Source organism: Paenibacillus eucommiae (assembly GCF_017874215.1).
In the GTDB taxonomy this organism is placed as follows: Bacteria; Bacillota; Bacilli; order Paenibacillales; family NBRC-103111; genus Paenibacillus_AI; species Paenibacillus_AI eucommiae.
In genome coordinates, this window is the sequence record NZ_JAGGLB010000024.1 from 115,343 (window position 1) to 173,013 (window position 57,671).

Consider the following 57,671-nt stretch of genomic DNA (forward strand, 5'->3'; position numbering starts at 1 on the left):
GACCATTGTTCGAGTGAATATCTTCGGAGAAGCCGTTTCTGCGATCAGTTGATCGGATTGGATTAGCCCATCGATTATTTCCGGATTCAGAAAAACATGGGAAGACTGCAAGGTTGGCTCAAAAACCTCGCAAATCGATTTTTTTAAACTTTCTATTATTTCTGGTGGAAGCACTTCTTTCACCACAGCAAATCCATGAGCTTCGTTGCACGCTTTGATAGCGGCCAATTCATCCCTGTGGAACTCGTATCTATAAGACAATTGATGCTTTTCTCTCATTAGAATCATCTCCATATCATTATTTTTAGTATCCTGCGCCCTCAAGCAGCCCTTTTAAATATCCAAGCGCATACAGTCGACCAACAGAAGCGTAACCTGGATCCAGATTGTATTCGCCTTCCATAGTCGGAACATGGTCAACCCGAACTGGACCGTCAAAACCAATTTCCCTATAAGCTCTAACCGTTTCGAACATATTCGTCTGGCCGTCGTCGTGGAAGGTTTCCACAAATTTTTCAGGGGTGCCTCGCACATCGCGAAAATGAACAAAGAAAATTTTGTCCAGGCCTCCAAGTTCCCGGATTAATTCGGGTATATGTTCCCCTGCAGTAGCAAAGGTTCCCTGACAAAGCGTTACCCCGCTATATTCACTTGGTACGAGGTTGATTGCTCTCTTCATAGCAGCAGCACTCGTGATAATCCGCGATATTCCTCTGATCGGCGAAAGTGGCGGATCGCAAGGATGAAGAGATAGTTTCACCTTTGCCTCTTCTGCCACTGGCACCACTTTCTTCAAAAAATATTCAAGCCTATCCCATAGTTGTTCCTCTGTCACAATACCCGCTTCTGTTAAAGGAGCTTCCTTCATGAGCGAATGATCGTAACCGGTGACTAATGCTCCCCCCCTTGACGGTACCGCTAAAGAAGTGCGGATCCAGTTAAAGTGCGCCATGAAGTTGTAGCATAATACAGGAATTCCTAGCTTGCCCATATTGCGAATCAAGGTCTGAATTTGTGCAATCTCATTTTCGCGTTGGTCTGTAGCGAGCTTGATGTTGTTCATCAGCATCTCGTAACCTGGTTCCAATACCTCAAGCTTAAGCCCGAAATCATCGAATCGCTTCTTCATATGAAGCAAGTCCATATAATCCCAAGAAACTTCCCCGTTAGACTTGATTGGCAGCCTTCCAACAACGTGTGTAACACCCGCTTGCTTGGATAATGTCCACTGTGAGTCTGGGGATTGATTTAGTAATTCTGCAATTTTCATATCGTAGCTCCTAATCTTATGATCATTATTCTACTTGTGCTCATCCTTCTACAAACTCCATCATATTCATAAGACCTTGCATATAGCCCAAAGCATGCCCACGGGAACGATGCTGCCAAGGGCTGTCGTTCACAATAACGGGTACATGATCCGTGGACATAAAACCGGTAAAGCCATTCTTCTTCAGCATAAGCATAACTTCTCCAGGATTATAGTTCCCCTCGCCAAGGAAGCATTCCTTAAACTTGGGAACCGTTCCTTGCACATCCCGAAAATGTACATAAAGAATTTTGCCAAGGGGACCAAAGTATTCGATCATTTGTTTCACACTCGATGCACCACCGGGCATTTCGGAACAACTACCGAGACACAGATCAAGCCCCCAGGCTTCACTATTGGCAATCTCCATCGCTTGCTTGAAGTTCTCAAATTTATGGAAGAGCCTACCGATCCCACCAAGCTCTGGAACCGGCGGATCATCCGGATGCAGAGCCAGCTTTACTCCCGCCTCTTCAGCGGTTGGAATAACCCCCTTTATGAAATACTCGTAATTGGACCACATCTCGTCTTCCGAGATGAAACGGTTTGGACCTTCATCCATAAGCCGCTGAACCGTTATATCAGGATCAACCTTTGCCGCCAAGTCAGGTTTGGGTTGAAACTGCATGGCCCGATCCATATCGAACGCTGTAACCGCAGCACCTCCGCGACCGAGCTCGTTAGGCGTGCGCCAGACGGAGTTTGGCATAAAATGATAACCAAGAATGGGAATACCTGCGCGCCCCATATTGCGGATCGTGTTCTTGTAATGCTCTATCTGTATATCCCTTCCATCGATACCAAGCATGGGCTTTAAATACCAGTCAAAAGGCGTGTTTTCTAGCGCTTCCAGCTTCATGCCGTACTTCTCGCATTCAAACCGCAGCGCAAGCAAGTCTTCATACTCCCACTGGGCATCCCCCGGTAAAGCAGGCCAATTTAATTGGCAGCTGGTGACTCCCAGTTGCCTTCCGAACAGCATCGTTTCTTCTGTAACATATTGAAATTGGCCAATAGCGATTCGTATCATTGCTTGTCTCTCCCTTGCAAACATGGTTAACCTTTGACACTCCCAACCACTATACCTTTAACAAAATACTTTTGCAGAAAAGGGTAAACGATTAACACCGGTAATGCGCCAAGAAAAATTTGTGCGTTAGTGAATGCTCTTCCGGAAATTTCCCGATACAAATCACCTTCTCCTCCTGTCAACTCTAACAGTTTATTATCGATCACGATCGTCTGTAAGTAACTTTGAAGGGGGTACATAGCTGCAGTACGCATGTAAATGATACCATCAAACCATGAGTTCCAATGCCCGACGATCGAAAAGAGCGCAAGTGTGGCCAGAGCAGGTACAGATAAGGGCACGTAAATCCGCCACAGGACTGTTAAATGGCCTGCCCCATCTATTAAGGCAGACTCTTCGATTTCTTTCGGCAATCCCCGAAAGAAATTCAGCAGCAGCACGACACTGAAAACCGGAACGGCCCCTGGGATGATTAATGCCCAAATCGTATCCAACAGTCCTGTATGCTGCATGATCATATATGAGGGAACAAGCCCGCCACCAAACAGAACCGTAAAGAAGAAAAACCATACATACACAGTTCGCAGCCGAAACGCGTTCACTTCTTTAGCCAATGGATACGCTGTCAGAATGATCATTAACATGTTGATCGTTAATCCCAAGGCGACTCTCTGTACCGAAACGAAGAATGCATGAATAAATTCCTGCTTACTAAGCGCGTATTGATAGGAGCTTATATTAAAATCAATCGGCCACAGAGACACCAGCCCGGCTTCCGCAGCCGATCTTGAGCTCAGAGAGACCGCAAGTGTATGAATAAGTGGAAACAGACATAGAAGCGCCAGCAATGATAGACCGATATAGTTGCTCAGGACAAAGAGCTTTCTCGAAAATGACAAATCCGTAACCATTGTTGTACCTCCTGTCAAAAAATACGATAATTGGCCAAACGGTATGCTAGCCAGTAAGATGTTGTAATCAGTACTAGCGAGATCGCTGATTTCATCAGCCCGACTGCACTAGCCAGACTGTATTGCGCATCGACCAGTCCGATCCTGTATACCATCGTGTCGAGGATATCCCCCGTATCATAGACCTGGGGACTATATAAAACAAATACTTGTTCAAACCCGGCATTTAGCACATTGCCCAAACTAAGTGTCATCATCAAGATAATAATCGGACGCATACCGGGAAAAGTGATATGCCATGTCTGACGCCAGCGCCCTGCACCGTCCAGAACTGCCGCTTCATAAAGCGAAGGATTTATCCCGGATAAAGCGGCCAAATAGATGATCGTACTGAACCCGAACTCCTTCCATTCGTTAGAAATCACGAGAATGAAGCGAAACCATCTGCTATCACCGAGAAAATAAATTGGTTGAATACCAAAAAATCCCAAAAATTGATTTACAATTCCCTGCGACGGAGATAAAATATCGATCATGATACCCCCGACGATGACCCAAGATAAGAAATGCGGCAAATAAATCAAGGACTGCACGCTTTTCTTGAACATCTTCCTCCCTACTTCGTTCAAAAGCAAGGATGCCGCAAGCGGAACGATCAAGCCGGCAACAATTTTTAGCAGAGCGATAGTCAGCGTATTCCAAAACACCTTCATCGTATCAGGTACACTTAGAATATAGGTGAAGTTATCCAATCCTACCCATGGCGATTTCGTAAAACCAAGCGTGGGGAAATAATTCTGGAAAGCCATTATGATCCCGAACATCGGGCCATAGCTATAGACGATAATGATCACCAAACCGGGTAAGAGCATCAAATGCAAGGGCAATTCCACCCTGAAGTTCTTCAACATAAGCAGCTCTCCAATCTAACTGATGAGGGGCTTTCGCCCCTCCATGGATTCGTGATCCTTTAATTATTGTTATACCAGTCGTTTACTTCCTGGGTCATTTGCTCTCCACCCAGTTTGTTCCATTCCGCCACAAATTGATCGAACTGGTCAATCGGTGCTCCTGTAATGATCTTGGTGATCATCTGATCTTCCATCTTTTGCAGGATAGCCCCTTTCTGCACCATAGTCGGCGTTGGGGCACCAACGAATTGATCCGGCTTAAATTGGTTGTTTTGCACATATTGGCTGACAATATCTCCAGCGCCTCCGATACCACTGCGGGAAGCGTACTTCCAGAAACTCTGATCTCCTGCCATGTACTTCTGAATAAAGCCGTAATTCAGTCTTTCCTCAGGTGTTAGCTTGCTTAACTCTTCATCAGTGGCCGTTTTACCGCTTTCCAAGATAGGCGCCAAATGAATGGAAGTCTCCATATTTTTGTAAGGTTTATATACTTGTACCGGGGCTTGCAGGAAGAATGCAGTCTTTTGATCGCTGTTATACTTCACGTAAATGTCTTCATCCTTATTCTCATAAAACAGTTTGAACCACGCATCAGCCAGTTTATATAGCACTTCCGGATGTTGTATCCCTTTCTTGACCACCCAGAACCCATAATTAATATTGAGCGGATGTTGAAGCAATGTCTGTGAGCCGTCAATCGAAGGTATCGGATAGGAATTCCACTTTACGTCAGGTGTTAAAGCAGCCAACGTGTTTCCTCCACCCATTGATCCGAGAAAGATGCCCAGCTTGTTGCTGCCTATACTTTCAGTGACCTTTGATGTATCTTTGACGCCGAACTCTTGATCGATTTCTCCAGCTTTATACATTTCTTGCAGCTTGGCCAGTGCGGTTTTTAATTCTGGCTGCACACTGCTGTATACCAATTTTCCACTCGAATCCTTGATCCAAATATCTTTATACGCATGATAACCATTTAAAAACGCATTTATTAAAGTAAAATCTTTATCGATCGGCAAACCGTTCGTGTCGGGCTTGCTGTTCCCATCCGGATCGCCGGTAGTAAACGCTTTAGCAATGGCCAACAGGTCGTCCATAGTTTTCGGCCCGGTCAAGTTCAGCTTCTTCATCCAATCTTCACGAATCCATACAACCGGCACGGACTCCTTTACAGATCCTGTCCAAGGAAGCGCCATCAAGCGACCCTTGACCGTTGCCGCATCCGTTACTTCTTGCCCGGCCTGTGACATAATATCCTTTATGTTCTGCGGTGCGTACTTCTCATATACATCGGTCAGATCTTCAATCAGCCCCGCATTATTTAATTGAACAAACTGCTTCGGCGTCGCCAAGAAAATATCGGGTAAATTTCCAGTGGCAATCATCAGATTCGTTTTTTGCTCCAATTGATCACCCGGCGCATCCCATAACGATTTGACGCTTATGCCATAATGATCTTTAATGTAGGTGTTCCAACGATTGTTGTTCATGTCCTCATTTGGACCGAATGCAATAGCTCCGTATGCCAGGTTAACCATCGTAACCTCCACGGGGGGATCAAACTTATTTGACGTTTCCCCGGCCGGCGCCATCGTTGCTATGTTCGTTGTCTGCTCCGCCACTTCCTTGCCCGGTGTTACGGTGGCTGGCGAATTTTCCTTGCTTGAACTGCAGCCTGCCAATACCGCAACTACCAACAATATGAGCGCGATGTTACTGTACAGCTTACAAACCATTTGTTCGGCCCTGCTTTTCTTAATTCCCATTGATTTATTCTCCCCTTTGTTATTATTGTGCTCCGCCAGCCCTGAACAACTACAAATTTATACCAGCCCCCGGCAAAAATACAGTTTCTATTTTCCCCGGAATGGTCTATTCCTGTTAAACCGCCTAAATTGTATATTTTCCCCGAAAATGAGTATCGTTAAAGAACAAAAATTGTATTAAATTTGGATAAACCAGTGGTATAATTCTCAAGAGGGTTACCCAACTTGCCGCTGTATAGGAGGACAAACATGATGCTCAAAAGACTTCAAATCCTTTTAAAAAGAAACTCGCTTTTCTTTAAATTGCTGACCGGCTTTATCAGCCTGATCATCCTCCTGCTCTCATTTAATTTTTTTTCCTATACGATTTTAATAAAAGACGTCCAAAGAGAAATCATCCGCAACAATAGTTTAAACTTGTCCAATTCGGTAGAACGCTACGAAAACCATTTGAACATCATCCAAAATGCCATATACCGCTTGTATTTCAACGATAAGATTATCCTCTTGAACGAATTGGGTAATTCTTTGCAATTCGATCCCGTCAACCAGGTAGTGGATGAAATCAAAGCGATCACTGGTAATGAATTATTGTTCATAGACAACATTTTCTTACAATTTAACAAAAACGATTACACCATCGATATGAATGGCCCAAGCACAACCGATCAATTCAGTTACAAGTACTTCAGCAAAGCTTATTGGCCGGACTTTTGGCGCGATCAAATGAAAATGACGTATACGATGAAGGTGTTTCCCGAATCCGAATTTACGAACAAAAAAACAAATAACAGTTCACGTTTAATTCCGGTTATTTATAAAAATAAAATTTTGGAGCAATTCTATGTCGCCGCTTTTTTGAATGCGGATAAGCTTATGCAAGCGTTTCATAATTCAAACCAGGATCAATTTTACATTCTGGATGAGGACAAGCGCCCTATATTCAGCTCTTCTTCCGAGTCGCTTAGCCCCCACCTGCTGGACAAAATAACAGGCAGCGAAGCCTACGTCAACCAAGATGCCACCTATTACTTCTATAAGAAGGGCGCGTTTTCCAACCTCACTTATGTGAACGTTGTTCCTTACAACAAGCTTTACAATGACATGATCCAGCTAAACTTAATACTCATTTCACTATTGGGTTTGGCGCTGATCATCAGTATTATCATTTCAATCGGTTTAAGCCTGAAATTCAACAGCCCTGTCAAAAAGATTATCAATGCCATTAATAAGCTGGGTTCGGAAAGTCCGCTTCATAGCAATATCGACGAGTATAATTTGATTTACGATAAGATTAAACACTTTATTCAGGCAGACCAAGACATCCGTGATGATTTCAAACAAAATGCTGCACAGCTCCAATATTTCCGCTATATGTGCAAAATGAAAAACATCTATAGCCACGACAAGGAATTTCAGGATGATAAAAAACCGTTTTATCTCATCCTTTTCCATCTGACGAAAACCGAAGCCTTTCAACTATTGAGTACAGGAGAGCAGCAGCGGGCCATGTATTACATCAAGGAATTCATCGATATAGTATTATCCGAGCATTTTTCCGATCCCGTTACTATGCAGATTGAAAAAGATCAAATCATCTCCATTCTCATCACGGAAACAGAAGAAAAAGATCTGAACGCCATCATTCATCGCCTGAAGCACGTATTCGACCATGACAAAGATTACTGTACTTTGACAGTTGCCGTTAATCCCATCCTTCGAACCTCCGCGGAATTTACCGAAGCTTACGACGAGGCATTGGAAATGGTCCATCGACGGAAAATGACGAACGAAACACAAGTTATTACGGAAATGCTCCCGGAGCCGCTTATTACCGGCTTCACCCCTGACCATGAACAGACATTCATCACCTACTTACAATCCGGCGCGAAGGAAAGCTGTATGTCTATGATTACAACCCAACTGAATCACATGGAAAAAATAGGAGTGTCTGCTCGCCAATACGAAGACTTTGCACGAAACTTAATTACAATAACCATCAAAATGATGCTGACGATGAATCTGGACATCAGCTCCATACTTGATAAAAAATCTCCTTATTCGCATCTAAGCAATTGCTTCAGCATTCAGGGTCATATCGATTTTTTTGAACGTTTTTTCTCCGAAGCTGCTCATATGATTTCCAGTATATCGGAGGATAATGATCCAATCAAATCACTGCTGCTGCAGTATGTCAACCTTAATTATAGCCAGGAGATTTCCTTGGACAAGGTAGCCGATGAGCTCGGCTTGTCCAGTCATTATGTATCCAAATATTTCAAAGAGAAGACAGGTACAAACTTCATTGATTATGTGACCCAGCTACGCATTAATAAGGCGAAGGATCTGCTCTTGAACTCCTCCTTGAAAACACAGGAGATTTCCGAGCAAGTCGGGTATATGTATACCAACTCTTTCATCCGTATGTTTCGGAAGGCAACCGGTGTATCTCCTGGTGAATATCGCAAGTCAGTCCGTTTAAAGAGAAACAATGCTGATTTGACCAGCTTTTAAAGTAGTTCAAATTGAAGATTTACGATTTGCCATGCTCCCACAACGATGGATATGCATCGCTGATGAATGTCGACCGTGATTGTTGCTTGATCCAGCTCATTTCCCAGCAAATCTATGAGTGCGGCGCTGCTGAAATTAAAATTCGGGCTAATACGAATCGTTGAGCTTTTGCCTTCTGCTTCATATAGACGCAGAATCATTTTATGATTTTCTTTATAGCATGCAGAAACAATAACATTATCACTATCGATTTCCATAAGAGATTTCTCAAGCGGCAACTGCTCCTTGGAAACATGATTATACTTCACGACTGCGTCGACTGGTTGTGCCTTCTGTTTCGCAAATCTGGCTACTTCGGCAAATTTTTCATTCTGTACGGGAAGGTAAAGCGAGTATTTGAAATTATGAGTGCCTCTGCCATCGACAGAAGGATGTGTATGCTGAAACCATCGTTCTTCTTTGTTCTCTAGAGGCATACAGCGATTCAACAGAAGAGATACAAGATGTTTGTTCGCATCGTAATTGTAATAAATCGAGCAATTTTCGGAAACGATGGCTGCCGGCATCCCGCCGCATTGAAACAGCGCCCAGCTTTTTGCATAAAATTGCCCTTCCCATCCGCGTTCGAAGGTATTATAGTTGATCGAGCAGCCTGGAATCGTTAGGTAAGATTCCTGCGTTAAGTCCCTTTCTTCGACGCCGAATGGGATATCTGCGAACAAATACGTATCCGGATCTGCGGGAAAATCCACTGCAAAATAACCTTCATCACCAGCGCCATCTACATGCAGATCAAAGCTAACAGCCCGCTCTCCTGTTTGGATAATGATATCGAGTTTGAAAGGGTTATTCCCAACTTTTCCGCTCACACGATAGACCCACCTCAATGGACCATTTTCCGCCAGCTCCCATTTATCAGGAATCATGGCAAATGATTCAATGGGATCCCATGAAGCACACCAATTGGGCGATATTTCGGTTTGCACAAACTTCAGACCATTCAGCCCATGCGGCGAAGCAGCTTGAATCGTTCTGCCCGTTGCAATTTCCCGGATTTCACTTAATATTCCTTTCTCCATTCTTGCTTCAATGACTCCGTTATGGATAACCACAATGTCAGGAGCAGAGCGGCGGTCCGCAATATCGATAAACTCCGCCTTCACCTTGCCGGTAAGCTTCATGCCATTTTTAGCCACAGACAGTCCGCTGTATCCCATTGCTGGTATATCCATTTTCGCAACGATATCGACTGCGGTATACTCACGGCCAGAGTAATTTTTATCACCATCGCAAATATTAACAACCTGGTAGTCAACTTTATGGCCAAGACTGTCATACAGATCAAAGCCTTCTACCCCGACCGGGCTTGTAATATGTAATTCTACAAGCTCCGTCCGCATCCAATTCAAGATATTAAAGATGACATACTGTTCCCCTTGCTTAACCTGAAGCTTAGCAGCGATATCCTCGCAGAGCGTCTCAATCATGGCAATAGCAGCAGATTCAGCCCCTAATGCTCTAGTAAGCAGACGGTTGAAATCTTCCCTATAAATCCACTCCATGGCGTGCCCCGTAATTTCAAACAGCTGATTCCACAGCTCCTGCAGCTTGTCGTACGGATAATCCATTCCGCTTACCGCAGCAATCGTTGCCAAGCTTTCCGCTTTAACAATCAAACGATCAAGCTTGCTTCTCATACGCCACATGGAATGGTTCCCGCGAAGAGGCGCATTGAATGAGAGCTCACATGGATCAAGAACACCTTCGTAAACGGGCAATTCAGACTTTTCCAGATGCTTGAAATAGGTACCTGGCGTAGAAAGCAGCAGCTTCGCTTCCTCCCGTTTATTCCACTCTGCGATAAATTCGAGGATTTGGATCGGATCATCATACAGATTGAGCAAAGGTCTACAGTCGTCACAGCCGTAGTTTAGCCATACGATATCAGCCTTCAGCAATGCATCGACTTTGTCCACCAATTCGTGCTGGATAAATTGCTGCTTCACTTCCTCCCATTCTGTCTTGTAATCCTGATTGGTAAATTTTCCGTCCATAAACCCGCCATATGTCCCTCTGGAGACAGTGACCTGCGAACCATCAAGTCCCTTCCAAATAAATTGACGGGGTACCTGCTTCGCATCCAACGCCTCTTCAGGCCGCTGGAACCTGTAATACTTATGACCCGCAAGCTGTAAAAGCTGCGGCAGCTGGCTATGTCCGCAACCCACATCGGCATTATAATAAAATTCGATATTGGCGATGTCGAATAAGGTCTGGAAGTATCTTTTGCCTTCAACCATGTTGCGGATAAACGTTTCATCCCCCACATAAGTAGACCGGACCAAGCTGTAGCCTCCGTTTGCTACATAAATTCTTCCTTCTTGCACCCGTTGTTTCAACTCATCCAGTTTTTCCGGGCAATATTTAATGAAGGGAAGCAAGCTATGTGTCACATTATCGATCATCCACGTCAAATTCGCATGCTCTTTCATCACATCAAGTACTTCTATAAAAACTTGCAAATATCTCCTAATATGCCATTGTCTAGAATTGGTCCAAGCAAAATCATGATGTGAATAGGGTATAATATGCATTTCCTTGACCTTTTCCATATAAAGGTTTGTATCCTCCACAAGCGCCACCTCTTCCAATTGATCTCTTATATTTCGAATTGCATAGTTACAATTTGCCACGGCTTCATACTACAGGAAAGATAACGACCGTCTATATCATCTGTTAGCCATAATGGATCCCGGTCATCTCCAACGAAATCTACCACTCTCGCCCTAGTAAAATTGAAATGTGTACGAATGCGGATTGTAGAACTTCTTCCCTCCGATTCATATAAACGTAGAAGGATCTTATTGTCTTCCATGTAGAACCCTGAAACGATAACATGCTCACAGTCTATTTCCACAAAAGATTGTGCCTGCTGTAGACGCTGAACAGATTCATCATTATACTTGGGGACAGTATCCACCCGCTGCGTTTTCATTTTGGAGAACCTGCTCACTTCTGCAAACTTTTCTTTTTCTTCAGGAACATACATATGATATTTAAAATGATGAATCCCTTTTCCATCCAGGGAAGGATGGGTGTGCTTCCGGTTCCCGGAAGGCATACGCCGATTCAATAAAAGCGACACCACATGCTTATGCGGGTCAAAATTGTAGTAAATCGAGCAGTTCTCCGAAACAACAGCTACGGGCATTTCGCCCGATTGGAACATGGCCCAGCTTTTGGCATAAAATTGCCCCGGCCATCCCCGTTCGTAAGCGTTATAGTTGACTGAGCTTTCGGGGACACTTCCATAAGATTCTTCTGACAAATTCCTTTCTTCCACACCAAACGGAATATCGGCATATAAATAAGTATCCGGGTCTGCGGCGAAATCTACAGCAAAATAGCCGCTTTCATCCCCAGCACTGTCCAATTCCAGATCAAATCCGATTGCCCGCTCACCGCTTTGAATTCTAATATCTTGCCGGTATTGGCTACTGCCTATAGTTCCATTGACACGATAAATCCAGCGCAACGGCCCCTTCTCGATCCACTCCCAGGTCTTTGGTATAGGCCTGAATTCATCCACTTGGTCCCAGGAAGAAATCCATGATGCTGTAGCCTCGGTTTGCACAAATTTCATGCCATTTATCCTGCTGGATGAAGTCACCTGAAGCATCCTTCCCGTTGCTGTCTCCCTTATTTTGGTTATGGCCCCTTTGTCGAATGTGACTTCCAGTATGCCGTTATTTACGATCATTTTGCCGGAAGCGGTATCGGAAGCAGAGGCAGGAGCAGTGCCGGAAGCGGAGCCAGAAGCAGTGCCGGAACCGGAGTCGGAGGACGCAGCCGCAGCATCAATACATTCCGCCTGCACCTTGTCGGCCAGCAGCGTACCGTCGCTTACCGCCGTTAACATGGCATACCCTGTCGCCGGAACCTCAACTTCTGCGATGATATCCACCGCACTATACTCGCAATTAGAGCGGTTAATATACTCGTCATGAACATTTACGATTTGGTAATTGACCTTTTGGCCAACACTGTCGCGCAGATCGAATCCTTCCATACCCAAGGGGTTCGTAATATGCAGCTCCACCATTTCCGTCCGGGCCCAGGGCAGCGTATTAAAGACCACATATTGCGGCTCTTGCGCACATTGAATCTTATAGGCGATTTCTTCACATAACTCCCTAATCAGGCAAATGGCAGTCATTTTGGCTCCTGTCGCTGCGCCATACAATAGTTCGAAATCGTCCCCGTTTATCCACTCAATAGCATGTCCCGTAATTTCGAACAGTTGGTTCCACAGCATTTCTAGCTTGCCGTAGGGGTATTCCACCCCCGTTAGAAAGGCCATCGTTGCCAAACCCTCTGCTTTGACAATCAGCCTATCCAGCTCACTTCTCATTCTCCACATCGAGTGATTGCCACGAATCGGAGCATTGTAGGCAAGCTCGCTTGGATCCAGAACCCCCTGATGAACGGGCAATTCCGTTTGTTCCAATTTTGCAAAATAGGCTGTGGGTGTAGAAAAGATCAGCTTTAATTCCTCTCGTTTATTCCATTCTTCCACAAATTCTATAACCTGGATCGATTCATCATAAAGGTTTCGCAATGGCCTGCAGTCGTCACACCCATAGTTCAACCAAACGATATCCGTCATGAGCAAAGAATCTACCTTATCTGCCAGCTCCTGCGTAAAAAACTCCTGTTTCACAGTTTCCCATTCCGTCACATAATCCTTATTGGTAAACCTGCCCTCCACAAACCCGCCATAGGAACCCCTTGAGACCAAGACCTGCGATCCATCAAGTCCCTTCCATAGGAACTGCTTGGGAACCCCCTTAGCATCTAACGCATCTTCCGGCCGTTGAAACCTGTAATACTTATGGCCGCCCAGCTGGAGAATCTGCGGAAGTTGACTATGTCCGCAGCCAACATCAGCGTTATAAAAAAAATCGATGTTGTCCAAGTCAAACTGCTTTTGAAAAAACCTTCGGCCAGCAACCATGTTGCGGATGAACGTCTCTTCACCCACATAGGTCGACCGGGCTAGACTATAGCCGCCATTAGCAACATAAAGTCTCCCTTCCTTTACCAGATCCTTCATTTCCGCCATTTTTTCCGGATATTGCTTAATAAATGGAATCAGACTATGCACCGCATTATCAATCATCCAAGTAAAATTCTTATTTGTTCTCATAATTTCTAACATTTCCACAAATACAAGGAGGTATCTGCGAATATGCCATTCCCTTGAATGGCCCCAGGCAAAATCCTGATGAGAATAAGGCATAATATGAATTTCCTTTACCTTAGCAGCTTCCAAAATATCAACTTTCATATATCCCCCTACTTCAAATAAAAATTTGAACCTTCCATTTAAATTTTTCTTTTGTTCATTTCCAATTAAATACACTCTCTTGAAACCACGCTCCCTTGCATTATCGTGTTGCTCTTACCTGTACATCGTAAATCATTCTGCTCTGATAAATACAGTCACCAATCATGATGTAATTGACTTTTATGGGGAAAATCGAAAATGGAATACTTTCCCCTAAGATGAGTATCTTTTGACTCGACATAACAACGATCAGTGCATAGCAAAACGGAGCCGCGAAACCGCGTAACTCCGTTTGTGTTGTTTGTGTTGTTTGTATGTAATTGTATTATTTTATAATATTCAACTTATATTTAATTATCCATTGATGCTTACATAAATTTCCATATCAACCCAAAGGTCATGGAGTGTTGCATGATTCCTGTATAAAAAGGCCTGTCTTAACATAGTGAAATTTGGTAAAATGATCCAGTACAATATGACTTGGGTGGGAAAGTATCGCCTCCAGAGCGGGGGTGATGCTATGCAATTTTCGTTGACAGAAGTGATTATGCTCGGCATGTTCTTGCTCGCGCTGCTTACTTACCTGAATAAACGAAAATAACCCGCCCAGGTTTCGAGCCACGGGAACGGGTTATTTTCTCTGATTCATTTTGGAGGTTTCCCACCCAAAAATGTTGTGCAGGGAGTCGGATGGCCTTCCGGCTCCTTAGTTCTATTGTAAGCATACCATAATCAGGATATACCTTCAATAAGAAGCAGATACAAACTGTGGGTCCTGGCAAGCCCTGCCCGGTCTGCGGAAGCGAGCAGCATCCTCTTTTATGTATTAAGGGTTTAAGGATAATTTCGCTCTGCGAAGTTTGAGTAAAGTAGAATCCTTTTAGCAATCCTTTTCTCTATACTTGAATAGCCTTACGGATAAACCGCTCTCTCCCTACTGTTAATGTATAATCGCACTCCAGCTCACAGAATAGCTCGAACATCCCTTTATCCATATCGTATTCAAGGGTCGCCACCTTATCAATCGAATCGAGTATGAGTGAGAAAGATCGGGTGAATACATAACCGGCTACTGTTAACGTTCCGCTTGCTGGCAAGAGAACCGGCAAACGATGGCTGCGCCGATTCTCTTCACTCTCATACGCGATTAGCCCCATCATCTCAGCCGATGCGTGATCCCAATGACTTTGCGCCCCCACACCCGGCAGCTCCCGATAGCGCACCAATCTGCTTTTGCCAGCTTCAGCCGCCTTGGCTACGAACCGTCTCGAATGCTCCGACGGCACCCGAATATCACTCTCCCCATGGACGATATATAGCGAAGTGCACAAATTGCCGACCGTCTCCAGGCCGCTTCGAGATCGATAGGCCATTGGATTCGCAGCGGGGGAACAGCCGATCCATACGTCCAATTCATCGCGGAACTCCCCGACTGCATCCTGGTTGTACCATAGCGCATAGTCGGATATTCCGCATAGGGAAGTGGCTGCCGCGAAAGTGTCGGGAAATTTGCCTACGATTGCAAGTGCATTGCCGCCACCACCGCTGCCCGCTTCGAAATACACGATATCCGGATTAACAATATACTCCGCATAATGGATGCGAACGTATTCGATGGCGTCAATTATATCGTACAACTCCCAGCCGTTGCAGTCCGCGTCGCCTTCGGAATAAGGTCGGCCACGCATGTCCACCTCGATTCGCAAGTACTTGTTGTCAGCCAGCGGATGATCCATGGGTTTGAAGCCGCGAATCCCCATGTGCCAGCCATGTGTTCCCGCCACAATATAGCCCGGCTTTTCCGGCTTCAATACCCGGGCGGCCAGCCGTAAGCCCAGTGTAGTGGAGGACTCATAATAGATGAAGTCGCAAAAGGGCGATGTTCGATCCACTTTCTCGTTGGTCTGTTTCTCCAGGCGGATTCGGTCTTCATACTGCTCGTATGCCACGTTATCGCTCCTTATTAAAATACGACATGACACGTCATATAATCCGACTTGATTTTCTATATTTAAACAGGTTCAACCTTACTAGTAACTCTCCATATAAGCTTCAAGTACGGCTAATGCTTCAAGTTGCAGGTCACTTCTTAAATGATAAAAAAAACCATGCTCGGCTTCGGGAAATAAGACAACATCGGCTCGCTTGCCAAAATACTTCAGCTTATCGCTCATGGCATAGATAAAAGGATGAGGGAACAATTTCTCCTTGCCCGCAATAAGGAACAGAAAATCAGGTGACTGCTCATTCACATGCTCAATCGGTGATGCTTGCTGGAAAAGCAACGTATTCGCTTCATAAGTGACACCGAGCAGTTCTTCAATCGCTCGTTTGATGTTCACCTCCATGTTATCCCACTTCATCAACGTTCCCGGACCGCAGACTGAGACGCAAGCAGTAGGCCTGCGCCAGTTCAGTCGAGGCTTTGCTCCTTCCTCCAGCCATCGGGGTTCAGTCACGGCCAGCATAGAGGCGAGATGCGCGCCTGCAGAGCTTCCGATCAGTATGATCCGATCAATGGTCAGCCCATTCTCCTCTATATACCGGATAAACAAGCTGTAGCCGTCTCTGACATCTGCCATTTGTCCAGGCAACTGCACGACAGGAACGAGCCTGTAGCCTGCCGACGCACACAGATAACCTCTATGCGAAAAATATTGCATATGCTCATGATAGAGGTCTCGGCTGCTCCCTCTCCAGCCTCCCCCATGAATGTAGAACAATGCTGTTCGGCGAGACAATTCAACAGGTCGGGCAATGTCCAGGGCCCGTTTCAATTGAATGTCTTCATCATAATAATAAGTAATCAGTTCCACTCAGGCCGCTCCTCTCGCTTACAGATTCGATCGATCATCAATCAGTACCTGACAGTAGCTCGGCGATTCGCATTGGTAGCCCTTCTCTCGCTGATCGCCATACCGCTTCGCCCGTCGCCACAGAATAAGCGCCATCGAGTGCACTGGGTAAGCGGTCGTGCGGTCCTGTCGGGTCCGGGCCCAGGAACAGGTGCTCCTGCATCATAGGATCGGCCCCGCTGTGCATGCCGGGAGCCGGTACGACCGATATCGATTCCTTGGAGCCGAATAAGGGGAAATAGTCGATTGTCTGTGCCGGTACCGGGAACGTTATCCGTGAGCTGTGATACATCTGTGTCTCGATTCTACCCTTCGTTCCGTTGATAGCCAGCCGATATCCTTCATAAGGCAGCGAGAAATTGACCGAGTAGTTCAGAAACACGTTCCCCTCATACTTCACGACGGCAGCAAAGGTATCCTCTATATCGATCTCTGAATCAAAGATACAAGCATCCGGCCGGTAATCCGTGAAGAATCTCCCGGAACCGTTCGTATTCCCCTCTACGAGGTGGTCATCCTTAACGGCAATCTCCCTGCTCCGCGATGTCCATCGCATCATATATGTGCAATTCTCCTTCACATTGCAGGTTCCGCAATGACGGCCTTCTACACCCTTTTTGGGATTCAACTCCCCCTCAGAGCCATAGTAGTTAAGTGCGCCATAGGCGAACGCTTCAACTGGCTCAGCCCCTACCCACCAGCTGACCAGATCGAAGTGATGCGTACTCTTATGGATGGAGAGTCCACCTGATTGCGCCCGGGTCCGGTTCCAGCGTTTGAAATAACTGGCCCCATGATAGGAATCCAGGTACCAGTTCAGATCAACAGAAGTGATTCGGCCTATTCGATTGTCAAGCAGCATTTCCTTGATCTTGGTATGAATCGGAGTATACCTGTAATTGAGAGCAACCGTAATTCGCCCCTTGCTGCGGGACTCTGCATCCAATACGAGGCGGCAGTCGCCGCTTGTCGTCACCATCGGTTTCTCCGTGATCACGTCGCGGTCCCAATCCAGCGCCTGCACGATATAGCCGACATGGCTGGAATCAATCCCGGCTACGATTACAACGTCCGGGTCCGTCTGTTGAATCATGGCTTTGAAGTTTTCCGGCAAATAAACAGGCACCTCCTCTAACGCCGGATACGCGGTCTTGCAAACCTCGAACCGAACCGGGTCCACATCAAGCAAGGCGACAATCCGACAGTGGTGCTTATATCCGTTAACGATGGGGTCGATGAACATCTTCAGGGCACGATAGCTCACGCCGCATATCGCATAAGTTTTCATAACTTCTCCTTTGCTTGAGCTACTTGTATTCGACGCCATGCGTATCCCGGTATTCCTTCGGCGTCAGGCCTTCATGTTTCTTGAATACGCGGATAAAATAGGAGGACTGATACCCCACCTTCTCGGCAACCTCGTTAATCTTCAGATGGGTGGACATCAGCAGTTCCTTCGACTGCTCCATACGGAATTGGGTCACATAATCAATGAAGTTCATTCCAGTGACCTTCTTGAAGGCCGCGCTCAGCTTCTGGGGGTAAGTCCCGTGCAGATCCGCGCACGATTCCAGAGACAGATCCGTCATGTAACGGTCGCTGATGGTTTCCATAACCCGCTCGACGAGCCGCTTATTTTGGATGCCTTGCGTTTCCGTTAACAGCCTCGTGTAAGGCTTGACGACCCTGTGCTCGAACCAACTCAGCATCTCCTCCGGCTCCCGGATCTCGCTGAGTTCAAGGAACAGATTAGCTCCCGCAAAAAGCTCGTGCGTGGAATACCCCGATTGCAGAATAGCCGATTGCATACTTCCGAGCAACTGAAGCATGGCCTGCTGGACAAGCAGCTCTGTATCCGTCCTTGATTGATAATCGTCCATAAACCGTCTTAGCGCCTCAATCGTATCCTCTTCCAAACCAAGCCGAACTGCTTGGAGTACATCTTTCTCCGCCGCGAACGGGTAACTGATCGGCTCGCGCCCCTGAGGAAGCAGCTCGGCCATATCCAGCACCTGATTTTCCTGCTGCAGACTCCGATAGCTCAAGCCGCGCTTGGCATCCTCCATCGCTCGCGGAATTTGGTGAACAGATGGGGTCGGAACCCCAATACTCACCGTTACGTTCAAATGCAGAATCGCATTCAGCGCATTCACCCATTCCTGCAGCTTGAGATTCAATTTCCATTTATTGTCCCATTCCTCAGCCGGAAGCGATAGAAGCAGGCCAAAGGAAAGATCCTGAAAATGAATCACATGCTTCAGTCCTTTTAGCGGGAGTGCCATTTCATTAATGATGTTCGCTGCCGCAAATCCGATAAGTGGTTCATCGCCTTTTGAGAATCGCCCTGAAGCCGTGTTAAATCCGGTCAATTGCAACACGACGAGCCCATATATTCTTTGCTCGGTGTCCCAGCCCAGCTGCTCTAAGCGTTCTTTAATATCCGATTCCGTCAGATGGTATAAATGTCCTTGTACAAGCTGAAGAAAAAATCCCTCCCTCATGGCAGGCAGTTGATCCTCGAGTTTCGTTTGCAGCATTTGGCTCTCACGGGAAATATTACTCCAGCGGTCTTCGATAAAAGCAAATTCATCCCCGCTTCTGGCTGCCTCGCGTCCGCCCTGGAACAAACTGACCAGCCTCTGAATGGGACCGTACAATCTCCCTGAGGCCAGCCAAGATAGAATAACCGCGATCAGCATAACCATAAGGCTGACGCCAATAATTAAACGGGATAACGTTTTAACGGGTGCGGTCAATTTGGTCAATGGCGTAGCCGTTACGTAGACCCATTCCGAACCCAATCTGTTCATGCTCCGATAAGACAGGGAATAATCATTGGCCTTATACCGGTATACTACGGAACCCGAATCCGCCCCATGGGTCAAGACATATTGACTTAACGCCTGCTCCAGCTCGTTCTTCGCTACATCTCCCGCTTCTTGACCGCCTCTCGCGACGAACATGCCGTCTTTTCTCAGGATGAAGGAAGCCCCTTCCTCCTGCCGGTAAGCATCGTTGAACAGATGCGCCACTTTCGTGTTGTCCAGATGGACGATAAGCGCTCCGAAGCTCTCCACTTTACCAATCCCGGTCAGCTTGATTACTAGGGACAAGGGGGCTCTGTTATTGCCGGGCTTTACACCTTGGGATAAGGTATGCGTCCAATACACCATTCCCAGCTCCTGAAGCAGCTGCGAGTAAGTGTTCCGAGTGCTGTCTTCCAGCGGCACGACGCCATCCACCGGGGAGATCGTCACCTGCTGGTTGCGCAAATACAGGAGCACCTCACCGATCATCGTGTCGGTCCGTTCCAGGGCGGATAAGCTTACATACAAGTTCTGTGTCTCTTCGAACTGGTCGCGCAGATCCATCGTTTGCAGCCGAATGTCGAAGGCCGAATGAAAGGCCCACTGTGACGAGACCAGCTCCAGATGGGACAAATATTCCTCGATCCGATCATAAGCCTGGTTCAACTGCATCTGATGCATCCGATTGCTCTCGTTCTCAATTTGCCGCACACCCGTGATATAAACCACAATTCCGATGAGTAATATCGGCAAACACGCTATGGTCAGGACAGTCATCAAGCTTTTACGGTAAAAAGGTGCTTTCAGCCGTTCCAAGGCATTCTCGACGAACCTGGCGATCCAGTTGCGAATTAACAATTCGTTACCCTCCCGTAATGACTACTTGCTGGCGTTCTTGGCCTGATACGCCTCATTCATCTCCGTAATGATTTTTTGGAAATCCGTATCTGCTTTTAGCTTGGTTACCATGGCATCATAGGCCGCTATGTCTTCTTTGCCTATTATAATTTTTGTTTTGAGATCTTGAAGTTTTTTGTCGAAATCCTTGCCTACCTTCAGATAGGTTTCGGATTCCAGTCCGATGGCAGGATCGGATACGCTGATCTTGGCCCTTTCATCGATTACCTTAATATTTCGATCGTACATGTCCTTGGGGATACCGGTAAGAAATGCGCGGGAATATTTGGCGAACTTCGTGAACATTTGGCCAAGCACGTTGGACGCTACCATATCCTTGGTGGCTTGTTCCGTAGAATTGATAAAGCCGTCCTTCTTGGTGTAATGGACACCCTCGAATCCGTAGTTAGCCAGATCGGCTCCCTCTTCGGAGGTCCCGTAGTCCATGAAAGCGAGAATTTGTTTCATTTTCTCTTCCGGCACCCTTTTCGGAATAACGAACATGCCCGCGAAGCCGCCTTCTTTAATCGAGAATTTACCGTCAGGTCCGATCAGATAAGTCACAGGCGCGATGTCGGCCTCCGGTACAGTCTTGCGCAGCGGCTCCGCATATTTCCACGTTGCGTTCAACGCACCCGATGTGGCGCCGGACTTGCCGGTCATGATCAATTCCTCGGTCTGCGTCGACTTCCGGATCGCTAGATCGGGATCGAGCAGCTTTTCTTTGTAGGCTTTGTTCAGCCAAATGAGGGCATCCCGGGTACCCGGCTCGAGCGCGGTGTGCACGAGCTTCCCGTTCTTCAGCTTCCATGTGCCGGCCCCGTTATACACCTGCTCCACAAAGGTGAGCCTACCCATGGATTCTGGCGTAACCTCGCCCGCGAAAGGGATCGTATCCGCTTTGCCATTGCCGTCCGGATCGTTCTCTGCAAACGCCTTCAATACAATATACAGCTCATCCAACGTTTCCGGCATCTTCAGATTCAGCTTGTTCAGCCAATCCATCCGCAGCATCGGCAGACCGCCTCCGCCGTCCAATGGACGAACCCGCGGAACTCCATAATTTTTTCCGTAGATTTTGGAATTCTCCCATGTATCCTTCGGCAGCGCGGACAGGTTCTTGTAGTCTTTGATATATGGCGTGATGTCCCAGAATAAGCCTTGCTTTGCCATTTGCTTCACCAACGGAGCGAAGACCGAATTGATCTGCATCATGTCTGGAAGATCGCCAGCCGCTAAGGTAACGCTTACTTTTTCATCGAAATTGTTTTTCGGGACCCATGTAATTTTCATATTCGTGTTCGTGCGCTTCTCGATTTCCTTCAAGACCGGATTGTCTGCCGGCAAGGACTCCGGGGTGAATTGAATCAGCATGATGCTGATATCCGTTGGCGCAGCGGACACCTTCGGAGACGGGCTCGTTACCCCCGTGCCCGCAGTTGGCTCCCCGGCGCTCTTCGAACAGCCGGATACGACCATCGCAAGGGTCAGCACTAGAGGAATGATCATTGTTAATATTTTCTTTTTTCTCAATCAGATCACCTTTTCCTATTATAATTGAATTACTTATATCATGAAAGTCTGCCTGTTAGCAGGCAAACTCTTTCATCCTTTGACCGAGCCGACCATCGCTCCTTTGGCAAAATGTTTCTGCAAAAACGGATAAACCATCATAATCGGAACCGTAGCGATCACTACCGCAGCCATCTTCAACGTCTCTGACGGAAGCCGCTGCTGGGAGGCCAGCTCTTGGGCGATGTCGCCGGAAGCGGTAGAGGACGAATCGATGAGCAGCGTCTGCAATAAGATCTGAAGCGGCCATTTCTCCGGATTGTTGATGTACAGCACCGCTGCGAAAAAGGTATTCCAGTAAGCCACCGCATAAAATAATCCGAAAGCAGCCATAGCTGGCAGTGAAAGCGGCAATATGATGCGGAACCAGATGCCGAGATCGCTGTAGCCGTCGATGGTCGCGGCTTCTTCCAGACTGTCTGGAATGCTGTCGAAAAACCCTTTCATCAGGATCACATACCACCCGCTCGACAAGACAGGCAGGATCAGCGCCCAGATACTGTTAATCAGACCAAGATCGCGCATCAGCAAGTAGGGGGGAATAAGTCCCGGCTGGAACAAGGTCGTTAATAGAATGAGCATCAGGATCGGCTTGCGGCCAGTTAGTCTTTTGCGAGAGAGCGCGTAGGCTCCGGCCGCCGTGACGGTCAGACTGAGCAGGGTACCCACTGAAGCCAGGAACCCGCTGACACCAGATGCTCTGACGAAGGACGAGTTCGACAGCAAATATTGATACGACTTTAGCGACCAGTGCTGCGGAAATAAGACAAGCCCCTTGGTCATATATTCGTCCGGATCGGTGAACGACACGACGAATATGTAATAAATGGGGAATAACGTAATAAGTGCGATAATCGCAAGAAACGTTATGTTCAACACGTTAAAACTTCGATCGGTCATACGAGACTTCATGTTCATCCTCCTTCTGCAAGTGTTGTCAGTTTAATATAAGCCATCTTCCCCGGCACGTTTGGCTAACCGGTTCGCCCCGATGACCAGCAGCAGGCCTACGACGGATTTGAACAATCCCACCGCCGTGCTGTAGCTGAATTGCCCTTGGCGAATCCCGTTGCGGTACACATAGGTATCGAACACTTCCGCTACTTCGGCCACCGCCCCGTTCATCATCAGGAACACCTGCTCGAAACCCGCGTCCATCAGATGCCCGATTCTTAAGATCAGCAGAATGTAGATCACCCCCCGGATAGAGGGCAGCGTAATATGCCACGCTTGTCTCAACCTTCCCGCACCGTCCATTCGGGCGGCTTCATAGAGCTGCGTATCCACGCCTGCGATAGCGGCCAAGAAAATAATCGTGCCCCACCCGGCCTCCTTCCAGATCGACTGCACCGTCAAGATCCCCCAGAACGCATTGGGATTCGTCAGAAAATCAAACTTGGCGAAGCCAGCCATTACAAGCAACTTATTGAACACGCCGTCCGAGGACATCATCAGGAAGCAGATGCCGATAATGATTACCCAGGACAGGAAATGCGGCAGGTAAATGATCGATTGCACGATCCGTCTGTACTTATTGCTGCTGAGCTCGTTAAGCAGAAGCGAGATCACAATGGGCAACGGGAAGAAGAACATCAGGTTTAAAATATTCATGGCCATCGTGTTGCGCAGCAGTAGCCAAAAGTCGTCATTCGAGAAAAATCGCTGGAAATGCTCGAATCCAACCCAGGGGCTGTGCAGCACGCCCTCGATCGGCGAGTAGTTCTGGAAAGCGATGATCACTCCCCACATGGGCACATATTTGAACAAAAGGAAAAACACCAGCATGGGAAGCGCCAATACATACAAGTACTTATCTCGCTTGATTCGATTCCACAGGCTGCTCTTGCGGATAGCCGCCGTCCGTTCTTTGGCCTTTTCGGCCGTATGGTTGGGCGGGCTTAATGCTGTAGGCTTCAAGTTCATATTCATGATCTCGGCTCGCTTTCTTTGGCATATTCTTAATCCTGACTATACCGACGGCCCGAATTTCCTGCAATCGCACTCTTTTCTACTGCCGTTTCCATGCATATCCATCTCATAAGATTAGGACTGGCGGAGCTCCTGCAGCATATAGAAAGAAGCCTGACTGGGGGCGGCCAGTCAGGCTTCTAATCCTAATCTCTAACCCTTACGGGCTGATGTAATCGACATCATCCACATACACCGATACCGGAGTCAGACTATACACCAGCACGACCAGCCTGACCTTTTTCACATCCGTATTTGTCCCTGGGAACTTGGCGGGAATGGTCACATCCCATGAGGCTTCTCCCCAGGCTCCGATGGATTGCGTAAGCAGCTTCTGAGCTGGCTTGATCGCCGTGGAGTGCACGTTATTCCCCGCCGCATCCAGGAGGTACAAGCCGATCCCGATATTCGCATTGCCGGTTACGCCTAATGCGGTGTTATAACGCAGCTTGACGGTAGCATCACCTGGCTGGACATTAAACGTCTGGGCTGGTCCGCCGTATCCAGTCCCACTGACGAGGACACTGGCAGTTCCCGAATAAGCGGTTCCCGCCACGCGCTCGAATGTTCTCGTCAAGGTTGTATTCGAGGATAACGTCCACGGGTCGGCCGTACTCGTGCCGGACTCGAAGGACGGATTGAGAGTCCACGTCGCTGGAAGCGGCGGGCTCTCTACTTCAATCGCCGCCGAGGCGGTAGAAACATTGCCCGCGGCGTCAACCGCGTAGGCCTTGTAGCTGCCCGCTGCGAATGCGGCCGTGTTCAGGGCACCGGCCACTCCCGCTTTGACGGAGGTTCGCGTGCCGTAGACCGTATTGCCGACTGTCACGTTGGCGGCAGCCTCTATATTCGCCAGCGTCGGCGTTATGTTGCCGGGCACCAGGTAGAGTATGCCGCTCTCCGAGCTGGTCGCCGGGATTCGGGTGCCGATCGGCACCGGACCGGCGGCTACGGATGAGAGGACAGGCGGGACCTCGTCCGTCATGGAGACGTTGACGGATTTCATCTCCCACTTGGCCAGCTCGAACTCTTCGGTGACGACGTCGTCATAGACGGCGTGCGCTACTGTAATTGTATGGACCCCGGGAGGTATGCCAGCAATCGTATATTTCCCCTGCGTATCGGTCGTTGCATCGTATACCGTCCCGGTTACCGTGACCGTCGCTCCGCTGAGCGGCGCATGACCCGAACTGTACACTGTCCCGGTTACCGTTGCGCTCCCGCTGGGAACCGAAGAGCTTCTGAGATTGTACACCTTCACATCATCGAGGATCACCTCTACCGGATGGTCGCTCTCCACCAGAATGACCGGCTGCAGCTTCTTAACTAGAACGCTGCCAATTTTCTCCGGAATTTCTCCGTTCAAATAAGCGGTTGCCCATGTCCCCGATCCCGCGGATAGCGGGAAGATCTCGGAACGGACCGAGCTTTTCTTGATGAGGTCCCCGTTCTCGTCTAGCAAATTCAACCCGATCTGTATCACGTCCCGATCATAGACGACCGCTGATACAGTTTTGTAGCTGACTTGCATATTTGCAAACCCTCCCTCGCCCGCGATGATCTGACCGGGACCTCCCCAGCCCGAACCCTCCACCAGCAGACTCGCGTTCCCAGTCAGAGCCGTGCCTTCTATGCGGCTGAAGCTTCTAGTTCCCGTCGTTTTGTATACGTCCCAAGGGGGGGCCTGATCGGTTCCAACCTCGAAGGAGGGATTGACTATCAGATTCGACAAAGACATAGCAGCCTGCAACAGCAGCGCATATTCGCGCGAGGAAGGAATGAAGCCTCCCGACAACTGGGCAGTCAGGTCGGTCACGGGACCGCCGGAAGGCTCATGCTGCTTCATATAATTCACAAGCGACCAGAATTCGCTCACATTGTAACCGGACCAGACTAGCGTGCTCTTCGATAAAGCGCTGGACATATGAATGAGGACCGGGTCCGTCTTGAATTCCGTCAGCAGGTCGAGCCGTTTCTGCCCCATCTGCAGGCGTTCCTGATACTTTCCGGCGGCTTGCTCCAGCATCGCGAGAGCCTCTGTCTCATTTGCGGGCGGGTCCACGGCTTGCGGATAGCTGAGCACGGACGCTTCGAAATATTCGAAGGCTCTCAGCAGCATGTTCGCGCGGGCTTCCTGTTTATCCGTCTGGGCAAGGGCTACGGCCATCTCCAGCCATTCCCGGCTCTGCCCGACCTCATCCGGCGTGACCAGCTCTATATAGTCCGGCCGGATGGAGGAAGGAGCAGCAAAGTAGGGGGATGCTTTCACCCGATCGGTCCAGAACGCCTCCCAATGATCGTAATAGGCTTGCAAATACGGTGCGGACGCCGGCCCCACGGCACGATCGTACCATTCTTCTGTGAGCTGGTCCACATCCAGATCCGGATTCCACTGCAGCTTAGCGGAGATCCAGGGCTTCGGGCCTTCTCCCCAGTTCGGGTATAGCTCCGCGTATTGGCCCTCTACCCCTAGGTCTTGGGCGAGCTCATAATTATCGGCCATCAGGTGATTATAGATCCGGGGTAGCAGATAGGGGGTCCCGTTCAGGTAATCGTACCAGCCAATACGGCTGGCCACTGCTTCCCAATTCGCATGAAGCTGAAGATCGGCTGCTTTGCGGGCAGGATTGATCCAGTTCCAACGGTCCCGCGTAATGTAGACCACGATGTTAGGATTGAGCGCGAATGTCGGGGGCTGCTTGACATCCTGATAGGCCAGCACACCGAATTGTTTGCCCGGATGTACGAGCAGCACCTCCTCCACGATCTGATTGACCCAATGGTAATAAATTTCCTTAGGATTCTCTTCACAGAAGCCACCAGAATCGTTGATAGCCAGCGAATATGCGGTCTCTTCCGGATGATCCGTGAAATACTGGTTGATCGTAGCGATCGCTTCTTGCGCAGTTGCGTTTGTCAGACAAGGCTGCCAGCCCGCCCCCACCGTATCATCCTTAGGGACAGCCGGATAATATTCCGGATGGGTGGTTCCATACTTGGAAGGTGGAAACATCTTGTACAGATTGTGATGGAACTTATCCCGGTAGTGCATCCGGTTGCGTTCTGACCACAAGTTCTGTACGGCATAACTGCTTTTCCCATCTTCGTTGATCGGACTGAAGACCCGGCTCTTGAACGCCGGCTCCTGGATCACATCTCCGTACGGCACCAAAAGAGCCGTCAGCTGCGGCACGTCCTCGCCGTCCGTTCCAGGGAACAACCAGCGTATTCCGAGATAACGTTCAAGAAATTCATAAACGCCGAATTCGGTTCCCCATGCAGTCGGCCCCTTTATGATGATGGTATCGTCGTAAGGCAGGATCACGAAACCGTCATTATCGAGCGCATCTACCTTGTCCTGCGCATCCGGGTCCCCGCTTGCGCCCGTTGTCCCCACATAGATCCGCGCTTTGCTTGCGAGGTTCGGATCGGCCTCATAGTCCGCTTCCGTCATGATCGGGAACGTCGCACCCGTGGATTGAAATACATAATTCACGAGCGTTTGGGCGGCGGATAAGGTTCTATCCTCCGCATAGACGCTCGTAATGACGACCGCCTGGCCCACGCCGCCCGACACCAGCTCGATGCCCGACTCGCTCTCATCCCCCAGGCCGAATACCGTTCCGGAGAAAATCTGAGCAAACAAGGATACCGTTAATACAAACACCAGCAGCTTCGACATCATACTTACATGGTTCCTTTTGATATTCAAGCTCATGCTCCTCTCATTGGCCTACATGAAACGAATTCCCAGGTGCCCTATGCCTTCCTGACTTCCTCGCTGTTTTCCTCCTCTTGGGTTATAGACTTGCAAGGTTCTCTCCACCTCTTTATTTATGTCTTGAATATAAAAGGATTGGACATTTCCGGCAATCACACTTTTATCGCCCCCGTTTCAAGGGATAGCACTTTCTTAAGCCACGCCAAAAACTCCCCGCCGTCTAAGTCCGACAAGGAGTTATCGCTTCCTATTTATCCCATTATTTACCCCATTATCACGTATACCTGGTCGCCTTCGGTTTCCACCGGGAAGCCGCGCAGCTTCATAGTCGGATCCACCAGATGCTCCCCGTTCGTCAATTGGAATTCCCATCCATGCCAGGGACATCGCAGCACTTCGTGCTCCATCCCGTATTCGTATTCGTATACCAAGGAAGGCAGCCTCGTGCCGCAGACAGGTCCTCTGCATACGGGAGCGCCTGCATGCGGACACACATTGCGCCATGCTACGAGTTGGCCCCGCACGCGGAACAGCCCGATCTCCATCCCTTTGATGCTTACGATCTTGCCGCCGGTTGCCGGGATGTCCGCCAAGGTCCCCGCATAATAACGCGTCATGGTCGTGCCTCCGGCCGCTTATGCAGATCGTACAGATCCATAGCCGTCCCGGCTAATATTCGCTGCTTCAACGGCTTGGGCATCGGCGGCAATGCCATACGCGGGTTGTCGAAATCCCAATGCGGGTAGTCGGAGGAGAACATAACCGTCTTCTCCGCATCTATCATCTTCAAGATCTGCAAGAGCTGTTCCGGGTCGTCCGGCTCCTCGATCGGCTGTGTAGTCAGCCGGATATGCTCCCGGATATACTCAGAGGGCAACCGCTTTAGCCAAGGCACAGAGTCACGAAGCGCTTTGTAGTTCTTGTCCATGCGCCACATCAGATGCGGCATCCAGGCGATTCCACCCTCGATCGCAACGAAACGAAGCCGCGGGAACTTCTCGAACACCCCTTCGCAAACCAGACTATTAATATGGGTCATATAATTCGTCGGCAATATGTTATGCCACTCCATATATCGGGTGGGGTATCCAGATGGAGTCGGAGCCCCCGATATGCCGCGGCCTTCCGTTCCCGGATGGATGGCGACCGCCAGCCCGTACTGTTCAGCTGCTTCATAGATTGGATGATAGAACCGCTGCCCATAAGGGAAACGCGCGGCACTAGCCATGATTACTTGCACCATATCCGGATGATGCCCGATTCTATGAATTTCCTTAGCCGCCGCCTGAGGATCTGATGCATTGATGAATATAGATCCCTTGTAACGCGGCGAAACCGCAAGCCAATGCTCCGCCATCCAATCATTGCATGCCGCAGCGATTACGTTGCCATAATCCGGGTCGGGTTGGAGCGAGAGGACCAGCAACCCGGAGCCGGTCAGTATCGCGTAATCAATCCCATACGCATCCATATGATGCTTCAAGAGGAAGTGGGGATCGCTGCCGGGGCTCCCGCCTTGCTCGGGAACGGCATCCTTCCGGCTCCCGCCTATGGGGGACGTATACACAGCCCCGACGCCAATCCCGCTGGAGATCCATTGCGAATGCCACACCTTCGGCAGAAAAGGGAGTAAATCTTTTGCGCTTCGCAGGGCATTATGCACATCCGTGTCGATCAGTACTGGTACATCCTTCAATCTCAATCACTCCTTATCAGACAGACACCGCCGTCATTATGTGGATCTGCTACCAATAGAACCGAGCATATGAGATGGATGCATTTCCTGCAATCGGATTTTCTTCATTTAAGTGTACTTTTGTTTCCTGACCTCTTCCATAAGCTGCTCTTGCCGTTTCGTTACAGTCAGTTCGCTTCCTGAAGCAAGGCTTCCAGCTTATGAATCGCATCGATGCGGCTGTCCGCCTCCAATTTTTCGTAGAGCCTTGTCAACGCGTTTTTGACGGTGCCTTCGGCCAGGAATAGCTGCGAGGCGATTTCTTTGTTGGACAGGCGGCCGAGCAGCAGCTTGATCAGTTGCTGCTCTTTGGGCGAAAAGTGAGGGTTGCGCTCGAAGAAGAGGACCAACCCGCGTTCTTTCATATAAGTGCCGTCGTTCATGACGTAGCGGGCGATTTTGGCGGCCACTTCGGCGGGCAGCACGCTCCGATCCTGCGCCGCATCGCGGATCGTCTGCGTCAACTGACGAAAGTCGAGATTTTTCAACAAATAACCGTTCGCTCCGTATGCCAGACCTTGAAATATATATTCTTCTTCGTTGAATGTGGTCAATATCAAAATCGGCAGGTCAGCATGCAGGCGGCGGATGTGCCGGATGCAGGTGATGCCGTCCATGCGCGGCATTTGCAGGTCGAGCAGCACAAGATCAGGTTTGCTGCGTTCGATCGCGGCGAGCGCCTGTTCGCCATCCTCCACGGAGCCGGCCACCGCCATGTCCGGCTCGGCATCGATAATAAGCGCGATTCCGGTCCGCAGCAAATGATCGTCTTCGGCGATCAACACCTTCAGCTTGTCCATTATCCACACGCTCCCATCCTGTCTTTTCCTCTATAGTACCATTTCCGCCGTCCGGCGGCCACAAGCGCAGGGGTGGGAACAGACACTCGTTTCTTGTCGGATTTCGTAAAATCGTGACGAAACGTCACTTCCTCCATATGGAAAGCAAAGAGGCGATCGTCGAATTTAAAACCGACAAAGCCACCTACAGGCTTCCCGCGCGGCAAATTAACATCGACGCCATTTCCGAGCAACTGGGAAGCGGGGTGGCGCCGAAGGACATCATCATCCGGATTGAAATCGCAGAACCGCCGGCGGATACGGTGCAGATTGTCGAGCTGGGCGGATTCGGGCTCGTCCTGCCACCGCTGGAATTTGCTATCACTGCGAATAACGGCGATCGTTCGATCGAGGTGTCGGCGTTCAACGCTTATGTGGAACGGACGATCGTGCTGCCCAACAACGTCGATCCATCGCGCATCACAACGGCTGTCGTCGTCGAGAAAGACGGCACCGTGCGTCACGTTCCGACGCGAGTCGAACGGACGACCGACGGCCGCTACGTGGCGATCGTAAGCAGCTTGACGAACAGTACGTATTCGGTTGTCTGGCACCCGATTACCTTCTCCGACGTCGAAGGCCATTGGGCGCAAGACACCGTCAATGACATGGGCTCGCGAATGGTCGTGAACGGCATAGACGAGACTCGCTTCGCACCCGATCGCGCGGTGACGCGCGCCGAATTCGCCTCGATGCTCGTACGCGGTCTCGGCTTGCGGCTGGAACGCGGAGCGGCGGTATTCGCCGACGTCGACGCTGCCGCGTGGTATGCGGATGCGGTTAGCACCGCCTATGCGCACCAGTTGATCGAAGGCTTCGGCGACGGCAGCTTCAAGCCGGGGGACAGCGTGACTCGCGAGCAGGCGATGACGATGATTGCGAAAGCAATGACGATGACCGGACTGAAAGATCGGCTGGCTTCGGCCAATGCGGATGCGAAGCTGCAGCCGTTTGCCGACGCCGGACAAATCGCCGCCTGGGCGCGGCAAGGTGCGGCTGATACCATAGCTGCCAGCATCATAGCCGGCAGCCGATCAGATCAGGCCGGACGACCTTAGCAGCCGCTGCAGCATCGTAGCCGCTTCCGCTTTCGTCACCAGCGCTTGCGGCGCCAGCTCGTGCGGACTCGGACCCTAACTCAATGGCCACAACAAACGAACAAGGCAACGATCGCACGGCCTGAGCCGCCACGATCGTTGCCTTGTTTGTTTTCCTGCGACAGGTCAAGCCGTTCCCCGTTCGTCCGCAACCGGCAGCAAGATGCGGAACGTGCTGCCCCGGCCAAGTTCGCTGGCGACATCGACGGCGCCGCCGTGTTGGAGAGCGATTTCGCGCACGATCGCAAGGCCAAGGCCACTTCCCTGCTCATTGCCTCCGCGTTTCGTATAGAATCGGCGGAACACGAGCGGCAGCTCGCCCGCGGCAATGCCAACGCCGCGATCCTCCAATTCGATGACGAACGCGGTTCCTCCGAGCTCGGCCGACGGCTCTGCATACCCACGCAGTACAATCGTGTCGCTGCGGTCCTTGCTGAACTTGACTGCGTTATCGATCATATTGTGCAGAGCCTGCATCAACCGATATCGATCGATCCGCAGCCGAACGGGCATCCCTGCAACGCTCGTCCTCACGATATCGTTAACGAGGCGCATCCCGCTCGCACCGAGGTCGGCCGTGAAGCGTTCGGTCAGCTCGGCCATCCACTCCGCGGCGTCGACCGGCTCCAGAAGCAGCGGCTGCGCCCGAGATTCGAGCTTGGACAGCTTGAACAAATCGTCGATCAGCTGGCGGATATACGCCGTCTTGTCGATCAAGAGCTTCGTAATATCAGGATTTCCCGGCGCCAGCTTGCCTTCCGCCATCAATTGCAAATACGTTTGTACGCCGATCAGCGGAGTGCCGAGGTCGTGGGCGATATTGACCAGCATTTTCGTCCGCAGCGCCTTCATTTCCGACAGTTCCTCGTTGGTTTCGTTCAGCTTGCGCGTTCTTGCCGCCACCTGGTCTTCCAGCGTCGCATTCATTTGCCCAAGCTCGGTGACGAGCGTATCGTTCCGCTGCGACAGCAACGAATAGCGGTACGAAATAATAAGCGCCTGCAGCAGCAGGAAGACGATCGCCGCTTCGCCTAACCATTCCTTAGTCCCCGTCACGCGAGCCCAGTACAGCGTATCGTTGATCAGCGCCACAATCAGCACCCCCATGCCGATCAAGTGCAATGCAGCGCCTTCCCTTTTGCGTACGACGGCTTTCGCCCCGACGTAAAAAATGAAATAAAGCATGATCAGCGCTTCCGCCGCCGACTGAATGATCATCGTTTGCGTAAAGACGCGCGCCGGAACGGCCATGACGTAAACGGCCAGCAAAGCCGCAAACACGCCTGTCACCGGTAACGCCAGCCGGTGCGTTTCCGACGGATACATGCGGTGCATAAGCAGCGCAAGGAACAGGAAAATGATAATTTCCGTTCCGTACTCCAGCTTAACGAGCAGCTCCCAGCTGTCGATGCCGAGCACGAGCGACGAGACGTAGCCATTGATGAACAGCGTGCGTGCGGCGAACGCGACATAGACGACGCCGACGATCAGCGCGGCCATATCCTTTCGGCGCAACCTGTAAATGACAATGTGATAAAGGCCGATCAGCAGAAACCCGCCGACGAGAAACAAATCGTACAGCAGTGATCGGACGATCGACGGAATGAGCGCTGCCGTATCGCCGTAAACGATGTCGCCGATGATGCCGCCTTCGCGAAACGAAAAGTTTGACGTCTGGATGACAATCTCGACCGTATCCTGCTGCGGTTGAAAAAACAGAAGATTGATACGCGACTCCGGCACTTCTCCGCTGCGGTTCGTGCCGACGGTGCCAAGCCCAAGCTTCTCGTCTCCGTCGATCCAAATCCGGTAGGCGCTGCCAATCGAGCGGATAAATAACGCCTTACTCTGGCCGATTTGATTCGGGGCGATATGCAGCTCCAGCCGATACGTACCGTAGCCGTACGGTGAATCGACACCGGTCGAAGCAGGCTCCGCTTTCCAGGATAGAGGCACATTAAGATAGGAAACGGGCGATGTTTCCCGCTGCCACTCGGCCGGCGTCAGCAATCGCTGCCAATAAAATAGCCATGCTCCTGCCAGCTTGACAGATTGTTTGCCCTTCGGGCTGTCGTCCAGACGCAGATCGACGATACCGCCCACGGCGGCATCGTAAGCTTTCTCCAGGGATGACGCTCCGGCGGATGGGCTCCAGCAGGCGAACATGCCGCCGCTGATAAGCAGGATAAGCGCGAATACCCAACGTTGTTTTCGTAGCAAATTGATCCCCCGTTCGCCGCCCTGCTTCATTTTCCTCTTGTGCATGTTAAGCAGAGATATAGTCCAAAAGTAACAATATCAATTTACGAAGGGAGGCGCAATAGGTTATTTAAACTACAAAAAGATTTACACGTAAAGCCCGGCGCGCTCAACCTCGCCTTCATCACTTTCCGCAGCATTTCTTATGCTTCAGACCGCTGCCGCAAGGACAAGGATCGTTTCGACTCAGGTTCTATTCAATGACTACTTTCCAACCGTTCTTCTAACACAAAGCATAAATTTCATGTGCTCGTTCCTTCGTTGCAATTCTAACTATTGCAGGTTTCTTGCAATCCCCAAATTTGCATTTTCACAACCCCTAGCATGATGATTTGCTGTCTTTGTCTTATTTGATAAAGGAATGTAATCAATCCTCCCGATATATCCTTACCACGCACTCCACATGGGCGGGTTTCGTAATTTATTGATTTTGCCGTTTGATTGATAAAATCAACTTCATACTGCCGCTCACCGTATTTTTTTCATTGTCAGTAATATAGGAGTGTTGTTCGATCATGTGTTCAGTTAAAATCAAGGCCGTATTGCCCTGTATATCAAGAATGCGCCAATGATACCCGCCAAATGGCAAGATGAGCCGATATTAAAGTCCCTCATTCTCTTTCTCCTCGTCCCCTTACTTTTTATTCGAATCAGGGCGCCGCGGATTGACCATGCCAAAGATATGATACGGTGTTATCCCATTTGCAAATAGGCTATCTACCAACTTGACCAATTCTTCCGACGATAGATCTTTGCCGTTGCGTATCCAAAGGCGAAACATAGATATTAATGTTGATATGTAAAACTCAATTATGTATGGTGCTAAGACATCATTTGTTGGAAAGTCCACAATCAATCTCTCAAAGGGAATTTCTCTTTTCAGGCGTTCAACAAAATGAACAGAACCATAGTCGCCCAAGAGGGCTTTAAGAACTGAAATTTCCTCTGCATTTTCCAAGCATTGAAGTGCATCTTGGAAAGTATGTGTAGAAAACTCTCTGCCTGCCATTTCCTCGTTAATGGATTTCAAGACACGCTCTTCAACGCAGTCCAACAACTCATAGATATCCGTAAAGTATTGATAAAATGTACTGCGATTATATCCTGATTGGTTAGCAATCTCTTGAATGGATATTTTTTCAATTGGTTTTTGGCTATATAGATCACAGAATACATTTATAAATGTTTGCCTTGTTTTGTCCGTAATTTCAGGTTGCTTATTCATTATTTGCCTCCATTTTTCTGTTCAATCGATTATACGACAGATATTAAAAATCTGATGGTTGATGACCGTATAGTGAATCTATACAATAACATTATACAACACGTTGTTTGATCATTAACAAGGATTAATATATATGTTTAGGAGGCAATATGAGAATTTTATTCTTCGGTAGAGGTGTAATATCGACCCAATATGCTTGGGCTTTTGAAAAGGCAGGGCATACAGTTGAGTTTTACGTTAGAAAAGGGAGAAAAGAAACCTTCGGAAGCAACATAGAGCTTGAAATGTGGGACGCACGAAGAGGGAAACAGCTAATAAAAGAAAGCTGGAACGTCAAACTGCATGAGGAGATGAGCCCAGATTATGATCTCATTATTGTGAGTGTCAACACGGAACAACTTCCAGAAGCAGCACAATTACTATCGACTGCTGCTGGAAACACCCCTGTCCTAATTTTCAATAACGTTTGGCAAGATTTGAAATCATCGATCTCACCATTGTCTATGAACAATGTTGTCTTTGGGTTCCCAGGAGGAGGCGGCGGCATCGCGGACAATAGGCTTAGAGGTGGCTTTTTGAAAATGCTATTTCTGGAAAAACCACGGGTAGGCACTGAACATATTAACAACAAGGTCAAAGAACTATTTGAAAGTGCCCATTTTAAAATTAGTTGGATAAAGGATATGCAAAACTGGCTATGGAATCACTTTGCCATGAATGCGGCTATAGAGACCGAGGTGTTAAAACTGGGAAGTTTTCCAGCACTCATGAATCATAGTGACTCATTCGCAAATGTTGGTAAGAATATGAGGGGAATTATCCCTGTACTTAAAGCAAGAGGTGCAAAGATTGATACGATTTCTCTACTGTTAACTAAGATTCCACCAGCACTTCTCGGTATGCTTTTTAACAAGGTTATTTTTGCAAAGGGCAGCTTACCACGACTTTTCATCGAATACAACAATAGTAAAGCAGGTTTTGCGGTACTTGAAGTTGTGAGAGAAGCAAAAAAGTTAGGTATACCTTTACCACGTCTTACTGTGGCATTTGAAAACAATGAACAACACAAAGCTATTGAAAATTCCATATCATAAAAATTTGCAGGATTCTCTGTCATCATGCGGATAATTTTGGCCTTAGATTCTATTTTGTTCCAAGCACGCGGCAGAAGGCGAAATCCTCCGTGACAGCCAAGCCGATAAGCGTCATTTCGAGCAGCTCAAGAATGTCATGATCCACGTCAACAATCATTATATGGACAAAATTTCGGTAAAGGAAGCCGCGAAGCTCGCCAACATGAGCATTCATCATTTTTGCCGTACGTTCAAAAAAACAGCGGGCCGTACGTTTACCGAGTATCTGAACTCGTACAGAATCAATGAAGCGGCAGATTTGATTGTCCAAACGGATTTCCCGATCACTCTCATCGCCGAACAAGTCGGCATCGGTTCGATCAACTATTTTGACGAACTGTTCAAAAAGTTTAAAGGCCAGTCCCCCACCCAATTTCGCAAAAACAACATCAACCGACAATGATCCGATAAGAAAAATGCCTTGCGGGACTGTTGACAAATTACCTTATTGACGAAATTGACGTTTGAGAACCCGCATAAACACTGGGTATCTAAAAGTCATTTTTCGTAAAATTGGCTTTTGTCAACAGTCCCTTGCGGTGTCCTTTGATGAGCGTGTTCGCGACTTGGGTACGTTGTGGAGGGAAGGGGTGTGGGCTCCAGCCGCTGTTAAAGATTTGTTCCCTTGAATGGAATGGATGAGGAGGTAGGAACAAATCTTTAAAGGCGGACGCTTTCGCTCTTCCTCCCACACCCCTTACCTCTCTTTGGCTACAATCGCACGAATCACACGAACACCAAGCTCAAACGGACTGCCAGCAAGGGTTTTTCTTTTCGTTAGTAGAGATTTCCTAGCGGGCGCTGGCGCTGGGGAAGAAGAGAACGCGCAGCTGAGAGGAGTTGATGCTTTAACGATGTTTTTCATCGTTAAAGTAGCAGATCCTCTCCACAACCTTGCTTTAACGATGAAAATCATCGTTAAAATCCCTTTTAACCACCCTGAGAGGCCATCCTGCCTCTTTTAATGATGAAAAACATCGTTAACGTGACGGATTGACCTGGAACACTTACTTTAACGATGAAAATCATCGTTAAGTGGAGTACACTCATTTCAGCGGAGGGCGGGCTGCTGCTAACACTCATCCTCCCCTGATCCCTTCCCTCTCAGCTACAAAGTGCCGAACCTGCTACGATCAAATGGATAACGGACTGCCAGCAAATTTACGATGCACAAGATGGCGTATCCCCAGATGTGGGCATTCCATCCCTGGTCAACGTGAACGTCAAATAGCCCCCACCTAGCAATCAGATGGGAGCGAGTGTAGATGATAGAGATTGGCTGATACGGCAATACACGGGCGAACGTCTATCGTCGTCTGACTACATCAGTCGTACCGTTATCAGCTAGTCGGGATTTCCTATACTCGTAATGACAAATGGATGGACAATCTCATTTATTTCTGAAGAATAACTACAGCTCCGATTTGAGTCTTATCGGTTGCACTCAGCTTCCTCTGGCTTAGGATTGCTTGTCCTACGTTTTTTAAATTGTTCTTCACGCTCCACAGCATTTCTTATACTTTTTGCCGCTGCCACAAGTACACGGATCATTGCGACCGACAATTACGGAAGTCTTTACCTTACTCTCTCTATCCCCAGACATATCACCTTGAGTCTTTATCTTGCGTTTTAACATATCATAGTGTTTTTTAAGTCTGTTTATATACTCCGCATCTTTCAAAACAACATCCTTAATAATCGTTAGTAGTTCCTGAGCATAAGAGGATTGAGGACTCCATGTGTTTAAACATGGGCCTTTTAACTCCATAATCAATTCCTCATTCTTATCACCGAGCCATTTCTCATAAAATCTCCGGCTTTCCCATCCAAAATTAATGACTGCTACATTACTTCTCTCCCGTTCGGACATTACATACAGCATTACTCTCCTGCAATCACATTTCGGTTCGATGCAGTAATACTCGATCAAACCATAGTTTCCTGATGGAACTTGATCTGAATAGTCTCTATTCAGGGATACTGTCCTTGTTTCTTTTTCGGCAATTTCCGGCAAAAATTCATAGAGTGATGCATAATGCAATCCATACCGCCACCTTCATACCTTAGTAATTTCACTGTATCACGCTCCACAGCATTTCTTATACTTTTTGCCGCTACCGCAAGTGCAAGGATCGTTTCGACCGATTGAATTGTTACTGTATATCGTTTTCGTATTTTCTACTTTGTGTCCGAGCAACCTCTGAATATCCGAAATATCCTCTACTTTATCAGGTTCTATTCCAATGACTACTTTCCAACCATTCTTCTCACACAAAGCATAAATTTCATGAGCTCGTTCCTCCGTTGCAACTCTAATTATTGCAGGTTTCTTGCTATCTCCCAAATTTGCCATTTTAGCAACCCCTATCATGATGATTTGCTATCTTTTTCTTATTCGACAAGGGATGTAATCAATCCTCCCGATATATCATTACTACGCACTCCACATGTGTCGAGTGCTCAGTGTGAACAAATCTTATACGATGTGCCCCCATTTCCATGTAACCTTCTAGTTACCTACCCGATCTAATATATAAGTAACGTTACGAACATACTAATACTTCTAGTCAAGAAAGCAGGTTAACCCTTGCAAGTAGATCCTATTGTCCAATCCGTACACAGTATATCCCCAAGCAAAAAACGCAAGACTTCAGCCCGCTCATCCGGAACTGCAATCTTGCGTTTTGTTGTCTGGCTATGGAGCAGCAGCATTAAATGACCCAATCGGCCACAAACTGCTGCTCAAAATCTTGCGGTGATTTCCCCTTGAACACCAGTTCAGGGTTTTTCATGCTGACTCGCGTGCCATCCGGCACCGATTTGGTGAGAAAGACATTACTGCCGATCATGACATCCTTGCCAATAATCGTATCCCCGCCCAAAATGGACGCTCCGGCATAGACGGTGACATTATCAAGCAGCGTAGGATGCCGCTTCGCGCCGCGCAGCTTCTGTCCGCCTCTTGTTGAGAGGGCGCCAAGCGTCACGCCTTGATAAATTTTGACGCCGTTGCCGATGACGGTTGTCTCGCCGATGACGACCCCGGTACCATGGTCGATAAAGAAATATTTGCCTATGGTTGCACCGGCATGAATATCAATACCAGTTTTGTTATGTGCATATTCAGTCATAATCCGCGGAATGAGCGGAACAGATAACAGGTAAAGCTCATGGGCAAAGCGATAAACGAGCAGCGCAAATATGCCAGGGAAGGAGAAAATAATTTCGCTTGCGCTTTCTGCTGACGGATCGCCGTCGAAAGCAGCTTGTACATCGGTGGCGAGTACACCCCGCAGCTCAGGAATTTTACTGAGAAATTTGCTGACAATTTCCTCGGCTTTTTGCTCAATTTCGCTGTGATTATCGGGCTCGGAACCTTCTTTGTTTTTCTTGTGATGATGAAGTGCGCAGACGATTTGCTCATGCAGCTTCTCATGAATGCTGATTAGCAGCTTGCAAATGCCGTATTCGATCGTCAAACCGGATTGCTGCTTATGCTGCCCTACATAGCCTGGAAATACCAATTCTCTTACCATATGAATGATGTCAATAATCGTATCCCGATTCGGCAGGGCGGATGATTCTAACGGGATAGCATGTGACGGGTCTCTGTGGCTCTCGGCAATAGCTGTCACCAGACTGCCGAATTGGCTTTGTATCGGATTGCAAGTGATTCCTGTATCACCATAATGACTCATGGATGACTCCCCCACTCCAAAAGTAAACTATAACCGACTAATCCAATCAATTTATTTAATATAGGATTAATAAGTCATAATGTCAAGGTGGAATTTCCCGACTTGCTACCAACACTTGTCCAGCACAACTTAAACCCCGATTTTTTCCTTCAGCCCACAAAACCGGAATATAGCCTCTATTTCAATACGATGTGGTTAGAGCCCTTCATTTATAAATGATAATATCAGCATACTTTTTTTCATGTGAAAGGTTATAAGATAAATATGTCAAAAAATAAAGCGTTTTCGAGAGGTGAATAATTCGTATATGTAATTCCATGCTGCATGTTTCATTTTTTACAAGTCATTCAGTAATCCAGCAGGTTGCAAGATCCCTTAGCCATTCAGGTTAGGCAGAAGTGATAATTGTTAATTTCTGGGTTATTGAATCAAATGCCTGTCATGCAGCAGTCTGTTTCGGCTCAATCGTACAATTGCTCCACCGACTGCACTTACCGCCGCTGTTAGCTACTGGCTTCCTCCTTGGTCAACACTTGCACTGCTTGGATCGACAATTACAGTTACTGCCGGCGCGGCTGTAACTGTAATTGTTGCGGTTCCTTTCTTGCTTCCATCGAAGGTCGAGGTTGTTGTAATCGTGTAGGCACCTAGGGCTGCATTTGCGGCGACTGTCATTGAATCTCGGTTATAGGCTGACGAGGCTAATCCTCCGAAGGTTTTAGCGGTAATTTTTCAAACGCCTTGCTCCTCCTCTCGTCCCATAAGTGTCAGCATACAACGTGTATGGTTTAATCGAATTTGTTTAACGAATCGGTCAAACGTCTCAAATTATTAAATAAGCTCGTTTTTTAGGCAGGATGCTTTTCCATAGTATGACGGTGATCGCGGCGGCTTCCATAGACGATTCTGGGGTACGTTGAAGGTAGAAAGCTTTTATCTGACGAAACAACGATAAGAAAAGAAAATCCCCTCAGCTCTATTTATTTGGGCTGAGGGGATTTTCTAACCAATTTTTTTATACTGTCTACTTGGCAGGGGCACTTCAATGTTCTACACAACCGTTAATTAGATCAGGTTAAGCTGCCATGAAACTCCGTAACGGTCATTCAGCCAGCCGAATTTTTTACTGAACCCATAATTGCCCAATGGCATCAGAGCTTGTCTATCTTCTTTAAGTTTCTCATAGAGCACCTCAATTTCTTCCTCAGTACTGCAAGCAACATAGATGGAGAACGAAGGTGTAAAGGTAAATTTATGTTTGACATTACTGTCAATACACATAAACTCTTGCCCTTTTAATGTAAAAGTAGCCTGCATCACGGTCCCCTCTTCTCCGGGTTCATTCGCTCCATACCGAACAATGCTTGTAATTTCAGAATCCTCAATGAGTAATGTGTAAAAGTTCATCGCTTCTTCTGCCTTGCCATCTTGAAACATTAAGAAAGGTATCACCTTATTCATAGTAAATCTTCCTCCTTTTATTCTTCGATTCAAAATTGCTGCGATTCCACAATTAAACCAGAAGTTCTTTTACCGATTGAGAGTAATGTTGAACGAACCTTCAACTTTGGCGCTTCTTTTTGCCTCTCGCGATCTCGGTTTCAAGGGCACTGAGCTTCGGTTCCCAGAAGGAGCGGAAACGATTGAGCCAATCGTCGACCTCCTGCAGCGGCTGGGTGTCCAGCGAATAGATGCGGCGCTGCTCATCGACCTTTACGCGGGCGAACCCGTTGTCCCGCAGAACCCGAAGATGCTGCGAAACGGCGGCTTGGGTAATGCCGAACTCTTGTTGGATGACCTCGACAATATCGCCGGAACGGCGCTCGCTCTCAGCGAGCAGCACCAAGATGCGGCGGCGTACTGGATCGCCGAGAACGTCGAAGGCGTTCATTCCGCCTCCTGCGGCCCGCTGCCAGTGTAGAAGAGCGTAACCCGCTTCGCTGCCTCCTCAGCCTGGGACAAATTCTCTCCGGCTGCAACAGCCGCACGCCGCCACTCCTCGCTGCTGTCGGCCATGAACGTCTTTCCTTCGCTGGAGGCGCTAAAAACGTTCTCATCTATACGTTCCGCATCTCTCGCCGAGAGGTGGAATGCCAGCCCCACCAAGCTTAGATCCCAGCCGACACCAACCGCGCCAGGTCCATACGTCCTCCAATGGTCGTCAATCGGGCAAATGTGAGACAACGTCAGGCGGGACCGGTTTTCCCCTTCAGCGGCTAAGCGCAGCTCGACCCAACTCATGCCGCCTCCGAATTCCCAGGTCACGGAGAAATATTGCGGCGGCACACATTCGGTAATTACGCCGCCTGCGTTATTCTCGATTTGATATCGGCCTCCGAGCTTCAATTCACCGCTGACCGGAGCAAACCAGCGAGGCAAACGCTCCGGATTGGTCATCGCATCCCAAAGATCGTCCGGCGTCGTGTCGTAAGAGCGCTCCAGCGTAACGTTGCGGGCAGGCTTTCCCTCTCGTTCAAGCTCCGACACCGTGCGGGTTACTTCTCCCAAACAAGATTCTAGATTGAACATATGACTCACTTCCATGCGCAAATTAGCGTTATACAAGTTTTCTGTTATACAAATTTATATTTATACAAGTTAACGCTTATATAAAGAGTAGCTTGTACTAACGGCTTTGTCAAGGGAGCAACCTATGTGAAGCGGCATGGTCAAGCGGCTTTTCGTAGGAGGATGTTGAAAACCAAGGGGGATTGTAGAATGGATTAATAAAAAAATTGCCATCCTCTCCCACCCAGGACGTAGTCTCGCAAGCTCCTTGTTGCAATCTACCCCATGCTGGATACGTTGCACAGCATTACGCAATTGGCCGTCTTCCTTCCCATTCAGTTATGATCCGCGTAACTTCAAGAATAGATTCGTTAGCTTGACAACAATCGGGTTCACCTGAAAACCCTTCGGGTTTACAGAATATCGTTTTCCTTTATCTAATTTCGCAATCCGCTCCATGTCTTTCTCACTTAAATTGAAGTTGAATACGTCGATATTTTCCTTGATCCGCTGAGGATTCGATGACTTCGGGATGACAATTGTGCCGCGGTTTAAATGCCAGCGTAGAATAACTTGCCCAACCGTCTTCTGATGACGACGAGCAATGGATTGTAGTTCCTCATTTTCAAACAAAGATCTATTCCCTTGCCCTAAGGGTCCCCATGCTTCATGTAAAATCTGATTGCGAGACATATATTCCCGTAGTGGCTGCTGTTGAAATTCCGGATGAGTCTCGATCTGATTAATCATTGGAATGATCTCCGCATGCTTCTTCAGATGCTCTAAGTGCTCGATCTCAAAGTTCGCTACACCAATAACTCTTATCTTTCCCTCTGCATACAATTTCTCTAGCGCTTTCCAAGCATCAACATAGTGGGGGCCGGCAAAATGAATGAGATACATATCCAGATAAGTAGTATTCAGTTTTTTACAGCTTTTCTCAAAAGCCCGTTGGGTCTGCTCATACCCAAGATCCGTTGTCCATACTTTAGATGTTAGAAAAAAATCTTCTCGCGGAACACCACTATTGCCAATCGCATGCCCCAAGGCTTCTTCATTGAAATAGATGCGTGCAGTATCAAAATGACGATATCCCGCTTTAATTGCTTCGCTAATGATTTGCTCAAAGTTGCTATTTTTACCCTGCTTGACATTATATACGCCAAACCCCAGTTGGGGAATTTCCACTCCGTTCACGGCTTCACTGGACAGATTCATGGGCCTTCTCCTTTATTATAGTTTTCAGGTAATAGTACGTTTACTCGCACAGTGACAAGATCTTGTCAATCAAGCTTCGTAGGTCCTGCATCTTGTTTCTGGCATTTAGTCGATAAAAATTTTTGGTTCCCTCTTTATGAACGCTAACAATTCCAGCGTCTTTTAGGATTTTGAGATGATGCGAGATTGCAGGACGGGACAAATGCGTGTGCCGCCCGATTTCCCCCACTCGCATGCCTAAGTCCTGCGTTTCCTGAGCCAAAGTGATCAAAATAGCTTGGCGTGTTTCATTGCCGATGGCTACAAGCACGTCCTGATTATGTTTAAATTCACGCATAATAGGACTGTTAACGTCCTGTTCCATTGAATCTCTCCTTAGTCAATCCATTTAAACCGACGAACATATGATTAGCTTATCATAGGATTAAGATCCATATGATATCGGTAAAGAAAATCGAGACGAACATATTTCATCTGGTTTCGTCATGTACAGCCCCCTTGCATATTTTAGGTGTCCATATTGTCACAAAAAAGCAGCTCTTCGTTTACATCTTCTACATATCAAACGACGAGGAACAGGACCCCGAAAGGTCCTGTTCCTCTGTCATATCTGGCGACGGGTTATCTTGCAAGCTTCCGCCGTGAGCTTAAATCAATTTCGAAACAAAGACGAAGATTGTGCAGATGCCCTGCAGGAGACGATGCTTAAAGCCTTTAAGTCCATCCATACACTCAGAGAGCCCGCTTTTTTCAAAACGTGGATCTTCCGGATTCTGATTAATGAATGCAACAAAATGGTCAAAAGAAGCTCAAGAGCCCTCCCTTACGGAGAGCTTCCCGACGTCCCTTCCACTTCCAAGGATTATGAGAAAATCGAATTATGGGATGCCGTTCAACATCTTGAGGAGAACCTACGGATTGTCATTCTTCTTCATTATTTACATGACATGCCGATCAGTCAAATTTCCGACATTCTCGAAATTTCTACGGTAGCCGTGAAGACCCGGCTGCATCGCGCCCGAAAAAAGCTAAAGCATTCATCTCAAATCAATCAAGAAATGGAGTTGCGACATGGTCAACACTAAGTTAGAAGAACAATTAAAAAACTGCCAAAGCCTACTTCCCGATCAGTTATCGGATATTACCCGCTCCAAACTGAATGAGACTTACCAAATCATCAGGGAAACCGGTAATTCCATTTCCCCCATTCAGAGAAAGACAAATGTATCAAGAACTTTTAAACAGTGGTGGGTTTCCACTGCAGCCGCTGCCATCCTTGGACTTACCCTCATTGCTTCCGGCTTTGTATCGCCCGTAGTAGCTGATGCACTCAAACAAATTCCGGTTCTGGGACAAATCTATTCATTATGGGGCGCAAACAACGAAGATCCCGGTGTTCAACAAGCCGAGGATTTCATCACAAACGTAAACCAAATCGTGACCCATGGCAATGTGACTATGAATATACCAACGTTGTTATTTGATGGGACCCGAATTCTTATGAACGTAACCGCTCCTGGAAACCGTCTGTACTCGGAGCCCAATTTACTGCCTTCCGATGCTAACAAAGGGGCGGTAGATAAGTTTGAGGTCCTCTATAAAGGCCAACCTCTGGCCTGGGATTACCAATACATGGACGGTGACACTGCTTCCAGCCTAATCGTTCAGGTTTCCAGCACTTATATAGAGCCGGGCACAACACAGACTATCCAGTTCCCTGATCAGTTTGACTTGACTGTAAATGTAACGTTAAAGGGTTACGATGTCCCGTTCCAATTCGTGCTGCCTGTTACAAAATCAACGCCCGTTACCGTTCTAACTTCAGAGGAGACCAAGCATCACGATAACATTAACTTGCAGATCAGCAGGCTGGAAATCACCCCAATCACAACGCAGTTATCCGTTGAGTACCTAACCAAACCGGGCCAGAGCATAGAAGAAATGCTCGCTTCTATCCCTTCGGAATACAAGGGTGCTAACGGGGGCATCATCGCTCTTCAGTTTGACATTGTGGATGAACATGGGGTTCAACTGAAGCCCATCGGTTATCACCCCATTAGCGAATCTTATAATATTTACTTTGAACCCTTCAAGACTGTACCGCGTACCGTAACCATCAAACCGTACTTAGTCGTATCCGAAGGTCAAGCCCCAGCTGGGGTTAAAGGACGGTGGGAAGACAAAGATATGGTCAAGAAATACATCCCTGAACTAGAGACTGTAATTTCGGTGCAATAGTTCATCTGTAAAAAGGACCTTATTCTCCAGGATTAAAAGGGTATGCAAACCTACTAAAGACGGAGCCATAATTGGCTTCGTCTTTTTATTTAAATGACTTTTACCCTTGTCTAGCTTAACTCAAGTCATCTTGTTCTCTAGTGTTTTGATGAATATATTAAGTATAAATTAGTTTCCCGGGTACAATTCATGAATTGTGGAGACCAAGTTTTCTGAATTAGTACGGAACACTTGCTTTGAATCCGTCCAGTCCGATTTCAGAAAATACGCAGCATGAAACTGCCATCCCTGATGAGCTGGATTAAATTCCATTTGAATTTCGCGCCCTGGCCTTCCTATGTACACCCTAGAACCTGGCTTACGCCATCTGCCAATTTGCATTCTCATCGCAGACAGCGAGAAATTAGAAGACCCCACAATCAAGAGCCCTTCGCCATTCTCATAATCAAGTAAATAAGCCTTCGGATGAAAAGAGGTTCCGGCACTGCGCCATAATTGCGCTTCTAAGCGGTCATCAATCTCTTTCAGAGCCCGAAGACCATCCGGCTGGGAGACAAACAAGTAGTCCCCAGCAAGCATCCTGACCTCAGCGCCATGATCCAAGGCTCTCTTAAGATGCGGAGCCAACAAGCGGACACCTGAATGCATGACAAAGGAAGTCATAATATAAATACCAGAGGCATTCTGCATCCCAGCAATGAGCTCATCTGCCAGATTCTCTGTAATCAGCTTTACGTTAAGCTTCGTCGACATCGATCAAATACACCCGATCTTCGAAGCCGCCGCTTCTGCTTTTTGGACTCGAATAGCTTCAAGCTGCTCCCAGCTTGCCCCATGGACACCCGCTAAAGCCCGAATAACTTCAAGCATATCCGCTATCTCTTCTAAAGCTTCAAGTCCATCCTTCGCCTGAAAGTACTCTTCGGTCTCTTCCCCGAGTTTTGTTTGTAATTCACTTCTGTACTCTTCGGTACTCAGAACGCGAGTGCGAAACGCTTTGCCGTTTGCCTCAATAATCTGCGGAATCTTATCGCGAACAAGACGTTTTGATTAACGCTGCTATTTTCTCTGTATAGCCCTCGTCAATTTTTGTATTCACATGCTCAATGGAATCCAGATACTGTTTGTATTGTTGATCAAGCTGCGCCGCCCTCTCCTTATTCCGCAGCTTGCAAATAAAACGAAAACCTGATCTTTGAATGTCCATCTTATGGGTTTAATTTTAAGTGCTTTTTGTTTTTCCAGGTACTCTTTCTCTACCATTTCCTTAACGCTGATATTCGTTTCATATTCCGGTCTATTTGTTTCTGCATTTCTCGATATAATTCGGCAAATTATTCCAAAATCCTCTTTTGTATTAGTAAAAAAGAACCAACATCTCTTCTTGAAAGAGAATATCGGTTCCAAATTTCCTGATTCATTCACTTATCATCCGTCCAAATACCCAAGTCAAATAATCCTTCCAGGAAAATATCGAAAAAAATTACCTTTTTTAATGGACAAACCGTAACCAATGCTAGATCCAGATTGTTAATGATAATAATACAAAATTATAACCGAAGGGTGAAGATGTTATGGTACTGAAAAGATTGGTGTTAAGTTTGCTTCTCCTAAGTGTACTCATGGTCGTCTCTGATTTGTCGGCAAAGGCAAATGCTGAATCTGGAGGCGAAACAGAGCCTAAAACTTCCCCTCCTCCCAACAGTTTTCAGCTATTTGGTGTATTTGATACTTATCATTTATATTTGGATAACGGATTTAATACTGCGAAGGATAATGGAAGTCATGTAATAAAAGTGGAAGTAACGACGATAGCATCAAGCACAGTCAATCAAATTGGTGCTAAGTTATACATAGAACAGTGGGACGGGAGCAATTGGAATTTAGTCGGTTCTGTTATTAATCTATCAACAACAAATACTGATGAATACGTCGGCTCTCATTCAAAAACAGTAACAGGTGGATATTATTATAGAGCAAGAACCGTACATTGGATACAGCATGGTGTCTATGAAGACGGAGAGCGTACCGGAGGCTTTGTATATGTAAAATAAAGATTATAAAAGACACGGAATCAACCATCCGTGTCTTTTTTGATTTGATTTGCTAGTTGAATGATTTCCTCTTTATTCAGATCACCGATTATCATGAAATGGACGGCTCTACTTAGGAACTCAATATTGAACCGATTGTCACCGGCCGGAGCAATAAATCCCTCTCCTCCAGCATACAACTTAACACTTTCAACTTCTCCAGTTGAATTATTTCCACCTGAGGAAAGCACCGTGCTGGGCGTTAGTTCAGTAAGGTAGATGTTAAATTTCTTTATATGATCATCCGAAGTATAATTAATTCTAGCTTGAGTAGCGGTCTTCATTTGTTCATCAAAGAATAAAGTTATCTCTTTGATTTGAAATGTATCTAAAGTAGGGAGTGCCGGAAAGGGGAAACTGACTTTCTTCTTTGCTTCTTCGAGTGACACGATTTCTTTTCTCTTTTCGCCTGATATTTCAGAGCCAGCTCCACTCGGATTATCATTTTTTTCATCGGGAGGTGGGCTAGTTTTAGCGGATCTGTCGGTCTGTCCGGTATTCCCAAAAAAGAATCCAACCACACTGTTTTCAACTGCTTTCATTTGCTGAATAAAGGGTGAAAATGCCCTTGAGATAGTGGGACTGCCAGTGATTATTGCCCCCAATAAGACAGAACATGCAACCACTGCAGATACTTGTAATCGTTTATAAAATCGCTTTCGTCTGTTCATATTCTTAGTTATCCTACTGACTTCATCCCAAGAACTTGAGCTATCCGGAGCTGTTTGCAATTGCTTTGCAGCTTCCTCGAATGCCTCATCAAACTGACGGTCGAAATCATCATGTCTCATAAGCTCTCCACATCCCGATTTAAACTCATTTTTTTCTTGACAGCTTCCCTTGCCCGATAGAGTTTCTGTTTTACTATTTCTTCAGTGATGTCCAACTCTTCCGCGATTTCTTTATAGGATAATCCCTTTTTCCATCGCAGTTCAATAAGAATCCGATATTCCTTTTTTACATGATCCAGATATCTTGTTATATCATCAGCCATTATCTTAGCTTCAACAATGCTCTCGACTGATTCGGAGCTAATAATAAAGTTCTCATTAATAAAAACACTTTCTATGTCGAGATGGTTATGGTTTTTTTTATTTTTTCGTAAATAATTATATGTTGTATTTTTGGCAACCACTCTTATCCATGCCTTTAATTTTGTCAGATCTTCACATTCAGGTGTCTTTTTTAACACTTTAATAAATGAGTCTTGGATAATATCCTCTGTCGCCGCATGATCTTTGACCATGAAATAAACGCTCCCGTATAAGAGATTATAGAATTCTCTATAGACTTCTTTCTGTACGGATTCATTTAAGCTGCCAAAATTATTTGATAGAAGTATGATGATCGTATGTCCCATCTGATCCCCTCACTTGAGAAGTAATATAAAATGTAAAGTCTCCAATGTTTACGGTGAGAGGTTGTATTGAAGGGATTTTACATCTAGTATTTATGTGATAATAAGTTCATTGCTTCATGATATGTATAATACTCCCAATATATTGTAACACTTTTTTTGGAAATAATCAGATAAAAAGTATTTCTCCACTACTAATACACAAACGGCCGATAATCCATAGTGGATCTCGGCCGTTTGTGTAACATTTTTAATTAGAAGTTATAAGAGGGGATCGACTCAGAAAACAAAGTCACCTGCCCTACCAGGAGATACTATCTAATGTGTGTCAAAACACCACCATCCATTTCGCAAACGGTATCGCATAGAACCTCTATATCCTCTGCATAATGGGATGACAAAATAATGGTAATCCCTTCTTGGTTTAGTGCCTTGAGCACCTCGCGGATTTCCAAAACTCCCTGCTTGTCCAATCCGTTCATCGGTTCATCAAGAATCAGCAGCTTCGGCTTTTCCATGATCGCTTGGGCAATGCCAAGCCGATGGCGCATACCTAACGAATATTTGCTCACATGCTTTTTGCTTTTGGGGTCAAGCCCGACACGCACCAGTGTATCACGGATTCCATCATCCGATATTTCGCGGCGGATGGAGGCCAACAGCTTCAGATTTTTGAAACCGCTGAGCGAGCCTATGAAGCCGGGATCTTCAATGATGATGCCAATTTCCTGTGCTACAGCAGACTTGACAGGTTGGCCGTCTACCAAAATGCTGCCAGAATTAAGCTTCATGAAACCGCAGATGCATTTGAAAAGCACGGTCTTCCCGGAGCCGTTCCGGCCAATGATCCCATGAATCCGGCCAGTCTCAAATTTGACCGACACACGATTCAGCGCGGTCGTTTCCTTGAAACTTTTTACCGCGTCCGAAACCTCTACCCTATATGTTGCCACATTAATATCTCCTTCCCTGTATATGCATATCTTTTTTGCAAAAGACAAACACAGAAATTATGCTTAACAGCAGTATCGCCCCTAACAGGCAACCCACCGCATAGACCGGCGAGGGCATCGAACCCGTACCGCCCCAATCCAAATAAGACATACTGCTCCAATTGAGCGGCGATACGTAATAAATCACGTTACCAAAGGCGAGCTTTCCGACGAAGATGGAAAAGTACGCGATGACAGTGAATACCCCAGCCGCTACCAGTCCGCTCATTCTCCCGATCACAATATTGAAGCAGAAGATAAGAACTCCGATGAATATAGTTACAAGCCAAAACAACCCGAAGCTAATCAGCGTGGCTTGGATGGCTGAAAATAAGGTCATAACCGGACCGCCGATGACAGCCAAACTGGTAATGCCATACTTAGCCGGGCTGCCTGGGTTGAAAGCAATCGTCTTTAAAACAGCTCCCCAATCCATAGAGAACTGCACGTTCGGGATCAACACAAGAATAGACATCAGCAAAAAAAATGTGGTGTAGACAAAGCCCGCCAATACGATATAGAGAAGCTGTCCCGTTACCCAGTTGCGCCGGCTCGTTCGAATAACCAGGAAGGGTGTGTGACTGTCCATGAACGGGGCATCGCAAAATAGCAACGCCGTAAGACATCCATAAATTGGAAACATGATAGGGGTGGTCAGTAAGTACGGAAATACCCATGGCGATACAGCAACACCTACAGTGGAAGCATAATCCGAAATCCAGGAAAAGACCCAGATCGAAAATGCAATAATGATTGCTGCAAGCGTATAAATACGGGGGGTTACAGGCCACTTACTGAAATTGACCCGAGCGCAAAGCCATATTGTTTTCAGATCAGTCATTCTGCAACCTCCTTCGTATTTGTCCCACTATGCCGTATCCCATCAGCAGGCACAATATCGTAACCGTCCCCAACTTGAACAGTATTGTTGCCTGTGGGGAACCTGCATGGTAAGTTCCTTCAATAATTGTGCCTAGATTCAGATAAAGCGGTAAATCCCAAAATCTGGTCAAGCGATAGAGTGCAAAATAAAGCACTGTAGGGGCTGCTAGTGCTGTGAATCTGTTAGGGATATACGTTGAAATCCACAGCGCCGCTACCGCAAACAAGGCAGAGGATAACGACAAATGTGCAGCAGAGTAGAGAAGGTATCGCACAGGCATACCTGCTTCCAACAAGGGGGCATACGCATCTCCTGTAGTGATTGTGGAAAAGAACGGTAGTTTGATCAGTAAAATAAGCGCATACAAAAGAATGCCAGCAAATGTTGTCAAAGTGCCAGAGAACGCACTCACCACCACCTTGCTCACCGCGTAATTGCGTACGCCTGAGCGCACGAGCCAAAAGCTGGCGGAACCCTCCTCCCATTCCGAGGCAAAGGTGGTCGCAAACGGAATCAGAGGTAAAATCCCTACAACCAAAATCATATTTCCGCCTCCGGTCGTCTTCACCACGGACAAAACATCGGATAGGGGGTTGATCATACCGAAAGAAGTCAGGAACAGCACCAATGTGACGCCGCAGACGCTGGCAAGAAAGCGCGTGGAGAGAATGGCCCGCTTAAAACTTATCACAAGAAGGGAAAATAACGTCTTCATTTGAACATCACCTCATACCGGACAACTTTTCACCTGTTATGGCGTTTACGACATATTGACTATAGTCGTCGTATGGAAACTCCGCTCCGCTTTCAGCATCTTTCCATTTATTAGGCTTGGCAATGCCAAAGACCCATGCGGGAATCAGTTCATTGGTGTCCTTCGCAGGAATGGACACATAAACTAGCTCCGCAGACGTAACCCTCGTCCCTTCATCCAGCAAAAGCTCCTTGTATTCGTCGAACACAACCTGCAATGCATCAGCCACACCGATGAGCGGTTTTTCATCGCCACCCTTCGCAGCCTCAACATCATACAGACCGCTAGCGCGTATATCTGTTACACCATCCTTGGTGTACGTAACATCAATGATTGGAAACTTCATAAGGTTTCCATCGGCGCCAGTTGCTGTTCCTTTCCCCAATTCCCACGAAACGTTGATCACCGGGATGTTGTCTATGAGTTGTCGGAGGTGGAACAGGTAACCTTCATCGTCTTTCGACCAACTGAAATCTTCAGGATCTTCTTGATTACGGTTTTCCTCAATGTACAATGCATAGTGATTCCGTATGGTCTCCAAATCCATGGAGTACGTTTCTGCAACCTCAAGCTTCGGGAGGCCAATTGCATCGAATTGTTTCTCTATAGCCGCAAGTGCATCCGCATATTTAACAAAAGACAAATCCGCAAAGGATGCATAGTCACTTCGTGACAGGCTCCTCTGTAATTGCTCATTCACGCTCGGTGGCCCCACTTCGCCGGATATGACCGATGACAGATCCTCGTCTGGCTTTCCGTTTATATACACTCCGTAGTAAAGGCCCCCATTCACCTCATTTTCGACACCAAAGCTTTTTCCACCATCAAGAACGGTGAGATATTCCGTCAGTGACTCGTCTCCGGTTTGGAACCACGGTCCCACTGCCTGCGGTTTTTTATCGATGATTTCTCTGCGCAGGAGCCCCTTTGCAACCATATCCGGGTCCAATTCCAGAAAGTCCGCTGTATAGGTCTTGGCTAAAGCTACAGATTTGACCTTGGCTGCATCAAACGAGATCGAAAGGTTTTTGGGCAACTTGACGTTTTGCAGATAGGTTACCAAGTCCCTGTTTCCGGATGGCTTTGTATCTGTCTGCGTCTCCTTGCAGGCAGATACGAACATTAGAAGCGTTATGTTGAGCACCAGGATGAGAATTTTTCGCATAATAGTTTTTAGATCTCCTTTCTAAACCGAGAATAGCAAAATGCAGGTGGCGAGTACACCTGCATTGGCATATTGACAATTAGCTGTCTGCTCTCTTTGAAGGTTATGGAGACCAGGTTCCGGCTATATTATAGTCCACAAAATCAAAATTTGACGGATAGCCAGATAAGCATAAAGAAGTACCCATTCCACCGTAACCGGAATTATAGGTTAAACTCCGAGAACCCGATGTAGATATATCAGTAATAATGTTTGTTGCATTCGTTGAAGACCCTGGGGTTGGAGACAAGAAATAACTCGTCGGCGTTGCCGAAGTGCTTGGATTGACATATGCAGCGGCGAGAGTCGTTACCTTCTGGGTGGAAGTGGATTTTAAGCTGCCAACAAATGGAGGTGTAAAATGGAAGCTAAACGAAGCTGCAAATGCCGAAACTGACCCAAAAACAAGGCACAAGACCGCAACAAAACTAATCATGCTAATACGCTTTTTCATAAATGAATTTCCTCCTCATTTGATTTCTAGTCATATTATTAATTAACCTGCCTTAGACTCGCATTAAAACAAGTTAAATATGACGCATCAATTCAAGTTGTACAACTAAAAAGACTTGTGACAGTGAACAATAGTATTCTGTAAAGGTTTCATGCAGTCTATGCTTATTTTTGATAGATTTACTTATATAAACACTTTATACCAGATTTAGGTTACGAATTTTTCCAATTATTTTTTTGATAAAAAAACAGGTTCCTGAATCAACAAAAAGCCGATCTGGAGAAACAGGTCGGCGAGCGAGTTGATATGGACGAGCTTTACATAATGCCAAATCTCCACAATCCCCACTCCAATTTTTTATGTAAAAACAAAAAGCCCCCTATTGAACAAATATGAACGTAGAGTCAACGATGCACTCATCGACCCGCTAAAGATTGATAGCTTTGGCATGACATCCGCCTACACGGACAACTTCATAGAGGCGAGCCCGAGCGGCGTTCAAGTATTTCAAAATAATGAACAGTATGCTGCAGCTCTGGTTCCTGCATTCGAGGGACAGCGGCGAATCGGCAATCCGAAAGCAACGGTCAAGCAGCCGCGAAATGTTGCCTATTTTTTGTTCGAATATTTCAAAGTCAGCCTCTAATAAAAAAAGCTGTTGTCATATAGTGACAACAGCTTTCCTACATTATTGCCTTCGTACGGCCTCAAAAGTAATAATTTGCCCCGCATTAGACGGTTGCTTCTCGTAAACATAATCAGAATAGCATCTAATCTCAGAGAAACCTATATTTTGTAATATAAGTCTAAATTCCTCGATTCCATACCAACGCATTGCAAAACGCTGCAACTCGGTATGAATCAACTTCCCTTGTCTCCACTTCTCATATTTTATATAGGATACAGTAAATTGATTGAGCCAATCCATTTCTATCGATTTGCTTTCCATCGTAATACCATCTCCGTTAGGTAGGGAAAAAGTTGATGTAGTAATCTCTCCCGTTTTCCAACCATTAGGTAATTCAAGGTCAACAATCAAGCGTCCACCTGGAACAAGATGATTATAAAAACATTTCAAGGCTTCTAGAGAGTCTTCTCGCTTTTCTATCAAACAAAAGGAACCAGTAGGAATTATAATCGCCTCATAATTAAATGGCAATGAAAAATCCTGTAATTTACCTTCATATAAATTAGGCTTAAATCCTCTTTCTTCACAACGTTTACGGCAAGAATCCAACATTTCAGGAGAATAGTCAATTCCATCAACTTTATGTCCAGCCTCAAGAAGTGGTATGATAATGCGCCCTGAACCAACTGCGGCTTCAAGAATTCGTCCCTGACAAGTTTTTAACCGTTCTTGGTAATATTCAATATCACCGTTTAAAGAATACCCCACAGGTTTTGTGAAATCATAGACTTCGGTACAAAGTGTACTGTAATAACTAAACATAAATGTTTTCCTCCGTTTTTTTATGTACGGAAGATAATATCTTACATTAACCGTTCCGTACCTCGAATTTTAAGAATGAATAAACAGAACTGACTATCATAGAAAATCACTCACTTTCTTTAATATCTACAGACATTGTATAATGAATAGCTTAATTCAAGCAAGAATACTTTGCACTGTATATCCATTATCTTGTCACTTGTTGAGTAAGCCCTTATGCTATGTTGTGTTAAACTGCCCGTTAGCGTAATGAATTAAGCTCCTTCGCTGCCAAGATATCTTGAAACAGTTTGACGGCATCCGCCTTGGTTTCTTCCCCTAAATCAAAATCATCTCTGATATACACGTTTCGAGCACACTCAATTAGATCCTGAATGTCCCTTTCTAAGCGGTAGTAGGTGAGCGCCTTCTCATCAAACTCTGCGGTTCCGTACCCCTGAAAAAATGCATCGGCATGTGGAGGCCTTACAAAGATGAAATCGCGCTCTTTAGGAGCGAACATCACCTCGTCCCAATCGATTACAAACACGTTCCCAGCCTGATCTCGGATCAAATTAGCTGGGTGCAGATCCGCGTGACATATTACATACGGGATTTTTCTCGATTGGAGCAACCCTGCCAGCTCTTCCAATGAGGCCAACATCGTGTGTATCATCGACCTATGCTCTACCCAAGCAGCACGAAGTGTACGCTCCAAGTTGCTTCCGCCTTCAAAGAGTATATATTGATCCTCAAAGGTTCGTACCCATCGAACGTATTCCGTCGGATCAAAGGTCTCCAGTCCGTAGAAATGGGAGCCACGATGGAAGAAATCCCCTGGTCGTTGAGATAGTGAGGAACAAGATATTGTGGTTCGTATAGAGGTCTAGATGTGACTTTGACCAGATAGGAAGTTCCCTGCTCGCTAACCACATAGTACACTGCAGCGCTGTAATCAAATCCAAGGGGAAGAAAATCAAGCGTGGAGGGTGTCAAATCGTACTGCTCCATTAGACAGGATCGAAGATGCTCCTCAGGAATCCTCGGTGAATTACGCATAGCTACATTTATCCCTTCCTGTATAGTTGAATATAATATATCGTTAAACTATCCTGCCCGTTAGCGTAATAAAAACAAGGAGCAACTGCCGCGGCAAACTGCTCCTTGTTTCGTTCAACTAACATTTCCCGTTAGCGCAATGACATGGTTTTTCTGCAATACGGTTCACGGTAATGTATCCAATTTAATTATTGAATTTGAAAACTTTGTTGAATCCGACATCATGCAGTTCTTTATCTTCTTCGGTAAATTGACAACTTGTATACCGAGATAATGTTTTTCTCCAGAAGTTTATAGTGTTCAAATTATTGTCTGTAGGTGTAGTAAAGAGCATCCATTTTCCTCGATACAAATTGAAAATTTCTCTTACGGCGTATTCAGCTATTCCCTTACCTCTAAATGGTCTTAGAATGAATAATTCGTTTATCATAAAATCGCAATTATCATATAAATATGGTGGCGATGTAACTAATACAAATCCTGCTGGTAATTCATCAACTGTTACTAGGAATGGAAACAGGACCCCCTCTTTTTCCCACCATATATCAAATACAGGTATTTGTTGTTCTAGTGTGTGAAATTTCTCATCGTCCTCAAAAACACCATATTTATTTGGAAGTACTTTCCGTATCCCCGCTAAATCGTGTAAATACAAAGGGTACAAATTATTGATAATAAACTTGTTATTACGTTCACACAATTCAATTGATATATTACTCATGATATTTCCTCCCTAAGAATGCCCACCAAATCATTTCCATAATAAGGTGGAAATAGAGCTGAAACAAGGGACAAAATAATTGTATCTGTTTTGTATTGAGATTCGAACTATCCTGCCCTTTAGTTGAATAGCGGCGGATTTCTAAAGGTGAATCCACCGCTGTTCTGTGCTAAAAAAATTGCCGATAAAGTTCTCTCCGGCGCTCGCCGCCGAGCTGAGCATAGATTTGCGTGGTTGATGCTTTTTCATGCCCCAGCATACCTTGGATGAAATCCAGTGGTGCACCGTTATCAAGTAGTTGGCACGCATAGGTATGTCTAAAGCGATGAGGATATACATTTGCTTCGATTTCTCCCCGATCTGCAAGCCGTTTCAAAGACCATCTGATCGTAGGAATAGCCATTCGTTTAGTGGGATGTGTATCGGTTACGAATAAGGCTTTACAGGAGTCAGCACGGCAATCCAGGTACTTCTTTAACCATACTTTGCACTCCGTCGTAAAGTAAACTTCTCTCTGCTTTGAGCCCCTGCCATTAACTATTGCAGAGCGATTTTCCCAGTTGAGATCCTCGATGTTTATCTTCTCCACTTCACCAACTCGGTAGCCGGTACAGTAGAGAAACTCAAGCAGCGCTCGTTCCCTTAGTGACTGACAAGAGATCTTTAAGTGAATAACATCTTCCTCGATCAAAAACTTAGGAATACGCTTATCCAATTTTGGTTCTCTTAATTTTAGAGAGGGATTTGAATTTAGATACGTCTCTTCATAAGCGTAGCGAAAAAGGGAACGAACAAAACGAATTCGATGCCCTAGGCTGCTAAGCTTTAACCGATCTGCTTGTTTGGCCAAATACTCTTTCAGCATTGTTACAAGAATCGACACGGCTAGCGAGATACTTCTTCAACCACACTTTACACTCGGTTGTAAAGTAAACCTCTCTCTGTTTTGAACCTTTGCCATTTACAATAGCGGAGCAGTTCTCCCAGTTCAGGTCTTCAATGTTTAACTTCTCCACCTCTCCAACCCGGCAGCCGGAACTGTAGAGAAACTCCAGAAGAACCCTTTCCCTCAGGGACTTGCAAGAGATTTTCAAGTGAATGACATCTTCCTCGATCAAAAACTTAGGAATACGCTTGTCCATTTTGGGTTCGCGTAACTTCAAA

Annotated in this window: 56 protein-coding genes and 1 pseudogene (1 of these 57 cut by a window edge); 8 read left to right on the forward strand and 49 right to left on the reverse strand. The window is 46.9% G+C overall.

The features are described 5' to 3' along the window. The 6 genes in view from J2Z66_RS28390 to J2Z66_RS28415 are tightly spaced (at most 59 nt apart) and all read right to left on the reverse strand, a layout consistent with a single transcriptional unit that may run on beyond the window. Positions 1-279: the start of a phytanoyl-CoA dioxygenase family protein gene (locus J2Z66_RS28390; RefSeq protein ID WP_209976119.1), read on the reverse strand. Its footprint begins 651 nt before the window's first position; the window shows 279 of its 930 coding nt (coding positions 1-279); its start codon is at positions 277-279; the stop codon falls past the left edge of the window. A gap of 25 nt (positions 280-304) precedes the next feature. Then, positions 305-1,270 carry a mannonate dehydratase gene (locus J2Z66_RS28395; RefSeq protein WP_209976120.1) on the reverse strand — a complete coding sequence of 322 codons (966 nt, stop codon included), beginning with the start codon at positions 1,268-1,270 and terminating at the stop codon, positions 305-307. A 40-nt stretch (positions 1,271-1,310) separates the two neighbouring features. Further along, positions 1,311-2,339, reverse strand: a complete 1,029-nt coding sequence (locus J2Z66_RS28400) for a mannonate dehydratase (RefSeq protein WP_209976121.1) — start codon at positions 2,337-2,339, stop codon at positions 1,311-1,313. Positions 2,340-2,365: 26 nt separating this feature from the next. Further along, positions 2,366-3,250 carry a carbohydrate ABC transporter permease gene (locus J2Z66_RS28405; protein WP_209976122.1) on the reverse strand — a complete coding sequence of 295 codons (885 nt, stop codon included), beginning with the start codon at positions 3,248-3,250 and terminating at the stop codon, positions 2,366-2,368. 14 nt (positions 3,251-3,264) lie between these two features. Beyond that, complete coding sequence (locus J2Z66_RS28410) at positions 3,265-4,161, reverse strand: ABC transporter permease (protein WP_209976123.1); 897 nt, start codon at positions 4,159-4,161, stop codon at positions 3,265-3,267. A 59-nt stretch (positions 4,162-4,220) separates the two neighbouring features. Next, on the reverse strand, positions 4,221-5,930 hold the full coding sequence (locus J2Z66_RS28415; protein ID WP_209976124.1) for an extracellular solute-binding protein: 1,710 nt from the start codon (positions 5,928-5,930) through the stop codon (positions 4,221-4,223). Positions 5,931-6,179: 249 nt separating this feature from the next. Here J2Z66_RS28415 and J2Z66_RS28420 point away from each other — a divergent pair, with 249 nt between their 5' ends. Beyond that, on the forward strand, positions 6,180-8,444 hold the full coding sequence (locus J2Z66_RS28420; RefSeq protein WP_209976125.1) for a helix-turn-helix domain-containing protein: 2,265 nt from the start codon (positions 6,180-6,182) through the stop codon (positions 8,442-8,444). On the opposite strand, the gene J2Z66_RS28425 is transcribed toward J2Z66_RS28420, so the two are convergent. The 13 genes from J2Z66_RS28425 to J2Z66_RS28485 all read right to left on the reverse strand — a co-directional run bounded on the left by J2Z66_RS28425 (position 8,441) and on the right by J2Z66_RS28485 (position 30,146). Further along, a complete protein-coding gene (locus J2Z66_RS28425) occupies positions 8,441-11,077 on the reverse strand; it encodes a glycoside hydrolase family 38 N-terminal domain-containing protein (protein WP_209976126.1) in 2,637 nt (878 codons plus the stop codon). The two genes, J2Z66_RS28420 and J2Z66_RS28425, sit on opposite strands and share 4 nt — an antisense overlap. 26 nt (positions 11,078-11,103) lie before the next feature. Beyond that, a complete protein-coding gene (locus J2Z66_RS28430; RefSeq protein WP_209976127.1) occupies positions 11,104-13,791 on the reverse strand; it encodes a glycoside hydrolase family 38 N-terminal domain-containing protein in 2,688 nt (895 codons plus the stop codon). 896 nt (positions 13,792-14,687) lie between these two features. Next, positions 14,688-15,740 (reverse strand): alpha/beta hydrolase family protein, encoded by a 1,053-nt coding sequence (locus J2Z66_RS28435; RefSeq protein WP_209976128.1) that lies wholly within the window; start codon positions 15,738-15,740, stop codon positions 14,688-14,690. Positions 15,741-15,821: 81 nt separating this feature from the next. Continuing rightward, positions 15,822-16,607 carry an alpha/beta hydrolase gene (locus tag J2Z66_RS28440; protein WP_209976129.1) on the reverse strand — a complete coding sequence of 262 codons (786 nt, stop codon included), beginning with the start codon at positions 16,605-16,607 and terminating at the stop codon, positions 15,822-15,824. Between the two features lie 37 nt (positions 16,608-16,644). Continuing rightward, on the reverse strand, positions 16,645-17,934 hold the full coding sequence (locus tag J2Z66_RS28445; RefSeq protein ID WP_209976130.1) for a Gfo/Idh/MocA family protein: 1,290 nt from the start codon (positions 17,932-17,934) through the stop codon (positions 16,645-16,647). A gap of 19 nt (positions 17,935-17,953) precedes the next feature. Beyond that, positions 17,954-20,311, reverse strand: coding sequence for a helix-turn-helix domain-containing protein (locus tag J2Z66_RS28450; RefSeq protein ID WP_209976131.1), 2,358 nt, complete (start codon positions 20,309-20,311; stop codon positions 17,954-17,956). Positions 20,312-20,332: 21 nt separating this feature from the next. Beyond that, entirely contained in the window at positions 20,333-21,883 is a 1,551-nt protein-coding gene (locus J2Z66_RS28455) for an extracellular solute-binding protein (RefSeq protein ID WP_209976132.1), read from the reverse strand. 72 nt (positions 21,884-21,955) lie between these two features. Continuing rightward, complete coding sequence (locus tag J2Z66_RS28460) at positions 21,956-22,834, reverse strand: carbohydrate ABC transporter permease (RefSeq protein ID WP_209976133.1); 879 nt, start codon at positions 22,832-22,834, stop codon at positions 21,956-21,958. A gap of 30 nt (positions 22,835-22,864) precedes the next feature. Continuing rightward, on the reverse strand, positions 22,865-23,845 hold the full coding sequence (locus tag J2Z66_RS28465) for an ABC transporter permease (protein WP_376774490.1): 981 nt from the start codon (positions 23,843-23,845) through the stop codon (positions 22,865-22,867). A gap of 205 nt (positions 23,846-24,050) precedes the next feature. After that, complete coding sequence (locus J2Z66_RS28470) at positions 24,051-27,602, reverse strand: DUF4838 domain-containing protein (RefSeq protein ID WP_209976135.1); 3,552 nt, start codon at positions 27,600-27,602, stop codon at positions 24,051-24,053. 272 nt (positions 27,603-27,874) lie between these two features. Next, positions 27,875-28,228: a Rieske (2Fe-2S) protein gene (locus J2Z66_RS28475; protein WP_209976136.1), complete on the reverse strand. Its 354-nt coding sequence runs from the start codon at positions 28,226-28,228 to the stop codon at positions 27,875-27,877. After that, positions 28,225-29,307 (reverse strand): amidohydrolase family protein, encoded by a 1,083-nt coding sequence (locus tag J2Z66_RS28480; RefSeq protein WP_245375898.1) that lies wholly within the window; start codon positions 29,305-29,307, stop codon positions 28,225-28,227. Before J2Z66_RS28480 ends, J2Z66_RS28475 begins: the two co-directional genes overlap by 4 nt. A 167-nt stretch (positions 29,308-29,474) precedes the next feature. Further along, complete coding sequence (locus J2Z66_RS28485) at positions 29,475-30,146, reverse strand: response regulator transcription factor (RefSeq protein WP_209976138.1); 672 nt, start codon at positions 30,144-30,146, stop codon at positions 29,475-29,477. A 113-nt stretch (positions 30,147-30,259) separates the two neighbouring features. Here J2Z66_RS28485 and J2Z66_RS43555 point away from each other — a divergent pair, with 113 nt between their 5' ends. Beyond that, complete coding sequence (locus J2Z66_RS43555; protein WP_209976139.1) at positions 30,260-31,243, forward strand: S-layer homology domain-containing protein; 984 nt, start codon at positions 30,260-30,262, stop codon at positions 31,241-31,243. On the opposite strand, the gene J2Z66_RS28495 is transcribed toward J2Z66_RS43555, so the two are convergent. The 4 genes from J2Z66_RS28495 to J2Z66_RS28510 all read right to left on the reverse strand — a co-directional run bounded on the left by J2Z66_RS28495 (position 31,203) and on the right by J2Z66_RS28510 (position 34,766). Then, the gene (locus J2Z66_RS28495) at positions 31,203-31,412 is read right to left on the reverse strand and encodes a hypothetical protein (RefSeq protein WP_209976140.1); all 210 of its coding nucleotides are present in this window, start codon (positions 31,410-31,412) and stop codon (positions 31,203-31,205) included. The two genes, J2Z66_RS43555 and J2Z66_RS28495, sit on opposite strands and share 41 nt — an antisense overlap. After that, entirely contained in the window at positions 31,409-33,532 is a 2,124-nt protein-coding gene (locus J2Z66_RS28500) for an ATP-binding protein (protein WP_209976141.1), read from the reverse strand. Before J2Z66_RS28500 ends, J2Z66_RS28495 begins: the two co-directional genes overlap by 4 nt. 133 nt (positions 33,533-33,665) lie before the next feature. Next, complete coding sequence (locus J2Z66_RS44155) at positions 33,666-33,731, reverse strand: SEC-C metal-binding domain-containing protein (RefSeq protein ID WP_209976176.1); 66 nt, start codon at positions 33,729-33,731, stop codon at positions 33,666-33,668. Positions 33,732-34,175: 444 nt separating this feature from the next. After that, positions 34,176-34,766 (reverse strand): TetR/AcrR family transcriptional regulator, encoded by a 591-nt coding sequence (locus J2Z66_RS28510; RefSeq protein ID WP_171682358.1) that lies wholly within the window; start codon positions 34,764-34,766, stop codon positions 34,176-34,178. Between the two features lie 149 nt (positions 34,767-34,915). On the opposite strand from J2Z66_RS28510, the gene J2Z66_RS28515 reads away from it, so the two are divergent. After that, positions 34,916-35,860, forward strand: coding sequence for a ketopantoate reductase family protein (locus tag J2Z66_RS28515; protein ID WP_209976142.1), 945 nt, complete (start codon positions 34,916-34,918; stop codon positions 35,858-35,860). 202 nt (positions 35,861-36,062) lie between these two features. Further along, a complete protein-coding gene (locus tag J2Z66_RS44160) occupies positions 36,063-36,302 on the forward strand; it encodes a helix-turn-helix domain-containing protein (protein ID WP_376774491.1) in 240 nt (79 codons plus the stop codon). Between the two features lie 294 nt (positions 36,303-36,596). Here the strand turns inward: J2Z66_RS44160 and J2Z66_RS28525 are convergent, their stop codons facing one another. The 11 genes from J2Z66_RS28525 to J2Z66_RS28575 form a co-directional block, all read right to left on the reverse strand. Then, positions 36,597-36,815, reverse strand: coding sequence for a hypothetical protein (locus J2Z66_RS28525; protein WP_209976144.1), 219 nt, complete (start codon positions 36,813-36,815; stop codon positions 36,597-36,599). A gap of 14 nt (positions 36,816-36,829) precedes the next feature. After that, complete coding sequence (locus tag J2Z66_RS28530; protein WP_209976145.1) at positions 36,830-36,982, reverse strand: hypothetical protein; 153 nt, start codon at positions 36,980-36,982, stop codon at positions 36,830-36,832. Positions 36,983-37,394: 412 nt separating this feature from the next. Then, entirely contained in the window at positions 37,395-37,940 is a 546-nt protein-coding gene (locus tag J2Z66_RS43020; RefSeq protein ID WP_245375900.1) for an SEC-C metal-binding domain-containing protein, read from the reverse strand. A 39-nt stretch (positions 37,941-37,979) separates the two neighbouring features. Continuing rightward, positions 37,980-38,252, reverse strand: coding sequence for a PBPRA1643 family SWIM/SEC-C metal-binding motif protein (locus J2Z66_RS28540; RefSeq protein ID WP_209976146.1), 273 nt, complete (start codon positions 38,250-38,252; stop codon positions 37,980-37,982). Between the two features lie 358 nt (positions 38,253-38,610). Continuing rightward, a complete protein-coding gene (locus J2Z66_RS28545; RefSeq protein ID WP_245375901.1) occupies positions 38,611-39,597 on the reverse strand; it encodes a serine O-acetyltransferase in 987 nt (328 codons plus the stop codon). A 507-nt stretch (positions 39,598-40,104) separates the two neighbouring features. Beyond that, on the reverse strand, positions 40,105-40,272 hold the full coding sequence (locus J2Z66_RS28550) for a hypothetical protein (RefSeq protein WP_209976147.1): 168 nt from the start codon (positions 40,270-40,272) through the stop codon (positions 40,105-40,107). 390 nt (positions 40,273-40,662) lie between these two features. After that, positions 40,663-41,058, reverse strand: coding sequence for a VOC family protein (locus J2Z66_RS28555; RefSeq protein ID WP_209976148.1), 396 nt, complete (start codon positions 41,056-41,058; stop codon positions 40,663-40,665). Between the two features lie 100 nt (positions 41,059-41,158). Further along, on the reverse strand, positions 41,159-41,488 hold the full coding sequence (locus J2Z66_RS28560) for an ArsR/SmtB family transcription factor (RefSeq protein WP_209976149.1): 330 nt from the start codon (positions 41,486-41,488) through the stop codon (positions 41,159-41,161). Next, the gene (locus J2Z66_RS28565) at positions 41,485-42,126 is read right to left on the reverse strand and encodes an SRPBCC family protein (protein WP_209976150.1); all 642 of its coding nucleotides are present in this window, start codon (positions 42,124-42,126) and stop codon (positions 41,485-41,487) included. The genes J2Z66_RS28560 and J2Z66_RS28565 overlap by 4 nt, the downstream gene beginning before the upstream one ends. 318 nt (positions 42,127-42,444) lie before the next feature. Further along, a complete protein-coding gene (locus J2Z66_RS28570; RefSeq protein WP_209976151.1) occupies positions 42,445-43,323 on the reverse strand; it encodes an aldo/keto reductase in 879 nt (292 codons plus the stop codon). Positions 43,324-43,363: 40 nt separating this feature from the next. Beyond that, the gene (locus J2Z66_RS28575) at positions 43,364-43,687 is read right to left on the reverse strand and encodes an ArsR/SmtB family transcription factor (protein ID WP_209976152.1); all 324 of its coding nucleotides are present in this window, start codon (positions 43,685-43,687) and stop codon (positions 43,364-43,366) included. Positions 43,688-43,964: 277 nt separating this feature from the next. On the opposite strand from J2Z66_RS28575, the gene J2Z66_RS43560 reads away from it, so the two are divergent. Both J2Z66_RS43560 and J2Z66_RS28585 read left to right on the forward strand, forming a co-directional pair. Continuing rightward, a complete protein-coding gene (locus J2Z66_RS43560) occupies positions 43,965-44,408 on the forward strand; it encodes a sigma-70 family RNA polymerase sigma factor (protein ID WP_312894814.1) in 444 nt (147 codons plus the stop codon). Further along, the gene (locus J2Z66_RS28585; RefSeq protein WP_209976154.1) at positions 44,395-45,561 is read left to right on the forward strand and encodes a DUF4179 domain-containing protein; all 1,167 of its coding nucleotides are present in this window, start codon (positions 44,395-44,397) and stop codon (positions 45,559-45,561) included. Before J2Z66_RS43560 ends, J2Z66_RS28585 begins: the two co-directional genes overlap by 14 nt. 168 nt (positions 45,562-45,729) lie before the next feature. Here J2Z66_RS28585 and J2Z66_RS43030 read toward each other — a convergent pair whose 3' ends face one another. Both J2Z66_RS43030 and J2Z66_RS28600 read right to left on the reverse strand, forming a co-directional pair. Beyond that, entirely contained in the window at positions 45,730-46,314 is a 585-nt protein-coding gene (locus J2Z66_RS43030; protein WP_245375902.1) for a phospholipase D-like domain-containing protein, read from the reverse strand. Beyond that, positions 46,298-46,587, reverse strand: a pseudogene (locus tag J2Z66_RS28600) (nucleoside triphosphate pyrophosphohydrolase). The gene J2Z66_RS43030 and the pseudogene J2Z66_RS28600 overlap by 17 nt, the downstream one beginning before the upstream one ends. A 548-nt stretch (positions 46,588-47,135) precedes the next feature. On the opposite strand from J2Z66_RS28600, the gene J2Z66_RS28605 reads away from it, so the two are divergent. Then, on the forward strand, positions 47,136-47,615 hold the full coding sequence (locus J2Z66_RS28605; RefSeq protein ID WP_209976155.1) for a hypothetical protein: 480 nt from the start codon (positions 47,136-47,138) through the stop codon (positions 47,613-47,615). Positions 47,616-47,635: 20 nt separating this feature from the next. On the opposite strand, the gene J2Z66_RS28610 is transcribed toward J2Z66_RS28605, so the two are convergent. From J2Z66_RS28610 to J2Z66_RS28640, 7 genes are all read right to left on the reverse strand, one after another. Beyond that, positions 47,636-48,445: a hypothetical protein gene (locus J2Z66_RS28610; protein WP_209976156.1), complete on the reverse strand. Its 810-nt coding sequence runs from the start codon at positions 48,443-48,445 to the stop codon at positions 47,636-47,638. Then, positions 48,442-49,014: an RNA polymerase sigma factor gene (locus tag J2Z66_RS28615; protein ID WP_209976157.1), complete on the reverse strand. Its 573-nt coding sequence runs from the start codon at positions 49,012-49,014 to the stop codon at positions 48,442-48,444. Before J2Z66_RS28615 ends, J2Z66_RS28610 begins: the two co-directional genes overlap by 4 nt. A 311-nt stretch (positions 49,015-49,325) precedes the next feature. Then, positions 49,326-49,964 (reverse strand): ABC transporter ATP-binding protein, encoded by a 639-nt coding sequence (locus J2Z66_RS28620; protein WP_209976158.1) that lies wholly within the window; start codon positions 49,962-49,964, stop codon positions 49,326-49,328. A gap of 1 nt (position 49,965) precedes the next feature. Then, a complete protein-coding gene (locus J2Z66_RS28625) occupies positions 49,966-50,844 on the reverse strand; it encodes a hypothetical protein (RefSeq protein ID WP_209976159.1) in 879 nt (292 codons plus the stop codon). Then, on the reverse strand, positions 50,837-51,601 hold the full coding sequence (locus J2Z66_RS28630) for a hypothetical protein (RefSeq protein ID WP_209976160.1): 765 nt from the start codon (positions 51,599-51,601) through the stop codon (positions 50,837-50,839). The genes J2Z66_RS28625 and J2Z66_RS28630 overlap by 8 nt, the downstream gene beginning before the upstream one ends. Positions 51,602-51,608: 7 nt before the next feature. Beyond that, positions 51,609-52,805 carry a two-component system regulatory protein YycI gene (locus J2Z66_RS28635; RefSeq protein WP_209976161.1) on the reverse strand — a complete coding sequence of 399 codons (1,197 nt, stop codon included), beginning with the start codon at positions 52,803-52,805 and terminating at the stop codon, positions 51,609-51,611. Between the two features lie 103 nt (positions 52,806-52,908). After that, positions 52,909-53,298 (reverse strand): hypothetical protein, encoded by a 390-nt coding sequence (locus tag J2Z66_RS28640; RefSeq protein WP_209976162.1) that lies wholly within the window; start codon positions 53,296-53,298, stop codon positions 52,909-52,911. A 382-nt stretch (positions 53,299-53,680) separates the two neighbouring features. On the opposite strand from J2Z66_RS28640, the gene J2Z66_RS28645 reads away from it, so the two are divergent. Then, positions 53,681-53,944: a hypothetical protein gene (locus tag J2Z66_RS28645; RefSeq protein ID WP_209976163.1), complete on the forward strand. Its 264-nt coding sequence runs from the start codon at positions 53,681-53,683 to the stop codon at positions 53,942-53,944. A gap of 42 nt (positions 53,945-53,986) precedes the next feature. Here J2Z66_RS28645 and J2Z66_RS28650 read toward each other — a convergent pair whose 3' ends face one another. From J2Z66_RS28650 to J2Z66_RS28675, 6 genes are all read right to left on the reverse strand, one after another. Then, complete coding sequence (locus J2Z66_RS28650) at positions 53,987-54,748, reverse strand: class I SAM-dependent methyltransferase (RefSeq protein WP_209976164.1); 762 nt, start codon at positions 54,746-54,748, stop codon at positions 53,987-53,989. 241 nt (positions 54,749-54,989) lie between these two features. Beyond that, positions 54,990-55,445, reverse strand: coding sequence for a phosphotransferase family protein (locus tag J2Z66_RS28655; RefSeq protein ID WP_209976165.1), 456 nt, complete (start codon positions 55,443-55,445; stop codon positions 54,990-54,992). Continuing rightward, entirely contained in the window at positions 55,415-55,786 is a 372-nt protein-coding gene (locus tag J2Z66_RS28660) for a hypothetical protein (protein WP_209976166.1), read from the reverse strand. Before J2Z66_RS28660 ends, J2Z66_RS28655 begins: the two co-directional genes overlap by 31 nt. A 184-nt stretch (positions 55,787-55,970) precedes the next feature. Further along, positions 55,971-56,507, reverse strand: a complete 537-nt coding sequence (locus tag J2Z66_RS28665; protein ID WP_209976167.1) for a GNAT family N-acetyltransferase — start codon at positions 56,505-56,507, stop codon at positions 55,971-55,973. Between the two features lie 169 nt (positions 56,508-56,676). After that, positions 56,677-57,222, reverse strand: coding sequence for a tyrosine-type recombinase/integrase (locus tag J2Z66_RS28670; protein WP_245375904.1), 546 nt, complete (start codon positions 57,220-57,222; stop codon positions 56,677-56,679). 103 nt (positions 57,223-57,325) lie between these two features. Further along, positions 57,326-57,649: a tyrosine-type recombinase/integrase gene (locus tag J2Z66_RS28675; RefSeq protein ID WP_209976168.1), complete on the reverse strand. Its 324-nt coding sequence runs from the start codon at positions 57,647-57,649 to the stop codon at positions 57,326-57,328. Between the last annotated feature and the right edge of the window lie 22 nt (positions 57,650-57,671).

What these genes read in the sequence shown, in the direction of transcription:
- J2Z66_RS28395 (WP_209976120.1), bottom strand. Translation starts at nt 1,270, where the DNA reads ATGAAAATTGCAGAATTACTAAATCAATCCCCAGACTCACAGTGGACA.
- J2Z66_RS28400 (WP_209976121.1), bottom strand. Translation starts at nt 2,339, where the DNA reads ATGATACGAATCGCTATTGGCCAATTTCAATATGTTACAGAAGAAACG.
- J2Z66_RS28405 (WP_209976122.1), bottom strand. Translation starts at nt 3,250, where the DNA reads ATGGTTACGGATTTGTCATTTTCGAGAAAGCTCTTTGTCCTGAGCAAC.
- J2Z66_RS28410 (WP_209976123.1), bottom strand. Translation starts at nt 4,161, where the DNA reads ATGTTGAAGAACTTCAGGGTGGAATTGCCCTTGCATTTGATGCTCTTA.
- J2Z66_RS28415 (WP_209976124.1), bottom strand. Translation starts at nt 5,930, where the DNA reads ATGGGAATTAAGAAAAGCAGGGCCGAACAAATGGTTTGTAAGCTGTAC.
- J2Z66_RS28420 (WP_209976125.1), top strand. Translation starts at nt 6,180, where the DNA reads ATGATGCTCAAAAGACTTCAAATCCTTTTAAAAAGAAACTCGCTTTTC.
- J2Z66_RS28430 (WP_209976127.1), bottom strand. Translation starts at nt 13,791, where the DNA reads ATGAAAGTTGATATTTTGGAAGCTGCTAAGGTAAAGGAAATTCATATT.
- J2Z66_RS28445 (WP_209976130.1), bottom strand. Translation starts at nt 17,934, where the DNA reads ATGAAAACTTATGCGATATGCGGCGTGAGCTATCGTGCCCTGAAGATG.
- J2Z66_RS28460 (WP_209976133.1), bottom strand. Translation starts at nt 22,834, where the DNA reads ATGAAGTCTCGTATGACCGATCGAAGTTTTAACGTGTTGAACATAACG.
- J2Z66_RS28465 (WP_376774490.1), bottom strand. Translation starts at nt 23,845, where the DNA reads ATGAACTTGAAGCCTACAGCATTAAGCCCGCCCAACCATACGGCCGAA.
- J2Z66_RS28475 (WP_209976136.1), bottom strand. Translation starts at nt 28,228, where the DNA reads ATGACGCGTTATTATGCGGGGACCTTGGCGGACATCCCGGCAACCGGC.
- J2Z66_RS28485 (WP_209976138.1), bottom strand. Translation starts at nt 30,146, where the DNA reads ATGGACAAGCTGAAGGTGTTGATCGCCGAAGACGATCATTTGCTGCGG.
- J2Z66_RS28500 (WP_209976141.1), bottom strand. Translation starts at nt 33,532, where the DNA reads ATGAAGCAGGGCGGCGAACGGGGGATCAATTTGCTACGAAAACAACGT.
- J2Z66_RS28510 (WP_171682358.1), bottom strand. Translation starts at nt 34,766, where the DNA reads ATGAATAAGCAACCTGAAATTACGGACAAAACAAGGCAAACATTTATA.
- J2Z66_RS28515 (WP_209976142.1), top strand. Translation starts at nt 34,916, where the DNA reads ATGAGAATTTTATTCTTCGGTAGAGGTGTAATATCGACCCAATATGCT.
- J2Z66_RS44160 (WP_376774491.1), top strand. Translation starts at nt 36,063, where the DNA reads ATGAGCATTCATCATTTTTGCCGTACGTTCAAAAAAACAGCGGGCCGT.
- J2Z66_RS28525 (WP_209976144.1), bottom strand. Translation starts at nt 36,815, where the DNA reads ATGATTTTCATCGTTAAAGCAAGGTTGTGGAGAGGATCTGCTACTTTA.
- J2Z66_RS28530 (WP_209976145.1), bottom strand. Translation starts at nt 36,982, where the DNA reads ATGAGTGTTAGCAGCAGCCCGCCCTCCGCTGAAATGAGTGTACTCCAC.
- J2Z66_RS28540 (WP_209976146.1), bottom strand. Translation starts at nt 38,252, where the DNA reads ATGGCAAATTTGGGAGATAGCAAGAAACCTGCAATAATTAGAGTTGCA.
- J2Z66_RS28545 (WP_245375901.1), bottom strand. Translation starts at nt 39,597, where the DNA reads ATGAGTCATTATGGTGATACAGGAATCACTTGCAATCCGATACAAAGC.
- J2Z66_RS28550 (WP_209976147.1), bottom strand. Translation starts at nt 40,272, where the DNA reads ATGACAGTCGCCGCAAATGCAGCCCTAGGTGCCTACACGATTACAACA.
- J2Z66_RS28555 (WP_209976148.1), bottom strand. Translation starts at nt 41,058, where the DNA reads ATGAATAAGGTGATACCTTTCTTAATGTTTCAAGATGGCAAGGCAGAA.
- J2Z66_RS28560 (WP_209976149.1), bottom strand. Translation starts at nt 41,488, where the DNA reads ATGAACGCCTTCGACGTTCTCGGCGATCCAGTACGCCGCCGCATCTTG.
- J2Z66_RS28565 (WP_209976150.1), bottom strand. Translation starts at nt 42,126, where the DNA reads ATGTTCAATCTAGAATCTTGTTTGGGAGAAGTAACCCGCACGGTGTCG.
- J2Z66_RS28570 (WP_209976151.1), bottom strand. Translation starts at nt 43,323, where the DNA reads ATGAATCTGTCCAGTGAAGCCGTGAACGGAGTGGAAATTCCCCAACTG.
- J2Z66_RS28575 (WP_209976152.1), bottom strand. Translation starts at nt 43,687, where the DNA reads ATGGAACAGGACGTTAACAGTCCTATTATGCGTGAATTTAAACATAAT.
- J2Z66_RS28585 (WP_209976154.1), top strand. Translation starts at nt 44,395, where the DNA reads ATGGTCAACACTAAGTTAGAAGAACAATTAAAAAACTGCCAAAGCCTA.
- J2Z66_RS43030 (WP_245375902.1), bottom strand. Translation starts at nt 46,314, where the DNA reads ATGTCGACGAAGCTTAACGTAAAGCTGATTACAGAGAATCTGGCAGAT.
- J2Z66_RS28605 (WP_209976155.1), top strand. Translation starts at nt 47,136, where the DNA reads ATGGTACTGAAAAGATTGGTGTTAAGTTTGCTTCTCCTAAGTGTACTC.
- J2Z66_RS28610 (WP_209976156.1), bottom strand. Translation starts at nt 48,445, where the DNA reads ATGAGACATGATGATTTCGACCGTCAGTTTGATGAGGCATTCGAGGAA.
- J2Z66_RS28615 (WP_209976157.1), bottom strand. Translation starts at nt 49,014, where the DNA reads ATGGGACATACGATCATCATACTTCTATCAAATAATTTTGGCAGCTTA.
- J2Z66_RS28625 (WP_209976159.1), bottom strand. Translation starts at nt 50,844, where the DNA reads ATGACTGATCTGAAAACAATATGGCTTTGCGCTCGGGTCAATTTCAGT.
- J2Z66_RS28630 (WP_209976160.1), bottom strand. Translation starts at nt 51,601, where the DNA reads ATGAAGACGTTATTTTCCCTTCTTGTGATAAGTTTTAAGCGGGCCATT.
- J2Z66_RS28635 (WP_209976161.1), bottom strand. Translation starts at nt 52,805, where the DNA reads ATGCGAAAAATTCTCATCCTGGTGCTCAACATAACGCTTCTAATGTTC.
- J2Z66_RS28640 (WP_209976162.1), bottom strand. Translation starts at nt 53,298, where the DNA reads ATGAAAAAGCGTATTAGCATGATTAGTTTTGTTGCGGTCTTGTGCCTT.
- J2Z66_RS28650 (WP_209976164.1), bottom strand. Translation starts at nt 54,748, where the DNA reads ATGTTTAGTTATTACAGTACACTTTGTACCGAAGTCTATGATTTCACA.
- J2Z66_RS28660 (WP_209976166.1), bottom strand. Translation starts at nt 55,786, where the DNA reads ATGCGTAATTCACCGAGGATTCCTGAGGAGCATCTTCGATCCTGTCTA.
- J2Z66_RS28665 (WP_209976167.1), bottom strand. Translation starts at nt 56,507, where the DNA reads ATGAGTAATATATCAATTGAATTGTGTGAACGTAATAACAAGTTTATT.
- J2Z66_RS28675 (WP_209976168.1), bottom strand. Translation starts at nt 57,649, where the DNA reads ATGGACAAGCGTATTCCTAAGTTTTTGATCGAGGAAGATGTCATTCAC.